Origin of the sequence: Acinetobacter sp. 809848 (assembly GCF_000581275.1) — a bacterium.
Classification (GTDB): Bacteria; Pseudomonadota; Gammaproteobacteria; order Pseudomonadales; family Moraxellaceae; genus Acinetobacter; species Acinetobacter pittii.
Genome location: NZ_JEXG01000017.1, coordinates 1 through 57671, shown reverse-complemented (window position 1 = coordinate 57671; position 57671 = coordinate 1). Strand labels below are relative to the sequence as shown.

48 protein-coding genes and 1 pseudogene (1 of these 49 running past the window's edge) are annotated in these 57671 nt (G+C 37.8%); 28 read left to right on the top strand and 21 right to left on the bottom strand.

What is annotated here, in order from left to right:
- Both J536_RS14980 and J536_RS14975 read left to right on the top strand, forming a co-directional pair.
- A protein-coding gene (locus tag J536_RS14980) for a sensor histidine kinase (RefSeq protein WP_032055679.1) crosses the window boundary here: on the top strand, nucleotides 1-1356 show its 3' portion. The gene continues 1299 nt to the left of window position 1, outside the view; only the last 1356 of its 2655 coding nucleotides appear in the window; the start codon falls outside the window, past its left edge; its stop codon occupies nucleotides 1354-1356.
- Between the two features lie 11 nt (nucleotides 1357-1367).
- On the top strand, nucleotides 1368-2084 hold the full coding sequence (locus tag J536_RS14975; protein ID WP_000625746.1) for a response regulator: 717 nt from the start codon (nucleotides 1368-1370) through the stop codon (nucleotides 2082-2084).
- A 76-nt stretch (nucleotides 2085-2160) separates the two neighbouring features.
- Here J536_RS14975 and J536_RS14970 read toward each other — a convergent pair whose 3' ends face one another.
- Nucleotides 2161-3585, bottom strand: coding sequence for a glutamine synthetase family protein (locus tag J536_RS14970; protein WP_032063246.1), 1425 nt, complete (start codon nucleotides 3583-3585; stop codon nucleotides 2161-2163).
- A 404-nt stretch (nucleotides 3586-3989) separates the two neighbouring features.
- Between J536_RS14970 and J536_RS14965 the strand changes: the two genes are divergently transcribed.
- The gene (locus J536_RS14965) at nucleotides 3990-4538 is read left to right on the top strand and encodes a DUF2799 domain-containing protein (RefSeq protein ID WP_032055682.1); all 549 of its coding nucleotides are present in this window, start codon (nucleotides 3990-3992) and stop codon (nucleotides 4536-4538) included.
- A 46-nt stretch (nucleotides 4539-4584) separates the two neighbouring features.
- Here J536_RS14965 and coq7 read toward each other — a convergent pair whose 3' ends face one another.
- Nucleotides 4585-5220: a 2-polyprenyl-3-methyl-6-methoxy-1,4-benzoquinone monooxygenase gene (gene coq7, locus J536_RS14960; RefSeq protein ID WP_002119684.1), complete on the bottom strand. Its 636-nt coding sequence runs from the start codon at nucleotides 5218-5220 to the stop codon at nucleotides 4585-4587.
- A 3-nt stretch (nucleotides 5221-5223) separates the two neighbouring features.
- On the bottom strand, nucleotides 5224-6546 hold the full coding sequence (locus J536_RS14955) for an MFS transporter (protein WP_014207111.1): 1323 nt from the start codon (nucleotides 6544-6546) through the stop codon (nucleotides 5224-5226).
- Nucleotides 6547-6712: 166 nt separating this feature from the next.
- On the opposite strand from J536_RS14955, the gene J536_RS14950 reads away from it, so the two are divergent.
- From J536_RS14950 to J536_RS14920, 7 genes are all read left to right on the top strand, one after another.
- The gene (locus J536_RS14950; protein ID WP_032063245.1) at nucleotides 6713-9448 is read left to right on the top strand and encodes an autotransporter assembly complex protein TamA; all 2736 of its coding nucleotides are present in this window, start codon (nucleotides 6713-6715) and stop codon (nucleotides 9446-9448) included.
- Nucleotides 9449-9474: 26 nt separating this feature from the next.
- Entirely contained in the window at nucleotides 9475-13983 is a 4509-nt protein-coding gene (locus J536_RS14945) for a translocation/assembly module TamB domain-containing protein (RefSeq protein WP_032055686.1), read from the top strand.
- Nucleotides 13984-14243: 260 nt separating this feature from the next.
- The gene (locus tag J536_RS14940; protein ID WP_032055688.1) at nucleotides 14244-15479 is read left to right on the top strand and encodes a lactonase family protein; all 1236 of its coding nucleotides are present in this window, start codon (nucleotides 14244-14246) and stop codon (nucleotides 15477-15479) included.
- A 134-nt stretch (nucleotides 15480-15613) separates the two neighbouring features.
- A complete protein-coding gene (locus J536_RS14935; RefSeq protein ID WP_080759586.1) occupies nucleotides 15614-15976 on the top strand; it encodes a hypothetical protein in 363 nt (120 codons plus the stop codon).
- Nucleotides 15977-16230: 254 nt separating this feature from the next.
- A complete protein-coding gene (locus J536_RS14930) occupies nucleotides 16231-18870 on the top strand; it encodes a bifunctional aconitate hydratase 2/2-methylisocitrate dehydratase (RefSeq protein ID WP_002119674.1) in 2640 nt (879 codons plus the stop codon).
- Nucleotides 18871-19099: 229 nt separating this feature from the next.
- Nucleotides 19100-19534 (top strand): hypothetical protein, encoded by a 435-nt coding sequence (locus tag J536_RS14925; protein WP_017385424.1) that lies wholly within the window; start codon nucleotides 19100-19102, stop codon nucleotides 19532-19534.
- Nucleotides 19535-19651: 117 nt separating this feature from the next.
- Complete coding sequence (locus J536_RS14920) at nucleotides 19652-20635, top strand: ion transporter (RefSeq protein WP_032055694.1); 984 nt, start codon at nucleotides 19652-19654, stop codon at nucleotides 20633-20635.
- A gap of 26 nt (nucleotides 20636-20661) precedes the next feature.
- Here J536_RS14920 and J536_RS14915 read toward each other — a convergent pair whose 3' ends face one another.
- Nucleotides 20662-21861 carry an MFS transporter gene (locus tag J536_RS14915; protein WP_032063243.1) on the bottom strand — a complete coding sequence of 400 codons (1200 nt, stop codon included), beginning with the start codon at nucleotides 21859-21861 and terminating at the stop codon, nucleotides 20662-20664.
- Between the two features lie 212 nt (nucleotides 21862-22073).
- Between J536_RS14915 and J536_RS14910 the strand changes: the two genes are divergently transcribed.
- Together J536_RS14910 and J536_RS14905 are read left to right on the top strand one after the other, a co-directional pair.
- Nucleotides 22074-22871, top strand: a complete 798-nt coding sequence (locus tag J536_RS14910; protein WP_032063242.1) for a DUF4198 domain-containing protein — start codon at nucleotides 22074-22076, stop codon at nucleotides 22869-22871.
- A gap of 289 nt (nucleotides 22872-23160) precedes the next feature.
- Nucleotides 23161-24081, top strand: coding sequence for a LysR family transcriptional regulator (locus J536_RS14905; RefSeq protein WP_002122195.1), 921 nt, complete (start codon nucleotides 23161-23163; stop codon nucleotides 24079-24081).
- A gap of 60 nt (nucleotides 24082-24141) precedes the next feature.
- Here J536_RS14905 and J536_RS14900 read toward each other — a convergent pair whose 3' ends face one another.
- The gene (locus tag J536_RS14900; protein WP_017480868.1) at nucleotides 24142-24594 is read right to left on the bottom strand and encodes a DUF441 domain-containing protein; all 453 of its coding nucleotides are present in this window, start codon (nucleotides 24592-24594) and stop codon (nucleotides 24142-24144) included.
- Nucleotides 24595-24844: 250 nt separating this feature from the next.
- On the opposite strand from J536_RS14900, the gene J536_RS14895 reads away from it, so the two are divergent.
- Both J536_RS14895 and J536_RS14890 read left to right on the top strand, forming a co-directional pair.
- A complete protein-coding gene (locus J536_RS14895; RefSeq protein ID WP_002122273.1) occupies nucleotides 24845-25063 on the top strand; it encodes a hypothetical protein in 219 nt (72 codons plus the stop codon).
- 102 nt (nucleotides 25064-25165) lie between these two features.
- Entirely contained in the window at nucleotides 25166-25870 is a 705-nt protein-coding gene (locus J536_RS14890) for a pseudouridine synthase (protein ID WP_032055701.1), read from the top strand.
- Here J536_RS14890 and J536_RS14885 read toward each other — a convergent pair.
- From J536_RS14885 to J536_RS14875, 3 genes are all read right to left on the bottom strand, one after another.
- The gene (locus J536_RS14885) at nucleotides 25863-26306 is read right to left on the bottom strand and encodes a GNAT family N-acetyltransferase (RefSeq protein WP_002122286.1); all 444 of its coding nucleotides are present in this window, start codon (nucleotides 26304-26306) and stop codon (nucleotides 25863-25865) included. The two genes, J536_RS14890 and J536_RS14885, sit on opposite strands and share 8 nt — an antisense overlap.
- Before the next feature lie 98 nt (nucleotides 26307-26404).
- Nucleotides 26405-26713 (bottom strand): type II toxin-antitoxin system RelB/DinJ family antitoxin, encoded by a 309-nt coding sequence (locus J536_RS14880; RefSeq protein WP_005068595.1) that lies wholly within the window; start codon nucleotides 26711-26713, stop codon nucleotides 26405-26407.
- A gap of 110 nt (nucleotides 26714-26823) precedes the next feature.
- Nucleotides 26824-27732, bottom strand: coding sequence for a pseudouridine synthase (locus tag J536_RS14875; RefSeq protein ID WP_032063241.1), 909 nt, complete (start codon nucleotides 27730-27732; stop codon nucleotides 26824-26826).
- A 120-nt stretch (nucleotides 27733-27852) separates the two neighbouring features.
- On the opposite strand from J536_RS14875, the gene tsaE reads away from it, so the two are divergent.
- The 5 genes from tsaE to J536_RS14850 all read left to right on the top strand — a co-directional run bounded on the left by tsaE (nucleotide 27853) and on the right by J536_RS14850 (nucleotide 32824).
- Nucleotides 27853-28326 (top strand): tRNA (adenosine(37)-N6)-threonylcarbamoyltransferase complex ATPase subunit type 1 TsaE, encoded by a 474-nt coding sequence (tsaE, locus tag J536_RS14870; RefSeq protein ID WP_032063240.1) that lies wholly within the window; start codon nucleotides 27853-27855, stop codon nucleotides 28324-28326.
- Nucleotides 28319-30268, top strand: coding sequence for a DNA mismatch repair endonuclease MutL (mutL, locus tag J536_RS14865; RefSeq protein ID WP_032063239.1), 1950 nt, complete (start codon nucleotides 28319-28321; stop codon nucleotides 30266-30268). The genes tsaE and mutL overlap by 8 nt, the downstream gene beginning before the upstream one ends.
- A 6-nt stretch (nucleotides 30269-30274) precedes the next feature.
- Nucleotides 30275-31219 carry a tRNA (adenosine(37)-N6)-dimethylallyltransferase MiaA gene (gene miaA, locus J536_RS14860; protein WP_032063238.1) on the top strand — a complete coding sequence of 315 codons (945 nt, stop codon included), beginning with the start codon at nucleotides 30275-30277 and terminating at the stop codon, nucleotides 31217-31219.
- Between the two features lie 93 nt (nucleotides 31220-31312).
- Nucleotides 31313-31825, top strand: a complete 513-nt coding sequence (hfq, locus tag J536_RS14855) for an RNA chaperone Hfq (protein WP_002122267.1) — start codon at nucleotides 31313-31315, stop codon at nucleotides 31823-31825.
- A gap of 141 nt (nucleotides 31826-31966) precedes the next feature.
- The gene (locus J536_RS14850; protein ID WP_032063236.1) at nucleotides 31967-32824 is read left to right on the top strand and encodes a DMT family transporter; all 858 of its coding nucleotides are present in this window, start codon (nucleotides 31967-31969) and stop codon (nucleotides 32822-32824) included.
- 39 nt (nucleotides 32825-32863) lie between these two features.
- Here the strand turns inward: J536_RS14850 and nfsB are convergent, their stop codons facing one another.
- Nucleotides 32864-33517, bottom strand: coding sequence for an oxygen-insensitive NAD(P)H nitroreductase (nfsB, locus tag J536_RS14845; protein WP_014207095.1), 654 nt, complete (start codon nucleotides 33515-33517; stop codon nucleotides 32864-32866).
- Between the two features lie 137 nt (nucleotides 33518-33654).
- Here nfsB and J536_RS0104535 point away from each other — a divergent pair, with 137 nt between their 5' ends.
- On the top strand, nucleotides 33655-33885 hold the full coding sequence (locus tag J536_RS0104535; RefSeq protein ID WP_032063234.1) for a hypothetical protein: 231 nt from the start codon (nucleotides 33655-33657) through the stop codon (nucleotides 33883-33885).
- Between the two features lie 7 nt (nucleotides 33886-33892).
- Here J536_RS0104535 and J536_RS14840 read toward each other — a convergent pair whose 3' ends face one another.
- Both J536_RS14840 and J536_RS14835 read right to left on the bottom strand, forming a co-directional pair.
- Nucleotides 33893-34612, bottom strand: a complete 720-nt coding sequence (locus tag J536_RS14840; protein WP_032063233.1) for a UDP-2,3-diacylglucosamine diphosphatase — start codon at nucleotides 34610-34612, stop codon at nucleotides 33893-33895.
- Between the two features lie 15 nt (nucleotides 34613-34627).
- The gene (locus J536_RS14835; protein WP_002122280.1) at nucleotides 34628-35137 is read right to left on the bottom strand and encodes a peptidylprolyl isomerase; all 510 of its coding nucleotides are present in this window, start codon (nucleotides 35135-35137) and stop codon (nucleotides 34628-34630) included.
- A 167-nt stretch (nucleotides 35138-35304) separates the two neighbouring features.
- Between J536_RS14835 and J536_RS14830 the strand changes: the two genes are divergently transcribed.
- Nucleotides 35305-37032 carry a glutamine--tRNA ligase/YqeY domain fusion protein gene (locus J536_RS14830; protein ID WP_032063232.1) on the top strand — a complete coding sequence of 576 codons (1728 nt, stop codon included), beginning with the start codon at nucleotides 35305-35307 and terminating at the stop codon, nucleotides 37030-37032.
- A gap of 484 nt (nucleotides 37033-37516) precedes the next feature.
- On the opposite strand, the gene J536_RS14825 is transcribed toward J536_RS14830, so the two are convergent.
- From J536_RS14825 to J536_RS14805, 5 genes are all read right to left on the bottom strand, one after another.
- Nucleotides 37517-38239, bottom strand: a complete 723-nt coding sequence (locus J536_RS14825) for a glutamine amidotransferase (RefSeq protein WP_032055716.1) — start codon at nucleotides 38237-38239, stop codon at nucleotides 37517-37519.
- Nucleotides 38240-38405: 166 nt separating this feature from the next.
- Nucleotides 38406-39221: an ethanolamine ammonia-lyase subunit EutC gene (eutC, locus tag J536_RS14820; protein ID WP_032063231.1), complete on the bottom strand. Its 816-nt coding sequence runs from the start codon at nucleotides 39219-39221 to the stop codon at nucleotides 38406-38408.
- Nucleotides 39222-39231: 10 nt separating this feature from the next.
- A complete protein-coding gene (locus J536_RS14815; RefSeq protein ID WP_005046422.1) occupies nucleotides 39232-40617 on the bottom strand; it encodes an ethanolamine ammonia-lyase subunit EutB in 1386 nt (461 codons plus the stop codon).
- A 14-nt stretch (nucleotides 40618-40631) separates the two neighbouring features.
- Nucleotides 40632-42068: an ethanolamine permease gene (gene eat / locus J536_RS14810; protein ID WP_032063230.1), complete on the bottom strand. Its 1437-nt coding sequence runs from the start codon at nucleotides 42066-42068 to the stop codon at nucleotides 40632-40634.
- 220 nt (nucleotides 42069-42288) lie between these two features.
- On the bottom strand, nucleotides 42289-43800 hold the full coding sequence (locus J536_RS14805; RefSeq protein ID WP_004791594.1) for an aldehyde dehydrogenase family protein: 1512 nt from the start codon (nucleotides 43798-43800) through the stop codon (nucleotides 42289-42291).
- A gap of 142 nt (nucleotides 43801-43942) precedes the next feature.
- On the opposite strand from J536_RS14805, the gene J536_RS14800 reads away from it, so the two are divergent.
- Entirely contained in the window at nucleotides 43943-45133 is a 1191-nt protein-coding gene (locus tag J536_RS14800) for a helix-turn-helix domain-containing protein (protein ID WP_005068630.1), read from the top strand.
- On the opposite strand, the gene J536_RS14795 is transcribed toward J536_RS14800, so the two are convergent.
- Nucleotides 45130-46098 (bottom strand): alpha/beta hydrolase, encoded by a 969-nt coding sequence (locus J536_RS14795; RefSeq protein WP_032063229.1) that lies wholly within the window; start codon nucleotides 46096-46098, stop codon nucleotides 45130-45132. The two genes, J536_RS14800 and J536_RS14795, sit on opposite strands and share 4 nt — an antisense overlap.
- Before the next feature lie 195 nt (nucleotides 46099-46293).
- On the bottom strand, nucleotides 46294-47466 hold the full coding sequence (mdh, locus tag J536_RS14790; protein WP_005068634.1) for an iron-dependent methanol dehydrogenase: 1173 nt from the start codon (nucleotides 47464-47466) through the stop codon (nucleotides 46294-46296).
- 230 nt (nucleotides 47467-47696) lie between these two features.
- Here mdh and J536_RS14785 point away from each other — a divergent pair, with 230 nt between their 5' ends.
- Together J536_RS14785 and J536_RS14780 are read left to right on the top strand one after the other, a co-directional pair.
- The gene (locus tag J536_RS14785; protein WP_002119362.1) at nucleotides 47697-49409 is read left to right on the top strand and encodes an AAA family ATPase; all 1713 of its coding nucleotides are present in this window, start codon (nucleotides 47697-47699) and stop codon (nucleotides 49407-49409) included.
- Between the two features lie 43 nt (nucleotides 49410-49452).
- Entirely contained in the window at nucleotides 49453-49812 is a 360-nt protein-coding gene (locus J536_RS14780; RefSeq protein ID WP_019767621.1) for a 5-carboxymethyl-2-hydroxymuconate Delta-isomerase, read from the top strand.
- A 121-nt stretch (nucleotides 49813-49933) separates the two neighbouring features.
- Here J536_RS14780 and thiM read toward each other — a convergent pair whose 3' ends face one another.
- The 3 genes from thiM to J536_RS14765 all read right to left on the bottom strand — a co-directional run bounded on the left by thiM (nucleotide 49934) and on the right by J536_RS14765 (nucleotide 52363).
- Nucleotides 49934-50761: a hydroxyethylthiazole kinase gene (gene thiM, locus J536_RS14775; RefSeq protein WP_019767622.1), complete on the bottom strand. Its 828-nt coding sequence runs from the start codon at nucleotides 50759-50761 to the stop codon at nucleotides 49934-49936.
- A gap of 35 nt (nucleotides 50762-50796) precedes the next feature.
- A complete protein-coding gene (locus tag J536_RS14770; RefSeq protein ID WP_032055730.1) occupies nucleotides 50797-51954 on the bottom strand; it encodes a hypothetical protein in 1158 nt (385 codons plus the stop codon).
- Nucleotides 51955-52105: 151 nt separating this feature from the next.
- Nucleotides 52106-52363 (bottom strand): hypothetical protein, encoded by a 258-nt coding sequence (locus tag J536_RS14765; RefSeq protein ID WP_002119338.1) that lies wholly within the window; start codon nucleotides 52361-52363, stop codon nucleotides 52106-52108.
- A 318-nt stretch (nucleotides 52364-52681) separates the two neighbouring features.
- On the opposite strand from J536_RS14765, the gene pepN reads away from it, so the two are divergent.
- The 4 genes and pseudogenes from pepN to J536_RS14745 form a co-directional block, all read left to right on the top strand.
- Complete coding sequence (gene pepN / locus J536_RS14760; protein WP_032063227.1) at nucleotides 52682-55288, top strand: aminopeptidase N; 2607 nt, start codon at nucleotides 52682-52684, stop codon at nucleotides 55286-55288.
- 578 nt (nucleotides 55289-55866) lie between these two features.
- Nucleotides 55867-56403 (top strand): spore coat U domain-containing protein, encoded by a 537-nt coding sequence (locus J536_RS14755; protein ID WP_080776738.1) that lies wholly within the window; start codon nucleotides 55867-55869, stop codon nucleotides 56401-56403.
- 72 nt (nucleotides 56404-56475) lie between these two features.
- Nucleotides 56476-57180 (top strand): molecular chaperone, encoded by a 705-nt coding sequence (locus tag J536_RS14750; RefSeq protein WP_032055736.1) that lies wholly within the window; start codon nucleotides 56476-56478, stop codon nucleotides 57178-57180.
- A gap of 9 nt (nucleotides 57181-57189) precedes the next feature.
- Nucleotides 57190-57671 (top strand): annotated as a pseudogene (locus J536_RS14745) (fimbrial biogenesis outer membrane usher protein); the annotation flags it as partial.

Below are 57671 nucleotides of genomic sequence, written 5' to 3'. Positions count from 1 at the left end.
GTTTTAATTGTTGCAACGAAAACCCGAATGTTAGCTGCAGTAGTGGCTGCTCTTATTTGTTTCTTAGCCTATAATTTTTTCTTTATTGCCCCGCGTTATACCTTTCAGATTTCAGCACACCAAGGGGTAGTCACCGTTGTTGCTTTTTTTGCAGCAGCTTTAATTGCTGGCCGTTTAGCTTCTCAGTTACGCCAGCAAGTTTTGTCTTTAAAAGCTGCGAATGCTTACACTACGGTAATGCAAGACTTGGCGCGTAAGCTTTCTAGTGCAGTAAACCTTGAAGAAGTCATGCAAACAGGACGTATGACTTTAGAAACACAACTTCAAACTAAAGTGTGGATTTCTATTCGAGATAAGGTAATTTCATCTGATATTGAGCTAAATGATAAAGAAAAAGTAGCCGCAGAATGGTGTTTGAAACACAAGCAGCCGTGTGGGCGTTTTACCGATACTCTGAGTCAGTCAAACTGGTGGTTTTTACCTCTTTTAGAACAAAAAAATAGCCTAGGTATTGTGGGAATTTACTTTAAGGATGAAGTGGTTTCCTTAAATTTTGAGCAAAAAAAATTGACTGAAAGTGTAATTGAGTACATTGCACAGGCAGTACTTCGAACCCAATTGGTCAATGAGCTTGAACAAGCAAAAGTCACCAGTGAAACAGAGCGCTTACGTTCTGCTTTATTATCTTCGGTATCGCATGATTTACGTTCGCCACTTGCTTCTATCATTGGCGCAGCAGACACGCTTGCTAATTTTAAAGCTGATATGTCAGAACAAGACCAACAAGATCTGCTTGAAACAATTCATTTAGAAGGTGAGCGTTTAGACCGTTACATTCAAAACTTACTTGATATGACACGCTTAGGTCACGAAGGTCTAACTTTAAAAAGAGACTGGATTGGGGTAGATGAATTAATTGGTTCGGCAACCCGCCGTTTAAAGCGTTATAAACCAGATACACAAGTGGTCGTTCAGTTATCTGAGCAACAAATTAGTTTATATGTTCACCCAGCACTGGTAGAACAAGCTATTTTTAATGTTTTAGAAAATGCCGCAAACTTTTCACCTCCAGATGAACCAGTCATGATTCGTGCTCATCTTGTGTCAGAAGATGAAGTAAAAATTGAAATTGAAGATAGAGGAACGGGAATTCCTGAAGACGAAAGACATCGTATTTTCGATATGTTTTACACGATGGAACGAGGAGACCGTGGAAAGTTTGGTACTGGTTTAGGGCTTACAATCGTAAAAGCGATTATTGGTGCTCATATGGGTACAATAGAAGCATTTTCAGGGCGCCAAAATAAAGGTACTTTAATTCAAATCAGATTACCCATTCACCCAGTAAAAGAATAAGTTGTAAATTCATGATAAGTTCCGAAACCTCACCTGTAGAAACACGTATTGTGATTATTGATGATGAGCCTCAAATCCGTAAATTTTTAGACATTGCTTTAAGAACTCAAAAATACAAAACCACGCTCTGTGAAACGGGTTACAAAGGCCTAGAGGCATTGGCAACCCAAGGGGCTGATTTGGTTATTTTAGACTTAGGCTTACCTGATTTAGATGGGAAAGAAGTCCTCCAAGAATTACGTAGCTGGTCGAATGTTCCCGTTATTGTGTTATCTGTACGCGCTGATGAATATGAAAAAGTTGCCTTGCTAGACGCAGGGGCAAATGACTACATGACCAAGCCTTTTAGTGTGCAAGAGCTTTTGGCACGCATACGTGTCATTTTAAGAAATCAACCGATTCAACAAGAAGCTCATGTGTATGACGATGGCTATCTCAAGGTTGATGTCATGCAACGTTTAGTTTGGATCGAGCAACAACCAATTACTTTAACTCGAAAAGAGTTTCAACTTTTGACACTATTAATGCGCTATCAAGGGCAGCTTTTAACACAGCCTCAGCTCTTAAAAGAGCTATGGGGACCCACCCATCAGGAAGATACGCACTATTTACGTATTTTAGTGGGCAAGTTACGCAGTAAACTGGGGGATAACGCGATTCAGCCACGTTATATTGCTACTGAACCAGGTGTTGGGTTACGTTTTTTAGCTAAACAGAAAAATCATTAATTAGATATAAAAAAACCTTAGGGTATTTCTCCCTAAGGGTTTGCAAAGTGGTTTATAGTTTTTTTGCTTTTTTTATTTATATATCCCAATGTTGTTCTGCTTCGGTCATTTGACTATAAATATTTTGATATTCAGCATGTTTAACTGTGAACCAATGCTCTACAAAGTCTGCTCCTAAATATCCTTTTAAAATAAGACTTCCTTTAAATATTTTTAAGGCTTCCGGTTGGTTATTTGCTAGTAAAATGTGTTCGTCTGGAAATTTTAAAAGATGTGCTGGTTTTGGGAGCGGCAATTTATGAGATAAGCCATAAGACACACCAGCTAAAATAGTCGCTGTAACAAGATAAGGGTTACAGTCAGCTCCAGCAACACGATATTCTAAGCGTTGATTTTGTAAATCTGAGCATGGAATTCGTATTGCGACATTTCGGTTATTGGTATCCCAATTGGCTTCTAATGGCACATGATGACCAATTTTAAAACGTCTATAAGAATTAATATTAGGCGCTAAAATCGCCATAGATGCAGGCATTAACTCAATTAGGCCACTAATCGCGCTCAATAATTTGGCTGAAAGCTCATTTTTTTCTACTTCTGAGCTAAATATATTTTCATGGTATTGATTAAGTATGCTCATATGAAAATGCATGCCACTACCAGCCTTTGCTAAGTTTGGTTTCGCCATGAAACAAGCAGTTAAGTCATGTTTTCTTGCGACTTGCTTTACAATTCTTTTTAAAGCATTAATTTGATCGCAGAGTTTTAAAATGTCATGGCTGTGTTGAAGATTTAATTCGTATTGTCCAGGGGATGATTCCGCAACAATTGCGGTAATTTCAATTGATTGTAGTAAGGCTGCTTTTTCAACTTCATCTAGGACTTGTTGATAGTTATTTGGCGCATCTATATCAAAACATTGGTTTTCTGAACATGTCTCGAATTGATGCTGAGGTGAGAAAAGGTAAAACTCTAGCTCGGCAGCCATGACAGGAAAATAATTATTAGCATGTAACTGATTTAATAATTTTTTTAATATATTACGTGGTTCATAGCGACAGTCTGAACCATCTTCTTCTTGCATTGATAGGTAAAGCTGAGCATTTAATTCTGGGGATAAGGCACTTGGTTGCAAGCTGCCTAAAATGGGTAGGCAAAGTCTATCTGGTTCACCAATATATTTTCCCAAGCCTGTTTCTTCAATCACTTTTCCATCAAGGCTCATGGCATAAACAGAAAGAGGAAAATAACAGCCATTAGATAGATTTTTCAGACTCTTAACTTCAATTCGTTTGCCACGAATATGCCCGTTTAAGTCATGCAGACAAATATCAATGTGCTGAGTGTGGGGATATAAACTTAAATATTCATCAACTTCTTTCAAAAAAAGCTCTGAGTTGAAAATGTCGGTTTGTGTTGGAGGAATAAAATCATCTGATATTTTAAATGCCTTAAAAAGAGGATTTTGTAAGTTTAAGTTTGGATAAATAAGCGTACTCATTATAAAAAACCTTGGTGGTTATTTAGCTAAAATCCTAACTTAGCCTTTGAAGTTAATCTCGTAAAAAAAGAGTAAAATAATGAAAGGTTTTTCTATGGGGTTTGTTGCTTTTATTTATTAATAATCAATGTTTTGAATCTAATTTTTGCAATCAATTTTTAAAGTAAAATTAGCGTATAAGATCAGTTGGCGTATTATAAAATTCTACGGATTTCTCTTTTTTAAGTTAAACAAAGCTAAAATTTAAGCTTCTCATTTGGTGAGATGGTCAAACTGCTTTAAACTTAAATGCTTATCCAGTTAAACATTTATTTATAAATCTTGAATTGAGCAAGGCTTATATAGCACATGTACTGGAATTTTATTTTTTGCGTTTTTTAATTTTATTTTTGAGTTTTCTTAATATGAAAAATATCGGGTTAGCCATTTTAGCAATCAGCCTTTCAGGTTGTGCTGCAATGAGCGTAGAAGAATGTAAGACTGCGAATTGGTCATTAGTGGGTGAGAAAGATGGTTCAAAGGGATCTTCGCCACGTTTAGATCAATATTATAAAGCGTGTGGAAAAGCCAATATTGTTCCAGATCAAAAGTCATATGAACGTGGATATAAAGAGGGCTTAGGGTATTATTGCCAGCCATCAAATATTTTTTATAACGCTTTAGAGGGTAACGGCAATATTAATGTATGCCCAATCGAGCAGCGTAATCGTTTAATACCTTATTATCGAGCAGCTTCCGATTACTACAACGCAAAAAATGAATATGAGCGTTATGACGAAAAGTTTAAGCAATATTCTGATAATGCTTACAACGAAAAATTAAAGCCAGAAGAGCGTGAACGTTATCGTAAGCTTTTAAGAGAATTACAAATTGATCGTGACCGTATTAACAGAAACTATTGGAACTCAATTCGAGATATCGAACGTTTCAAATATGATCACGGCTTAAAATAAATATTTTAAAAAAGGATTGATCTGAATGAGATCAATCCTTTGGTTTTTAAAGATAATAACTGGTTTTTGTCATTAACTTTGAAATAGCAGTCATTGTGATTTTTACTGCATATGGTAATTCAACACCGCCTGCTTCAAGTGCAGTATGACGGTGATGCAATTCATCTTCATTCATTTGCTCTAAAATTTTACGAGAGCGTTCATCTTGAGCAGGTAACTGGTTTAAGTGATCTTGTAAATGCAGACTAACCTGACGCTCAGTTTCAGCAACAAAACCTAAGCTATATTTGTCACCAGCAATACCGGCAAGGGCACCCATGCCATATGACAATCCGTACCAGATTGGATTTAACAAACTTGTATGACTGTTTAATTCTTTTAAACGATCTTCACACCAAGCTAAATGATCTTGTTCTTCAATCGCTGCTTGTTGCATTTCTTGGCGTACATTTGGCAATTTCGCCGTTAATGCTTGCCCATGGTAAAGTGCTTGAGCACATACTTCACCACTGTGGTTAACACGCATTAAACCTGCGACATGGCGAGCATCTTCTACACCAAGTTTTGTTTCTACTGTTTCAGCTGGATTTTGACGCTGTGCTGCTGTTGCACCCGGAACAAGACTACGCAATGCCTGATCAAATGAGTTAATAAGTTGATCAATTCCAGTATAGTGGCGCATAAATTAGTCCTCTAAAGAAAGGTGGGCTGTGGCAAGCATTGGTTTTAGTCTAGCAAGAAGCCAGATACTAAAGATTGCACTAAGTACAGCTGTAATAATAAATAGTATTTTAATATCAATTTTTAAAACACTTAAGATTAAGATTGAAAAAATTGCAGAAGAAACCATAAAAACGGCATTTAGGATGTTATTCGCTGCAACAACACGTGCACGATGTGAACGTGGTGAATAAGCCTGCATCATGGCATATAGGGGAACAATATAAAAACCGCCACTAATCCCCAATAAAGTCACAGCAATCATGACATGATAGTAAACCCAGCCTTGGGTAAAAACATCTTTTAAGGTAAGTAATGCCCCAGTTCTTTCTGGTACAAAAGCTAAACTGGCAGCAAGGTAGAGCGCAAAAACAGTAAGGCCAATTGCACCAATCGGCACCATTTTAATATTAATTTCTGAACCACCAATTTTACGACAAAGAAGAGAACCCACACCAATACCGACTGAAAAGAAAGTCAGTAACAGGCTAACGACATTTTCTGATGCATGAAGGTTTTGCTGGGTAAGCTGCGGAATTTGCGTTAAATAAGTCGCGCCATAAAACCAGTACCATGAGTTACCTAGCAAAATTGTGAATACTAACGGTAAGCTTTTAGCATATTTAATGGTTTGAAAGCTTGTACGGATAAAATTCCAGTCAATCTTTAAGTCAGGTGCAGCAACTTTTTGCGGCAAAATGAAGCGACTAAATAAATAGCCTATGCAAGCAATAGCCACTACGGTGATACTAATCCACAATAAATTACCATCTGATGAGGCAATTACGGCACCACCTAAGATCATACCGAATAAGATCGCCATAGATGTACCGGATTGAAATAGCGCATTACCCGACATTAATTCGTTCGGTTTTAAGATTTCAGGCAAAATTGCATATTTAATTGGGCCGAAGAACGTCGAATGCGTACCCATCAAAAATAAAGCAAAAAGAAGTAGCCATAAGTTTCCTAACAGGAACCCCGCAGTACCGATGAGCATAATGATGATTTCTAAAATTTTAATACCACGGACGAGTTGAGATCGTTCGTATTTGTCGGCGATTTGTCCAGCTGTGGCTGAAAAAAAGAAATATGGCAGAATAAACAAGAGGGCTGCCAAATTATTAAGAGTACTTACAGGAGCAGATTGTTGCTGAATCCATCCATAAGTAATCACCAATAATAAAGCTTGCTTAAAAACGTTATCATTTAATGCGCCAAAAAACTGGGTAAAAAACATCGGTACAAACCGACGTGAGGTCATCAGGTGCTCATCTTGTTTCATCATGTGCAAACTTCATTGTGTTTTATAAAAAAATGTGACCGAGTGTTAATTTGCATAGAAAACCATGTATGATATTTTTAACGCTTGATTAAATGAAAAATCAATGGTTTTGAGTGAGTTTTACACTCACATTGGTGCGTTTTATTAAAAAATAAGTCTAGAGTTTTCTATGCCTTCTAAAATTAAGTTTAAACAGTCAACTCTCTCACATTCTATGCATTTAATTTTAAAAATGCAGGGCATTCCTAAACTTATTTGTAGCAGCTTGTTGTTAAGCATTTGCGTAACGCCAAGTTTTGCTCAAACTTCTGTTGAGAATAGTTCATCAACAACTTTAAACCAGACAGTATCTGAGGAGTCAACTGAACAGTCAGCTCAGGTTAATGAGCAATATACTGCTCCAGTTACAGATATCGCTACACTTGTAACCCAAGCTCAGCAGCAACAAGATAGCTTGGCTATATTGCAACAACAAGAACAATTTCCAAATCAAATTGATGAATTTAAGCCAATTACTCTTGATAATCTTGAAGATTTACCCGATATGCCTGTTGATCAAAACATGGCAAATGAAATTTATAGGGTAGCGGAAGAAGCGAAGAATGAAGCACAGAACTTTCAAAATGGGACTCAGAAACTCCCTGAAGTTACTGTAAGCGATGCAACTCAATCTGAATTAAATCAAATTAATCAGGCACCTGTAAATATTGATCAGCTTATGCAAGAGATTAAGTCTGATAGTAAGATTGTAGTTGAAGCCAATGAGACTGGAAAAACACTGCCTGAATTGACACCAGAGGCCGAAGAACCGCCTGAGCAAGTTGGTTTCTTTAAGCGTATTTTAAATAAAGTACGTCCGCCACGTGCAATTCCGATGGAACAAGTACCGCGTATTAGCGCAGAGGTAGAAGGTGCTTCAGATGTGTTGGCTAAAAATATTAAAGGTAAGCTTTCAACATTTACCCAAGAGTCATTTGAAGACTTCAATGCTGCTTTACCTCAGCTTAGAACATTAAGTAATCAGGCTGCTCAAGCTGTTGGCTACTATAATGCTGAGTTCCGATTTGAAAAATTAAGTCCGAGTCGTGTTCGTGTCAGAGTGACACCAAATGAACCAGTACGAATTAATGAGCAAAATATTGAGTTTACCGGTCCAGGCGAAAAGCAGCCGCAATTTCAGGTTATTCGTTTAGTTCCCGATCAAGATGTGGGTGATATCTTTAACCACGGTTTATATGAAACCACTAAAAGCCGTATTGTTGATGCCGCATCTAATAATGGTTATTTTGATGCTTATTGGCGATTGCATGATGTAAAAGTAAGTCAGCCAGAAAATAAGGCCGATATCAATTTACGCTACGAGACTGGTGAGCGCTATAAATTAGACAAGGTCGAGTTTCGTATGAGTGATCCTTCGAAACCTTTGCCATTAAACCAAAATATCTTAGAAAGTATGGCGCCTTGGAAAGAGGGTGATGACTATGCCTTCTGGCGTGTAAATGTGCTCGCAAATAACCTAACCAACTCACGTTATTTCAATTACACCTTGGTTGATAGTATTAAACCAGACCCAATTGAAAAGCCACTTGAGCTACCACCAGATTTACAAGCTTTGGTGGATGAACAAAATATTGATGTTGATGAGTCTAATTTACTTTCACCAGAACAACGACAACTTGCGAAAGCACGTCAATTAGCGACATCCAATAAAGAAGTTACGCAGAACGTAGTCGATGAAAAACAGTTTGCCGGAACACAAAATGCGAAACAGGCAGAGCCTCAAACTGCAATGTTGCAAAGCGCCGCAGCTCAGCATGATGAACAGGAAACTGAACAGGATCGTTTACAAGCTCAAGCACGTGAAACAAAAAGAATTCCAGTTATTGTGACTTTAAATGCTGACAAGCTAAATAGTTTGGAAACTGGTATTGGTTATGGAACCGATACGGGGGCGCGTTTACGTAGTCAATATCGCCGTTCTATCGTAAATAAATATGGTCATTCTTTTGATGCCAACTTAGAAGTTTCTGAAATTCGTCAATCGATTGATGGTCGATATAGTATTCCCTATAAACATCCGTTAAATGACTATTTCAATATCGTTGGCGGTTATGAGCGTGAAACACGGGATGATATTGGTCCGGATGTAAGCCTGTTAACCGAATCTGCTGTTGTGGGCGGGGAGCGCGTAATCAAACGTCCATTAGGTAATTGGCAACACACTATTGGTGTTCGTTATCGTTTAGACCGTTTGACCCAAAAAGGTAATGTTGATATTTCTGAATTACCAGATGCTTTTAAAACAGCTGCATCTGAGCAAGAAGCATTATTGTTTAGTTATGAAACATCTAAAACCTCAAGTAATACACGTTTAAACCCAACAAAAGCTTTTAAACAAACTTATAAATTAGAATTAGGCAGCGAGAGTTTACTGTCAGATGCCAATATGGCAATTGCGAGTGCAGGCTGGAGATTTATTTATTCTCTAGGTAAAAATGATGATCACCAATTCGTCGGAAGATCTGACCTCAGCTATATCTTTACAGATGATTTTGACAAAGTTCCATACAATCTTAGATTCTTTACGGGTGGTGACCAAACGATTCGTGGATTTGACTATAAAAGTCTTTCTCCAGAAGTAGATGGATATAAAATTGGGGGCCAAGCTTTAGCTGTAGGTTCTTTAGAATATAACTATCAGTTCAAAGATGGATGGCGAGCAGCTGTTTTCTCTGACTTTGGTAATGCTTACGATAAAGATTTCAGTAATCCAGCAGCTTATAGTGTTGGGGTCGGAATTCGCTGGAAGTCTCCAATTGGGCCAATCCGTTTAGATGTCGCTTCGGGTATTTCAGATGAGAACCATCCGATTCGTTTACATTTCTTTATAGGCCCACAACTTTAAAAATAAAATTTTATTAGGTTTATTTTATGGCGGAAGTAGAACAGCAGCCCACTTCGGCACCAAGCTCTCCTAAGAAGAAGCGTCGCATTTTGCGTAGCTTCTTGCTGACGATATTGATCATATTGTTATTATTGGCTTCTTCGTTAGTCATCATGATGTCAACGGATCGCGGAAGCCGTTTTTTATTAGATCGGGTTTTAGAAGCTCAGAAAATAATTAAATATGAATACGAAGGCGGCAACTTATTGCGAGGCATTATTCTCAAAAATGTGTTGGTGCAATTAAAAGACGTTGATGTTTCATTAGATCGAGCTGATGTAGGCTTAGGATGGCGTTCTTTATTATTAGAAAAAGAAGTGCATTTAAGCCATGCAGATGTACGCAACTTACGTATTATTAATAAAACTCCGCCTTCTGGTAAACCGTTTGAATTTAAACCAATCAAGTTACCCTTTGTTTTACGCGTAGATGAAGGTGATGTTGATCATTTAGAAATTAAGTTGGCAACCTCAGATGTAAGTTTTCATGACGTTCATTTGCAGGATGCACTTTGGTCAGAGACCAAACTGGAATTTGAAAAATCTAGTATGGATATGGGCTATCTTTCAGTCCATAACGCAACAGGTAAAATGGATTTCAGTGGTAAATATCCATTAGATGCCACAGCAGATTTAAGAATCCCATCTTTAAAAAGTCTAAATATTCAAAATATTAAAGTGGCTGCTCGGGGAAGTTTAGATACTATAAAAGCTGGGGTTGCAACAACCACTCCCGATCTATTAACAGGTTGGGTAATATTGCATCCGGTTCGCGATGAAGTTCCAATGCAAGGTGAACTATTATTAAAAAACTATCATTTACCTTTGCTACAAGAACAAAAACTATTTGCAAAAAATGGTGTGATTAAGTTTCAAGGTGATATTAAACAGCTTAATTTGGCACTTGATACAGATTTAAAGGGTGAGAATTTACCTGAAGGTCAGTACAACGCTTTAATGAATACTGATTTAGTTCATCAGCTTAATATTACCGATTTTAATGGCCAAGTTATGAAAGGTGCCGTTAATCTGAAAGGTCTGGTGAATTGGAAAGATCATGTGACTTGGGACATCAAAGGTCGTTTAGATCGCATTAATCCTAAAGACAAAGCGATTCCTCAGGTGGTTCAAGACTTCTTACCGCCAAGTTTAGATGCTGCTATTGCTTCAACTGGTTCTTTGGAAAAAGGCACAGAAGTATTTGCTAACGTTGATTTTGACCGTTATGAGTCTTGGAAACTCAAGCTTAATCAGGCGCCTGAAAAAAATAATAAACCTCAACCAATGCTCATGAATGTGGCGTGGGCGAATATAGACCGTGCAATGCCTTATATTGGATGGTTAAGTAGTGATAATGGTCAAGTCGATTTAACATTACGTGACGGTCAACAAGATATTAAGGTTGCTACAAAAGTATATCAGCATGAAAAAACTTTATTGCCAGCAGGACAATATCTAGCCAACCTGAATGTTAAAGATAATATCTTAAATGTGCCTAATTTTAGTTTTGCTGCTGAAAAAGGTAGCTTAACAGGTCAGGCTAAAGTTTTATTACCTACTGAAAAACGTCAGCTGGCTTGGAATGCTTTATTAAATGCAAAAGATTTTAATCCGCAAAGTATTCATGCAGCAGCGCCGGTCAATTTATTAAACGGTTCGATTAAGGCAAATGGTTTCGCTAAACCAAACCAGCAAATTATTCAGTTTGAGAAAATTGATTTAACTGGTCGATTAGCTCAAGCAGGTCAAGAAACTGTAAGTTTAGGTGGAAAAAGTACAGCAGCATTATTATTTCATGATGTTAAAGCTGGTGGCGGCTTTAAAGGCTTTGCGGTTAATTATGACGGGTCTTTAAAAGCCTTAAAACAGGCAAATGGTTTGTTGAAGTTTTCTATAGCGGGCACGCCAGATTTTATTCGAATTAGCCAGTTACAACATGATGGGGTGGCTGGAAAAATCTATGCTACTGGTTCTGTCAATTTAAAAGACCGCATTGCATGGGATATTAATAGTTCATTAGTACGCTTTAAGCCTCAATATTTTGCCTCAACTGTTAAAGGTGAAATTTCAGGAAACCTGAAAACTCAAGGGGTTTGGTCTGATCACTTGAAGCGAATTAATATTCAGCAATTGAATCTTGCAGGCTTTTTAAATAATAAACCTGTTCGGGGTAAGGGTAATCTATCTCTATTGATGGATTCCAATCAAAATGGCTTTTTACCTCAGCAATTTGAAGCGAATAACTTATTTTTAGTGTATGGACAGAACCAGTTACAAGCTACTGGCAATGCACAAAATCTAAAAATTAAGCTGAATGCGCCAGCACTCTACGAGTTATATCCAGGACTGCGCGGACGAGCTTATGGTGATTTGAATGTTCAATCACAACCACGTTTAAAAGCAACAGCCAATATTGCCGTAGATAATTTTGCTTTTAATACACTTGTAAGTGTGAAGAGATTGAGTATTCAGGGTGAGCTTCCAACATCGGAAACAACACCGACTCAATTAACCGCAAAATTAAATAATCTGCGTAGCGGAAATAGAGAAATCCAGTCTGCTGAAGTGAATTTGACAGGAACAAGAAAAGCACATTTATTGAAAGTACTTGGCAATAATAGTGTTTCCAAGTTCTATGTTCAGTTGGCAGGTGGATTTAATCAAAAGAATGATTGGTTAGGTCAAATCCAAAAAGGAAGTTTTGATTCACGACGAATTCGTCTGGCACAAAATCAAAATGCTCCAGTAATTTTTTCTTCAGCGAAATCTGAGCTATATGTGGGTCAACATTGCTGGCAAAGTACCAATAGTCAACTATGTTTTGATCAGCCGGTACGAGTGAGTAAAGCACGAGGTAATGTTTCTTTTGTAACTCAGAACATGGATTTAAGTGACTTCGCAGCATTTATGCCAGAAGGCTTAGCGATGACCGGACAATTAAATGGTTACGCCAAGGCATCGTGGGTAAATGGTGGTAATCCAAAACTTGATGCACGTTTAATTACGCGTAAAGGTGAAATCGGTTTAGCTGCTGAAGATCCGCAAGACCCTGCGACTACTCTGGCTTATGATGAGTTAGGCGTGATTGCAAAAAGTGTATCAGAGGGACTGTTATTCCGAGTTGATGTGAAAACACCAGATATTGGTACGGGTTACGCGAACGTTATTATCAACCCATTCCAGTCTTCAATGCCAATGCATGGTGAAGTGGCCTTTAATGATGTTCAATTAAAAGTCTTGAAACCATTTATTCAAGATGTTCGCTCAATGAGTGGAACGTTAGCCTTGGCTGGTAAAGTCAACGGTACATTAACTCAACCTCAGTTTACTGGTGAAATGCGTCTGAAAAATGGTGCGATTAGCATGATTTCTTTGCCAGTAAATCTAACCAATGTGCAGGTATATTCATCAATTCGTCAGGATATGGCAACAATTGATGGAGCATTTAATAGTGGGCAAGGTGTAGGCTTGCTTAAAGGTAGTTTTGAGTGGAAAGATGCGCCACGTCTTCAATTAAATCTGAAAGGTGATAATTTACTGGTACGTCAAGCGCCATTAATTACCGCAATTGCCAACCCGAATCTGACACTTGATATGTATCCTTTTGATAAGCGGTTAAGTTTAAAAGGATCTGTAGATGTTCCTCGTGCACGTATTTCAATGCCAGAAACGACTGCTCCAATTATTAATACTTCATCAGATGTTCGCATCGTGCGCCAAGGTCAAGACCCACTTGCAATTTTACGGGCCGCTAAACCTTGGGATATTCGAGCTGATATTTCTGTTAATATTGGAAAACAAGTTATCTTCCAAGGCTTTAACAGTAATATTCCATTAGTTGGTCGTCTAAACTTAAGCCAACGTGGTTATGAAACTGCAATGAGAGCTAATGGGGCGATTGGTGTCAGCCAAAAAGTGAAAATTGAAGCTTATGGACAAAGTCTAGACTTGAACCGAGCAATTGCCCGTTTTAATGGACCATTGGCTAACCCGACTTTAGATATCGATGCGAACAAAAATGTTCAGGGAAGCATGGTTGGCGTACGTGTTACAGGTACTGCGACATCACCAAACATTCAGGTCTATAACGATGCAGGCTTATCTGAGCAAGAAGCATTGAATGCGCTTGTGACTGGTCGTATTAATGAAGGTTCGAGTGGCTTGAGTAATGCAGAAGGTTTTAAATCTGATGTAAACAACACCATTGCAGCTGCAGGTATTAGTATGGGCTTGGGTGGTACACGTGCTTTAACTAACCAGATTGGACGTACGTTTGGTTTGAGCGGCCTAGCTTTAGATGCACAAGGTACAGGTGATGATACGCAAGTGAGTTTAACGGGTTATATCACACCAGATCTGTTTATTCGCTATGGTGTTGGGGTGTTTACTCCTGTAAATAAACTTACTTTACGTTATCAAATGAATCGACGTTTATACTTAGAAGCAAGTCAGTCTTTAGAAAGAGCGATCGACTTATTCTACAATTGGCGCTTTTAGTTGATTGAAACCAATAATGAATGAATTAAAAGCTCACTATTGTGGGCTTTTAATTTAATAACATTTAAAAAAGTTTAGTATTTATGATTTAAAGTATCGCTTCTCTTAAGAGTAAAGAAGCCTTGGATAGGTATTGATTAAAGAAAATTCACTTGAAAATTGCTGTTTTATAAATTAGTTTTCAGAAACATTAAATGAAATTAGATTGATATACCTTGTTGATAAATGCAAATAAGGTGGGTTTTTTCAAGGATATAGTAGTGAATATAGATACTTATGTTGAAATTAAAAATGGCAAGGAAAACGATATCAACGTTAAATATCGTGGCCTAATTCAAAAATTAACAGCAACATTGTCATTGACGCTTTTGTCATTTGGATGGTGCTCCACCGTAAATGCTGCACAACAACAAATTGCTTTAGTAGGTACATGGACATCAATTCCTAATGCACCGCTTGCGCAAAAACCAAAACAAGCCAGTGAAGGCTTATACCAGCTTCACGTGAATAAGGATGGAACTTTAACTCCCGTTAAAGTGTTGAAAATGAAAAGTCCTTCTTGGATTGTGAAATCGAAAGATGGCCGTTTTGCATATACCACTAATGAAGAAAACGAAGGTGCGGTGACCGCATTATCTATTCAAAATGGAAAGGTGGAAGTGTTGAACACAGTGGATAGTCATGGTGGACATCCAACACATGCAACAATTAGTTTAGATGGTAAGTTCCTGTTTGTGTCGAACTATTCAGCGTTCGATAAAGGCCGTGGTGGTGTGGCTGTTTTGCCAATTTTACCAAATGGCCATTTGGGTGAAAAAGTACAAAATATTGTTTTTGAGGAAGGTTCTGGCCACGTCAAAGGCCGCCAAGAAAGTGGACATGCTCATTCCACAACTTTTAGTCCGGATGGTAAGTATTTATATGCTAGTGATCTTGGAAATGACAAAGTCTATGCATTTCGTTATAACCCGAACAAGGCTCAGCCACTTGAAGCGGATACCAACCGCGATGTAACTTTTACACATGGTTCTGGCCCGCGTCATATGGTCTTTTCACCCAATGGCAAACATGCATATGTTACCGCAGAAATGCGAAGTGAAATTGTGACATTTAACGTGCAAGATGGTCATTTGAAAAAAGTGGCCGAGCTAAAACTAATCCACGAGGACAAAACACCTGAATTTAAGAGTGCGAGTGGAATTATCCTTAGCCCAAATGGTAAATATGTGATTGCTGCCAATCGAGGTGCAGACAACAAACTTTTAGTATTTAAAATCCAACAGAATGGATTGCTAGCTAAGCCAGTTGTTTATAAAGCGAATGGTATTGAACCTCGTGCATTCTCATTTGATGCATCTGGTAAGTATCTATATGTAACCAATGTTTATAGTAACAATATTAGTTTATTCCGTTTTGATGCAAAAAATGGCACCTTAAAACCAGCTGGCGATGCAGCAAAAATATCAACACCTACGGATATTAAATTCTTTAATTAATCCAAAACATGAAACTGACCTTTCTAGTACTTAATACAAAAGACCGAGATTTTGTTATCTCGGTTTTTTATAGCAGTTTTGGCAAAAACGATGATTTTCCGTATGATATGGGCAGCAATAATTAGTGTAGTGAAATGATGAAAAAGATTTTATTGATTGCAATGAGTTTGCTCTTTGTTGGTTGTTCGGAAAAGAAACCATTAACACCAGAAGAGCAGTGGCATGGCTTTTGTACTAGCGTAGGAAATGCTGCAAGAAGTATTGTTTTTGATCGTCAGCAAGCAATTGAAAAAACTCAGGCAGTTGAGCATGCAAATAAGATTGAAGATGAGATAACTAAAAAATTCATTCTTAATGTTATTGAAAAAGTTTATGCAATTCCAAAAGAAGAACTGACAAAAGATCCTCAAGCAATCCAAGAAAAAGTTAGAAAGCAAATGATGGATGAATGTTTGGCAACACCTCATGACAAAATGCCAAAATATAAATCATTCTAATTGTGGATGAGGTTATTGAATTTTCATCCGGCTAAAGCTCTTTTTGCTTAAAAATAGCTCAAATCCGCCTAATATGCTCATTATTTAGACACAGGTATTTAGATACAAAATAATGGGCATCACGGAGAAACACCCCGCGCTCATTAACTTTTACCTTGAACTCTAGTAAACTTTTGTAGTCCATATTACTTGTGAAGCTTTTAAGAAAGCTGGAATTTGCAAGTAATTTTTCAAAAAAAAGAGGAATGAACACCGTGCTAGAAGCTTACCGCCAACACGTTGAAGAACGTGCCGCACTCGGAGTCCCACCGAAGCCACTTGATGACGCTCAAACAGCTCAGCTTGTTGAACTATTAAAAAATCCACCAGCAGGCGAAGAAGCGTTCTTGGTAGATTTGCTTGAAAACCGTGTTCCTGCAGGTGTTGACCAAGCAGCTTACGTAAAGGCAGCATTCTTGGCAGCGATTGCAAAAGGCGAAGCAACTTCACCACTCGTTTCTAAAGAACGTGCAGTTTACTTACTTGGCACTATGCTAGGTGGTTATAACGTAGCACCACTTGTTGAACTTCTTGACAATGCCGAACTTGCAGGCTTAGCTGCTGAAGCATTAAAGAAAACTCTTCTTGTATTTGATGCATTCCATGATGTAGCAGATAAAGCAAAAGCTGGTAATGCAGCTGCTAAAGCTGTTTTACAATCTTGGGCTGAAGCAGAATGGTTCACTAGCCGTCCTGACGTTCCAGAAGAAATCAAAATCACTGTGTTCAAAGTAACTGGTGAAACAAATACTGATGACTTGTCTCCAGCTCAAGATGCTTGGAGCCGTCCAGACATTCCATTACACGCAAATGCAATGTTGAAAAACGAGCGTGATGGTATCAACCCTGAAAAACCAGGTGAAGTTGGTCCATTAAGCCAAATTAAAGAACTTATCGCTAAAGGCAATCAAGTTGCTTACGTTGGTGACGTTGTTGGTACAGGTTCAAGCCGTAAGTCTGCAACTAACTCTGTTCTTTGGTTCTTTGGTGATGAACTTCCACACATTCCAAACAAAAAAGACGGTGGTGTGTGCTTAGGTTCTAAGATCGCTCCAATTTTCTTCAATACTATGGAAGATGCAGGTGCATTACCTGTAGAAATCGACGTTGCTAATATGAACATGGGCGACGAAGTAGTATTGAAAATTGACCATGCTGCTGCAAAAGTAACTGCTTTTAAAGATGGCGTGCAAATCTCTGAAGCAGATCTTAAAACTCCAGTACTTTTAGACGAAGTACGTGCTGGTGGTCGTATTAACTTGATCATTGGTCGTGGTTTAACTGCTAAAGCACGTGAAGAATTAGGTCTTGCACCTTCTACATTATTCCGTACTCCAGTACAACCTGCTGACACTGGCAAAGGCTTCACACAAGCTCAAAAAATGGTTGGCCGCGCATGTGGTTTACCAGAAGGTCAAGGTATCCGTCCAGGAACTTACTGTGAACCTAAAATGACTACAGTTGGTTCTCAAGATACAACAGGTCCAATGACTCGTGACGAGTTAAAAGACTTAGCATGCTTGGGCTTCTCATCTGACTTAGTGATGCAGTCTTTCTGTCACACTGCTGCGTATCCAAAACCAGTTGACGTAACAACTCACCATACATTACCTGACTTCATCATGAACCGTGGTGGTGTATCTTTACGTCCAGGTGACGGTATTATCCACTCTTGGTTAAACCGTATGTTACTTCCAGATACAGTAGGTACTGGTGGTGACTCACATACTCGTTTCCCAATCGGTATTTCATTCCCAGCGGGTTCTGGTCTTGTTGCGTTCGCAGCAGCAACTGGTGTTATGCCACTTGATATGCCTGAATCTGTACTTGTTAAGTTTAAAGGTAAAATGCAACCTGGTATCACTTTACGTGACCTTGTACATGCAATTCCTTACTACGCAATTCAAGCGGGTGATTTAACTGTAGAGAAGAAAGGTAAGAAAAATATCTTCTCTGGTCGTATCCTTGAGATCGATTTATCAGAAATGGAAAATGACTTGACTGTTGAGCAAGCATTCGAACTTTCTGATGCGTCAGCTGAACGTTCTGCTGCTGGCTGTTCAATCACACTTTCTGAAGAGAAAGTTGCTGAATACCTACGTTCTAACATCACGATGTTGAAGTGGATGATCGCAGAAGGTTATGGCGATGCACGTACACTTGCTCGTCGTGCTGAAAACATGCAGAAGTGGTTAGATAACCCAAGCTTGTTAAAAGCTGATGCTGATGCAGAATACCTAAAAGTTTACGAAATCGATCTTGCTGACATCAAAGAACCAATTCTTTGTTGCCCGAACGATCCAGATGACGCGAAACTTCTTTCTGACGTTCAAGGCGACAAGATTGATGAAGTATTCATCGGTTCTTGTATGACTAACATTGGTCACTTCCGTGCAGCTGGTCAGTTACTTGACAAAGTACCTGGTGGTTCATTGTCTACTCGTTTATGGTTGGCTCCTCCAACTCGTATGGACGAGCACCAATTAATGGAAGAAGGCTTGTATAACATTTATGGCCGTGCTGGTGCACGTACAGAGATGCCGGGCTGTTCATTATGTATGGGTAACCAAGCACGTGTAGCGCCGAACACAACTTGTGTATCGACTTCTACTCGTAACTTCCCGAACCGTTTAGGTCAAGGTGCAAACGTTTACTTAGCGTCTGCTGAGCTTGCATCAGTAGCTGCGGTTCTTGGTAAATTACCAAGCCCAGAAGAATATCAACAGTACGCTTCGCAAATCGACAGTGCTTCTGCTGACATCTACAAATACTTAAACTTCGACAAGATGAGCGAATATACTAAAGAAGCTGATCAAGTTGATACTAAGAAAATCCAAGCTGCTCAATTGACTTAATACGTCAATTTAGTAAAAAAAAGGAGCTGATTATTCAGCTCCTTTTTATTTTAAATGAGACTTTGTACATTATTAGACTTAGAAAATAATAAATAGATCAAATTTTATTTAATGAAAATGTAAAAATAAATATTACTCTAGATATTAAATTGATTTTTGTTTTAAAATATTTGAACGAACTTGAAAATAATTAAAAAAAATATGAGTATTTTATATAGGGAACTTAAGAATGCTAAAGACAATTGTTGAATTTAAATTTGATGATTATCAATTATATGACCAAAAAACTTATGCTGATGAAGGTAGTATTTTAGTTCAAAAAACTGAAGATATTGCACAATATATTTTTAGTATATTAAAGAATAGATATCATTTAAATGTAGAGTTATATAGTGAAAGCTGGGGGTGGGAAATTGAGATTCCCTTAGCTGAAATAACGATGTATCTCGGAATTAGTGTTTATGAAGAATATAGTAATGGATTCGCAATTTTTATTTCTCCAAATACTCCGATTTTAAGAAAATTTCTATTTAGAAAAATTGATATTACTCATCATATTATGGTGTTGCAAAATTATATAAATATTATCTTAAAATCGCATCCAGGCATCTATGATGTGATGTGGTGGGAAGAGAATGAATTTCGATGTGTAGCCACGAATTGATGAAAAAAAATTAAGGCTCAAATATTGGGGTAAGTAAAACAAAAATTGTTAAAGACTATATTGGTGAATAGAGGCGATGAGCTTACTATATCTACAATATTAAGTGGTCAGATCAATATGCATAATTCAGCTTGGAAGGGATTACGTAAGTTTTTTTATAATAATCTTCACAACCATGACTATGAAACGACGGTAAGTAAATGCATTAACTATTTTTTAGTTATTTTAATTATTGGTAACGTCGCTGCTGTTTTATTAGAAACAGTAAATGATTTGTACTCAAATTATCGTATTTGGTTTGACTACTTTGAGAATATTTCAATCGCAATTTTTAGTATTGAGTATTTATTAAGGTTGTGGAGTGTTGCAGATCGAGATACGACACAATCCGCATGGAAAACTCGCTTGAATTGGATGAAAAGTGGGGAAGCAATTATTGATTTGATGGCAATTTTGCCAGCTTACCTGAATTTCTTTGTACGAATCGATCTTCGTATGCTTCGGATTTTACGTCTACTTCGTTTATTAAAATTAACACGCTATTTCATCTCACTACAGATATTGTTATGTGTGATTAAACGCGAGAAGGGATCTTTTCAAGCAGTTATCTTTATTTTAATTATCATGATTATTATGACTGCTTCTGGAATTTATGTGGTTGAAAACAAAGCTCAGCCAGAAGCTTTTAGTTCAATACCTAAATCTATGTGGTGGGCAGTGGTTACCTTAACTACAGTGGGGTATGGCGATGTCACTCCTGTAACTAGCCTAGGAAAGTTATTAGGGGCGCTTATTACTATTTTAGGTGTGGGTATTGCAGCATTGCCTGCTGGTATTTTGGCGTCTGGACTTGCAAATGAGCTTAATCAACGGAATCAGAGACTAGAGCAAGAGTTTCGTGAGCTACTTCAAGCACGAGGTATTGATATTTTACATAATGAAATTGAAATAGAGCGGATCCGTCAAAAAGTAGGATTGCCAAAAGAGCAAGCGCATAACCTGATTATTCAAATTATGCGTGAAAAAGTATTAGAGGAAGAAGAGTCTGTTCGAGAGAAAAAATGTTATTGCCCGCACTGTGGTGGAAAGCTAACTGATTAGAAGTAATAAGTTAGCCTTTTCTTTAATTAAGCTTTTTTGTTAGCTTTTTCTACTGCAAATGCGATAAGTAAAATAATCAGACCGCCAAGGCTTAAAACAAAACCTACCCAGATTGGAGCGATCCAACCCATTTGGTGACTGAGTACCCAGCCCCCTAAAAATGCCCCTAATGCATTGGCCATATTAAATGCAGAGTGGTTGAGTGAGGCAGCTAAAGTTTGGGCATCACCTGCAACATCCATTAGACGAGTTTGTAATGCTCCGCCTAATCCCATTACCGTGAGACCAATTAAAAATAAAGATGCGATGGCAGTATAGATATTACTCATTAAAAAACTAGCGACAACAAAAGCGATAGCTGAGCTAATTAATACACCCACTATAGTTTTGTTGAGGTTCTTATCTGCAAGCCATCCTGCCGCTAAACCACCAATAACCATACCTATACCCCAGATAGCTAAAGCGATAGGAACGATTTGGATATTAACTTTTGTATATTCAGTCAAAATTGGTGAGACATAGCTATAAACTGAAAACATGCCTCCAAAACCGATTGCACCCACTGCTAGTGTTAACCACATGTTGATATTTTTAAGGCCAGCTAATTCAGTTTTTATACTGGCAGTAGCTTGAACTGGGATATTGGGTACAAAGAAACCTACAGCAATTAAAGTGACGAAAGCAATAGTTGCTGAAAACTCAAAACCAGCTCTCCAACCAAAGTTTTGGCCTAACCAAGTTGCTAAAGGAACTCCAATTACAGTTGCGACTGTAAGCCCCATCATCATTTGGGCAACCGCAGAAGCTCTTCTTGATGGACCCGCTAGTTCAGCTGCAACTAATGCACCGACTCCAAAATATGCTCCGTGTGGTAAACCTGCAATGAAACGTGAGATTAAAACAGTTTCAGGTGTATGAGCTAAAGCAGTAAAGGCATTCGCAACACCATAAAAAAGCATTAAGCCGAGCAATAAAGTTTTCCTAGGTACTTTAGCTCCAAGAATTGCGATGATAGGAGCACCAATAACTACACCCAATGCATAGGCACTAATAAAGTGACCAGCTTCAGGTACTGTAATATTTAAATTATTTGCAATTTCCTGAATCAGTCCCATTGCGACGAATTCAGTGGTTCCAATACAAAAACCACCTACAGCGAGTGAGAAAATTGCTAAAAAGAGAGAGTAATGTTGAGGTGTGGAAAGAGGAGATTGCGGGGACGCCATAATAAGTTGAAGCAAGACTCAAAAAGAGAAGTATAAGGGAAAAGAGAACAGAATAATAAAAAACTAAAATATTGAGGGGAAAGTTTGCGTATTTCTTTTTTAGTAAAATTAAATTTATTAATGATAATAAGAATTATTTTTATTTGTGTATACTGTATCCGCTTATATTTTGTCTGAAATTTTAACTTTGCGTATAACAGGATTTTGTAATAATGAATAGATTTCTAATGATGTCACTTGCATTGATATCTACAACAGGCTTTGCTCATGAACCTTATGTAGCTCCTGTAGCTTATAAAACTGAACAAACTCAAGTACCCGTAATTGCTGGTTATGCGGAAGAAGCATTAAATAGTGAATATGCTTTAAAGGATGCTAAGCTTACTGTAATTACACCTAAAAATGAGCTTAAAACCGTCAATTCAGAAGCCCTGAATAAGTCTGCTACTGTTTTTGATGTAGATCTACCTGAAGAAGGCACATACATTGTTCAAACTCAGGCAAATTATCCTTTGAAATATGTATACGACCAAAAAGCATGGCATTTATTTTTTGATATGCCAGCTGATAAAGCTCCACCGAAAGCAGAGCGTGAATATTTGATTCCGACTGACCTTAAAACAAAAACAATTAAAACAGAACAAGTAACACGTGAGTGGATATTGCAGAGTTATCTTTCTAAAGGAAAAGTTTCAGATATTCAACTTCCGAATACACCGATTAAAGTTAGTTTCTCTGTACATCCTAACCAGATTAAAGCTGTTCAACCTGTTAAATTAACCATAACTGAAAAAGGGCAACCTTTAGCTTATGCTGAAGTGAATTTAAGAGAAAAGGGTGCAACTGAGAAGCAAGCGCAGCAGTTTAAGGCAGGAAGCAACGGTCAAGTTGAGCTTACGTTTCCAAAAGCTGGAGAGTATTTAGTAGAAGTAACAGCTCCTCTAAATTTGAAATTAAAACCTAAAGATCAGAGCTATACGATTATTAGCTTAAATGTTTTAGCACAATAGTTTTTAGTGTTTTAAAAAAATAGGCCTTTATTAGGCCTATTTTTGTCTTATAGTTTTTAACTACTTTAAAAAATTTTTATAAAATCGTTTTAATTTTCCTTCATTTTTGAATGATACCTAAATTCATACCATGTAAAAATAGTGAAATAAAATTCATGTTGAGACAAACTAACTAATTTTATGTTAAAGTGAATAAAATTCATCAATAAAGATTTGTCGAAAGTTTTATGGAAAAGCAAAGATGAGCTTTATCCATTTATAGATAAATCTGTTTTTTAGGCTTGGGCCCATGTTAGAAATACGCCACCTTAAAACTTTAGTTGCTTTACGTGAGCATGGTTCATTAGTTTCGGCAGCAAATGACCTTTGTTTGACGCCATCTGCTATTTCCCATCAATTAAAAGAATTAGACCATTGGTATGGAGTAGAAGTAGTTAATCGTCGAAGTAGACCTGTTAGTTTTTCTAATGTTGGACAGCGCTTATTAAAGTTAGCAGATGATGTTTTACCACAAATCCAGATTACACATAGTGATATCACACGTATTGTGCATGGACAGACAGGTAGAATTATTTTTTCATCGGAATGCCATAGTTGTTTTGACTGGTTAATGCCTTTATTAAATCAGTATCGCCAGCAATATCCTGACGTCGATTTAGACTTTGCTTCGGGGTTTGAAGCTAATCCACATGAACTCTTACAAAATGCAGAATTTGATTTATTGATTACAGCTGACCCAATCGCGTTAAAAGGAATTGAGTATTTTCCGATTTTTGAATATGAGTCACGGTTAGTCTTATCAAATACTCACCCTTTGGTGCGGGCTGAAAATATTACAGTTCAAGAGTTGGCCGAAGAAGTTTTAATTACTTATCCAGTAGATAAGCACCGTTTAGATATTATGTCTAAACTTTTCATCCCCGCGAATATTCAGCCTAAACAAATACGGACAACAGATTTAACTCAAATGCTTATTCAACTTGTTGCAAGTGGACGAGGTATTGCTGCTTTACCTGATTGGGTGGTGAATGAGTATGAACAAAAGGGATGGGTTACTAGTCGTCGTTTAGATTGTGTTTCTCCTACAGGTTTAAGACGAACTTTATATGCGGGCTACCGAACTGAAGAAAAAGAGAAAAGTTATTTTGAAGGCTTTTTAAAGCAGTTAGAAAAGTTCTCTCTAAAGCGAAACGCTTATTATTCTGGCTAAAAAATAATTTAGCCTAAGTGTTAAAAAGGTGCTTTATTGCACCTTTTTTATGTCAATTTCTTATTTGCCAATGAATAAAGAGAGTAGGCCTGCCGCAATTAGAGGACCGACTGGTACACCACGGAGTAAAGCGACACCAGCAACTGTACCAATGAGTAAACCTGCAACTACGTCAGGTTGGCTCGACATTAGTTTTACTCCGCGACCACCTAGCCAGGCGACTAACAGGCCAATTGCGATAGCCATAATAGACTTAACACTAATAAAGGATTTTAAAATACTCTCTCCACTGAGTTTCCCACTGGCAATTGGAGTGAGTACGCCAATGGTTAAAATAAGAATTCCTAAATTAAGACCATGAGCTTGAATATAAGGGAAAAACTCATTTAATGGTGTGATTTTAACGACAATCAACACACCTGCTGCAATAGTTACAGCTGCATTTTGACTTAATAAGCCGCAGACAAGCAGAACGAGTAGAACAACTAAATTAACATCAAATTGGGCAAGCATGGCGAGCGGAGGGCATTATAAATAAATGGAATTGTATAATATTTAAGACTTGGAATGTGAAAGCTTTAAAAGATACAGCTGATTTCAGCTCTTCTTAATTAAAAATTGAGTGTATATCTCTCAATGATAAGGAGTTTTAATTTTTGGTTACGCTTGGAAACAATGTTATATAAATTAACAAGTTAAAAATTATAGCGTTTAAAAATTATGATATAAAAATAGTCATTACTCATGAGTACGGGATATTTTTATGGACATTATAGATATCAAGATCAAAGATCAGTTTGATAAGATTCATGATGCAAAAGCACAACTAAAGAAAAATTTAGTGGAACATGAAAATGAATCTTTAAAACTAAGCCAACGTATTGAGCATATTATTGTTGATAATGAAATTATTTTGCCTACTACAGAATTATTATTTGAAAGCGAACAGAATGAAAATATTTATCGAGTCGTTGAAGAGTAAGGGTGCGAACTAGTTTAAGTAGATGAAAACAGTAGCGAGTAGTATTTAGTAAAAAATGGAAACTACGTTAAAATAACAGCTTAGTTCTAATGAGAAAACTTCATGCTGCTGGAAAAAATTTTACAATCACAAGGGTTTGGTTCTCGTAAATATTGTCAGCAGTTAATAAAAAACGGATCTGTAAGTATTGATGGAGAGGTTGTAAGTGACCTTAAAAAGCAATTCTCTCCAGAAAATTTAGAATTTTCTCTTTTTGGGGAAACTTATCAATATCGAGAAAAAGTTTACCTTGCGTTAAAGAAACCGAAAGGTTTTGAATGTTCACACCAACCTCACCATCATCAAAGCGTATTTAGCCTTTTACCCGAAATTATGATTCAACGTGGTGTGCAAGCCATTGGCCGTCTAGATCAAGATACAACAGGCTTACTTTTACTTACTGATGACGGTAAATATCTTCAAGCTTTAACTCATCCCCGTAAGCATGTTCCAAAGGTTTATCATGTTACGACTATAGATCCGGTTACACCAGAGCAAATTGAAATGCTGAGCCAAGGTGTAAGCCTACATCAGGAAAAAGGTGTTTTCGCTGCAACGGATATAGCGATATTAGAAACGCATCAATTAACCATGACGATTCATCAAGGTGTTTATCATCAAGTAAAAAGAATGATTGCAGCTGTGGGAAATAAGGTAGAAGCATTACATCGCCATCAAGTCGGGCAATTGGTTTTACCTGAACTTGAAGATGGAGAATGGGTTTATTTATCTGAACAACAAAAACAGCTCGCTCAAAATATCATTTGAGAAAACAATGGAAGGTTTGGAACTCACTATCTCGAATAAATCCCATTTGTTCATATAAACGATGAGATTCATGATTGTTGCTTTGAGTTTCCAAACTAATCCGCAAAGCATTCTCTTGCTTTGCAAATAAGATTGCTGTATCGATTAGCTGTTTAGCAGAACCTTGACGTCGGAAAACAGGCGTAACATATACATCATCTAAAATATAGTAAGTTGAACAAGCAACTGAAGAAAAACCTAAATAGAGTAAAATAAAACCCGTAATTTTATCGTCTTTAATATGAATGAAGAACACACTTTCTCTATTCTCAAAACGTTGTTTTAGGAAGTGAAGTGATTCATTAAAATTAGAAGAGGCCCCATAAAATTGGCGATATTCATCAAATAAAACGGCGAGTTGCTCTAAATCTTCAAAAGTCGCTCGTCTAACGATCATTTGGCACTCCTTGTAACTTATCATTATGTTTTTACAAAGAGAGCATAACGAAAAAAAGAGCTTTTTGACGTTAAAACTTGTTTATAAATGCAACAGTGTTAAGTTTTGTCGCTTTCACCAAGAAGTGCATTCAACTCTTCAAATAAATCTTCATGGTCATCATCTTCAGCTATAGTTGATGAGTTTTGGTTTAATGAAGATGCTTTTGCTTTTCTCAGTTTTAATAATTGTTCCATATTAATATTCTGATTTTCGATTGCAAAAGGAATAGATTTAGTTAATACGACCTGTTTAAAAAAAAGTCGTACTGCTTGGGCAGGGGTAATTCCCAGTTGTTTAAAAACAGCAAAAGCCTGCTTTTTTTCTTGGGAGTCAAGTCGAACCTGATAAACTTCTGTTTTTCGCATGAATAACAAAACCAAATGATTTTAATTTTTAGGAATTTATTTTAAACCATCGCAATGTAATTTCAATGCTTTTTGGCATAAAAAATAATCTTTTTGTCATTACGGTTACATTACAATGTCAATTCAAACTCGGAATTAAAAGACATTCCCTCTTTTGTGAGGGGGTCTGTAAATGAAATATGCTTAGCCAGAAGCTGTAATGGTTCCGAGAAGTCATCCTCAGCTTTGTGCTGAACTACTGGATAAAATGGATCATTTTTAATCGGAATTTCTAAGTAATTAAGATGCACTCGAAGTTGGTGCTGTTTCCCCGTTGTAGGAGTTAAGCGATATTTTGCCCAAATCTGATTGTGCTCGATAAGCTCAATATCAGTCTGGGTATTGGCTTTCGCATTTTCTATAACCTGCATCGTATAAAAAGGATGGCCTTTATCTAAATGCAAATATAATGTTTGAGGAAAATTTAAATCTTTTCTATAAGCTGCAATAGCGTGATAAATTTTATTGACTTGGCGCTCTGCAAATAATTGTTGGTATATACCACGCGATTCAACACGTTTGCAAAATAGAACAACACCCGCGGTTTCGCGGTCTAAGCGATGAATAGGGGTTAAAAATTCATTTCCTGTTTGTTTTTTTAGCCGCACTAAAAGAGTTTCTTGAACATATTGTCCTGTCGGGCTAATTGTTAAAAAATGTGGTTTATCGACCACCAGTAAATCATCATTTTCAAATAAAATGTGATGCTCAAAAGGTACATGTGGTTCATATGCAAGAAAGCGATAATAAAAAATATGGGTGTTGCCGACATATGGACTGGTTACAGTTAATTTATCCCCATTTGCTGCATATATAAGATCGTCTTGAAATCTTTGTTCCCATTCTTCAGTTTTAATGTGTGGAAAGTGACCACAGAGATACTCATAAATAGTTTGAGCATCTGTTCGCATAGGAAGATAGACTTGACTCGCACTTACTCCATCAATCATGGGCGGCAGAAATTCGTTTGGACTAGACATAAGAAAGTGTGAACATTTAAGAAAATTGATATAAAAAAAGCCAACTTCTAGGGCTTAAGTAGGCTTTTAAGGCAGGGCAATGTTATCATATCGATTATTTTGAATCATGTTATGTGTGCTATGTCGTATTCATTGAAATTGGTCTTAAATCATGAAGAAGATACTGAGCGTCTAGCTCTAGCTTTGGCGCAGCATGTTCAGTCGGGTGTAATTTATTTAATTGGGGACCTAGGTGCGGGTAAAACCACACTTACGCGCTATTTCTTACAGGCTTTGGGCCATAAAGGTTCTGTTAAAAGCCCAACTTATACGCTTGTTGAGCCGTATAAAATTAATGATAAAGAAATTTTTCATTTTGACTTATATCGTTTGAATGACCCCTATGAACTTGAATTAATGGGAATTCGTGATTATTTAGATATCACAGATGCATTATTTTTATTTGAATGGCCCTCTAAAGGTGGTGATGAGATTCCACAAGCGGATATCATCATTGACATTCAAAAGTCAGATGATGAGTTGACTCGTTTAGTAACGTTAACTTTACCAACAGAAAATTTGTACCAGACTTTGCAGGAACAGCTTCATGACTGATGAAAAGCTAACACAACGTCGTATTCATACATTAGACGCAGCGTTAGCGAACCAGATTGCAGCAGGTGAGGTGATTGAGCGTCCTTCTTCTGTGGTCAAAGAATTATTAGAAAACTCAATTGATGCAGGTGCAACTGAGCTGATTGTACGGATTGCTCAAGGTGGTTCGACTTTAATCGAAATCATTGATAATGGGCATGGTATTCATCCGGATGATTTGGCACTTGCTGTCATGCGTCATGCCACAAGTAAGATTAAAACTGCTGAAGATTTACATGCGATTGTGAGTTTGGGGTTCCGTGGGGAAGCCTTAGCTTCGATTGCTGCGGTTTCAAGATTGACTTTGACCAGTAGCCAAGATGAAAGTGGTATTGGTCATCAAGTTGAAGTAAACGGTACAGCATTTGATCATCAAGAAGTACAAGCTGTTGCAGCGCAAAAGGGTACCCATATTCGAGTTCAAGACTTATTTTTTAATGTTCCTGCACGCCGTAAATTCTTAAAAAAACCAACCACTGAATTTGGGCATATCGAAGAGATTGTTCGCCGTCTGGCCCTAACACATTTCGATATACGTTTTGTGCTTGAGCATAATGATAATATAAGAATTAATTTACCTATAGCGGATAGCGGAGAGCTACGTTTTCAGCGAGTTCAGCAATTATTAGGCTCACAATTTGTTCAAAATGCATATTGGATCGATGCTGAAAGTATTAGTATGCGTTTATCAGGTTGGCTTGGTCATCCTTCAGATGCACGTGCACAGGCTGATATGCAATATGTCTATGTAAATGGTCGTATTGTCAAAGATAAAACGATTTCGCATGCGCTACGCATGGCCTATGACGGTATTTTACATGGTCATCAACATTCATCTTATTTACTTTTTTTAGAAGTTGACCCTGAAAATATTGATGTCAATGTCCATCCTACTAAACATGAGATTCGATTTTTAAATCAAAGAGAAGTGCATGAGTTTGTAAGACATTATGCAAAAGAAACTCTCGCACAATTTCAGACAGCGAGTGCTGATCTAGCTCAAGCGATGAAAGCGGATGAAAGCTCAGATTATTCAGTACAACCTCAGCCCAAATATCAAGAACAATTTTCATTGCACCGAGCAAATGAAACTTTAAATTCAGACAGTGAAGCACGAAGTCAGCATGCACCGACAGAATTATTAACCGATTTTAACGCTAGTCGTCCGCAAGCTGTTCACTATGCAGATCAAACACCAAAATATAGTGGTTCTGCTCAACTAAATAATGCTTTAAAAACTTATTTAGCCCCACTTCGCGACCAACCTACTAGTTTTTCGGTAAATGAGAATGTTGAGCCAGCTGCTAAAGTAGATGAATTTCCATTAGGTATCGCAATTGCTCAACTGCATGGAATTTATATTTTAGCGCAGAATACCGAAGGGCTTATTATTGTTGATATGCATGCGGCACATGAACGTATTTTATTACAGCAAATGAAAAATGCCTGGGATAAACCTGAATTTTGGACATCTCAGCAATTGCTTATACCTAAGGTGATTTCCATTAGCCGTATGCAAGCCGTTAGAGTTGAAGAGTTAAAACCTCAGCTTGAGCGCTTAGGTCTGGAAATTGATTTATATGGTGATGAGCAAGTTATTGTTCGCGGTGTGCCTGCCATATTACAAAAAGCTGATTTTGAAAATCTTATTCCAGAGCTTTTAAATGATTTAGATCCAAATGATGAAGCACAAGGATTACTTCAAAAAAGAGATGAGTTGTTAGCTGGAATGGCATGTCATGGAGCCGTACGTGCGCATCGACAACTCAGTCTTTCAGAAATGAATGCTTTACTTCGTCAAATGGAACAAACCGAATTTGCGAGCCAATGTAACCATGGGCGGCCAACTTGGCGTGCATTCCCATTATCTCAATTAGATAAATTATTTGCTCGAGGAGAGTAGTTTTACATGTCAAATCAATTGCCCGTCATCAATTTAATGGGACCAACTGCGAGCGGAAAAACCGCTTTGGCATGTGAATTATACGAGCGTGGAAATTTTGAGCTAATTTCTGTTGATTCCGCTCTTGTCTATAAAGATATGGATATTGGCACGGCTAAACCAACTCGTGAAGAGCAAGAACTCTACCCTCATCATCTTATTGATATTATTACTCCTCTGGAAGTCTATTCAGCTGCTCAGTTTGTTGAAGGTGCATGTAAATTGATTGATGAAATGCATTCACGTGGCAAAACTCCTATTTTAGTAGGAGGGACAATGTTATATTTCAAGGCATTGTTAGAAGGATTGTCTGGTAATCTACCAAGTGCTGATGCTCAAGTTCGGGCAGCCATTGAAGAAAAAGCTCTAAATGAAGGATGGCAAGCAGTTTATGATGAGTTGGTTTCTGTAGACCCTGCCGCCGCTATAAAGTTTAATGTAACTGATAAGCAAAGAATTATTAGGGCTCTTGAAGTTTATAAAATTACGGGTGAACCAATTACTAAATTGCAGGCAGAACAACCAAAAAACGTACCATATCGATACATATTTCATAACTACACTTTACTTCCAGATCGGGTAGAATTACATCAACGCATTGAGCAAAGATTAAGCAAAATGTGGGATATCGGTTTTTTGAGTGAAGTTGAAGCTCTAATTGAAAAATACGATTTAGATGAAAATTTACCCTCAATGCGTTCGGTGGGTTATCGACAAGCACTAGAATTTCTATTAAAAAGTGATCTAAGTCTCAAAAGTAAACGTGAAATGGAGGATAAAGCTTTATTTGCAACACGACAACTTGCCAAACGTCAATATACGTGGTTACGTTCTTTGCAAGAAATACACGATTTTAAAACTTACTTGACGATAAAGCAGGCGAAAGAAGACTTGCGAAACTCTTATGGATAAAGCAAAATTTGCACACTGTCTTTTTATAATTTTTAGTTGAAAAATAAAGATAGTTTTTTTGCGCTGATTTAAAAATTTTTTTTGGAGTTAAAAATGTCTAAAGGTCAAACTTTACAAGATCCGTTCTTAAATTCTCTCCGTAAAGAACGTATCCCTGTTTCTATTTTCCTTGTGAACGGTATTAAATTACAGGGTCATATTGAATCTTTTGACCAATATGTTGTTTTATTAAAAAATACTGTAAGTCAAATGGTTTACAAACACGCGATTTCAACTGTTGTTCCAGCACGTAACCCTCGTCCAGCAGGCGCTCAAGGTACAGGCTTCCCAGCACAAGGCGGCACTCAAGGCGGTTTTGGTGGTCAAGGTAGCGGCTTTGGCGGCGGTCAAGGCGGTGGCTTCGGTGGCGCTCAAGGTGGCTTCGGTGGCGCTCAAGGTGGCTTCGGTGGTCAAGGCGGCTTCGGTGGTCAAGGTGGCTTCGGTGGTCAAGGTGGCTTCGGTGGTCAAGGTGGCTTTGGTGGTCAAGGTGGTTTCGGTGGTCATCAAGGTGGTTTTGACAACGATTCTAAATTTGAAGATGGTCAAGACGACGAAAATAATCGTTAATTGAAATCTTAAAAAGAAACCAGTCAGACAATGACTGGTTTTTTTATGTGTATTTAAAAGTTGATTCAGAATATTTAACTGGTCATGGAGAATGATTTACCATGATGACTAATTTTATTTAAATAAATAGGGCTTTAATGAATGCTATTAATATTAGCTGCTGCTTTTAGCAGCGTCTTGGTATCTATCCTATTAAAAAATTTAAAGAGAAAAGGTTATCAACCACTACAAATGATTGCATGGAACTATGCAAGCGCAAGTCTTCTTTGTTTTTGGTGGTTTCAGCCTGATATTCAACATGTTTCAATACAACATACGCCTTGGTGGTTAATTGTTGCATTAGGAATAATTTTACCTAGTATTTTTTTATGTCTTGCTAAATCATTAGAGTATGCAGGAATTGTGAGAACCGAACTTGCACAGCGTCTTTCAGTTGTCCTTTCTTTACTTGCAGCATATTTCTTTTTTCATGAACAATTTAATACCTTAAAACTGTGGGGTGTAGGCCTAGGGATTTGTGCGGTCTTACTCGTATTATTTGGGCAAATAAGTTCTTCAGCAAATCACCAATCTCGAAAAGCGATCTTTGCTCTTTTAAGTGTATGGTGTGGTTATGCAGCAGTAGATATTCTCTTGAAATATACAAGTAGTTTAGGTCTGCAGTTTACACTTACTTTAAATCTTATTTTTATTACTGCTTTTATATTGTCGATTTCATATTTATTGCTACAGAAGACTCAAAAGTGGCAGTTTAAAAGTACGATAGCTGGGTTAATATTAGGAATACTCAATTTTTCAAATATTGCTTTATATGTAAAAGCTCATATTCTTTTAAAAGATTCTCCTGCAATTGTTTTTGCGAGCATGAATATTCTTGTTGTGTTATTGGGAATTTTAAGCGGAGTGATTTTATATAAAGAAAAATTAAAATGGCCTACCATTTTGGGGATTCTTTTAGGAATAAGTGGAGTAGTTTGTTTAGCTAGCGCAATGGTTTGATAGTTCAAGAGAATAGAATCTCTTGAACTATAGAGATTTTTATAAATATGTGAAAATCACTTCATCTGGCAGACGTGATTTAGGAAGCTTAGCATTAAAGTCATTTTCACTACGATAGCCTAGAGAAACAATCACAGAGCTTCGTAAGCCTTTTTCAGTTAACCCGAGCTCAGTATTTAGAACTTCTTCATCAAAGCCACCCATTGGAGTTGCATCGATGCCTTCTAAGCCAGCAGCAAAGAGTAGCTGTCCTAAAGCAATGAATGTTTGATTTTCCATCCACCCGAATAAATTTTTCTGTTCATTTCGGTAGAACTCGACGTAGCCATGGCGAGTATCTTTTTGACCTAATTTTGCTTTTTCATCTTTAAAACGGCCACTTAAATCATCTTGCTCAAGTAGTTGATTTAAGTACTCAGATGTAATATCCGTTTTTGTACAGAATACAAGTGTATGTGATGACTCAAGCACTTTAGGAGCATTGTAAGCATACTTTCCTGTTAATGCTTTTGCGATTCGTTCTTTAGCTGCAAGATTATCTGCAACTACAAAGTGCCAAGGCTGAATATTTACTGAAGATGGGGTAAAACGTAAAATTTCTAATAATTTCTTAATTTTTTCTTGAGGAATTTTCTTTTCAGAATCATACGCTTTTGTTGTATAGCGACTTTTAACCGTATTTAATAAATCCATACTTTACTCCATATCAGTTTTATAGCAATTGAGAGAATTTAATCTTTGCCATGATACGCTATTTTATTCAAAAACATTTCCTGTGTAGTTTGATAAAGAAATATAATTTCATATAAAGTTTTAGTAATCTATTGAAAATGATTGATTTAATGCCAACAGATGCAAAGAGTAAGCTGCGAGAATTTAGAATCGTTAAAGCCTTTATCATTTTTGCATTTATTTTGAGTCTTTTGATTTTATACATTGAGTATCACAAGTATGTACATATAAGCTGGAAATTTGTATTTATTGCCAGTATGTGTGCGATTTACAATTTTGATTTAAATAACAAAATTAAAGAATTGAAAGTGCAAATAAAAAGTGACTAATTTTTAGTTAATAATTCCAGATAACCAATTCAAGCTGTTGCGTATTTGAAGATGGATCAATTTCCAAAATATAAGCTTGATCTTCACGCCAATCGCCAAGAACAATTCGTTGTTTAGCTTCTACCTTATGAATTGAAGGGCGATGGGTATGCCCATGAATAAGTATATCTACATCTGTTAAAGCAGTAAGCACAGCTCGCTCATTTACATCCATAATTTCATAGCTTTTTTGCTGTTTATCTGCGGAGCTTCTTTTTCGAAAGCCATTAACCAGTTTAGTACGAAAACTCAGGGGTGTACGGCGTAAAAAAGCCACTAAAAGTGGATTTCGAATAATTTTTCTAAATCTTTGATAGGAAACGTCATCTGTACATAGTGCATCACCGTGTTCTAGGCGGTACTGATGTCCAGCAATATTAAGATAATAAATGTCAGGTAGTAATACACCGTTAAATTTATTGAGGAAAATCTGATTTAAAGCAAAATCACGGTTACCTACTTGGAAGTAAACCCGATTTCCTTTTTTGTTAAAGTCTTTTAATGCCTCAATAATTTCATCGAGCCATGGTGCCGAGTAATCATCGCCAATCCAAGCGTTAAACCAGTCACCTAAAATATAAAGCTGTGTTTGTTTATTTTGATAATGCACCAATAAATCTAAAAACCCTCGAACAAGTCGAGGGTGTTCAGGTGACAAGTGTAAATCAGAGATAAACAGATAAGTCACAGCTTATTCCTAAAATTATTCAGAAATAATTTTAGCAGATTCGATTACAACATTTTCTAATGGAACGTCAGCGTGGTAACCACGGTTGCCAGTGCGAACACCTTTGATCGCTTCAACAACATCCATACCTTCAACAACTTTACCAAATACAGCATAACCCCAGCCTTGAGCAGTTTTAGAGGTATGGTTTAAGAAAGAGTTGTTTTTTACATTAATAAAGAACTGTGCAGAAGCAGAGTGAGGTGCTTGAGTACGTGCCATAGCAATCGTACCAACATCATTGCTTAAACCGTTGTCAGCTTCGTTTTCGATAGAATCACGAGTTGCTTTTTCTTTGAAGTTTTCATCCATCCCGCCACCTTGGATCATGAAACCATCAATGACACGGTGGAAAATAACGCCGTCATAAAAACCGTCACGTACATATTCTAAAAAGTTTGCTACTGTTTTTGGTGCTTTTTCAGTATTTAGTTCAAGAACAATACGACCTTTATTGGTGTTTAATTCGACTTGAGGAAAACTCATTACATTAATCTCCTAAACATGGGCTTATGACCATGGGTTTTTGGTTGAGAGAAGCATAAGCAAACTGTAAACTACAAGGCAAGTAAAAAACGTTAAAATCTTTGTGAAAAATGAAGATAGCGTTTAAATTTTTCGAAATTTATCTACAAAGAAGTGATTGATACACTATGAAGCCTAATGATGTTGTCTCGAGCCTGCCTAATAACCCGACACCGAATACTCATGCCTCTGTCGATTCTGCGCAGCAAGAACAACAGGCTGGCTTAGATTTTGTTCGCCAAGTCATTACTGATGATTTGGCTACGGGACGTGCAAAGCAGATCGTAACGCGTTTTCCACCAGAACCAAATGGTTATTTACATATTGGCCATGTAAAAGCGATTTGCTTGAACTTTGGTGTGGCTGAAGAGTTTGATGGTTTGTGTAATTTGCGTTTTGACGATACAAACCCTGATGCTGAAGAACAAGAGTATGTTGACGGTATTGCGAATGATGTGAAATGGCTTGGTTTTAACTGGAATGGTGAACCACGCTATGCATCAGGTTATTTTGATCAATTATATGCATGGGCAGTTCAACTTATTGAACAAGGCGATGCATATGTAGATTTACAATCTCCAGAAGAAATTAAGTTAAACCGTGGTAGCTTTGTTGAGCCAGGTAAAAACTCTCCATACCGTGATGCTTCTAGTGAAGAGAATCTTGCTCGCTTTGAAAAAATGCGTAGCGGTGAGTTTAAAGAGGGTGAAGCGGTTTTACGTGCCAAGATTGATATGGCAAGTACAAATGTACATATGCGTGATCCGATTTTATATCGCGTATTACATTCAGAGCATCACCAAACTGGCGATAAATGGAAAATCTACCCAATGTATGACTATGCTCATCCATTGTCTGATGCCATTGAAGGAATTACCCATTCGCTTTGTACATTAGAATTCCAAGATCACCGTCCGTTTTATGACTGGATTGTTGAAAAAGTAAAATCTAAAGCTGTTCCGCATCAGTATGAATCTTCACGTTTAAACGTGGATTACACCATTACGTCAAAACGTAAATTACGTAAATTGGTGGAAGGTGCGTATGTAAATGGTTGGGATGATCCACGTATGCCAACCGTAGTCGGTATGCGCCGTCGTGGTTTTACTCCTGAAGGTTTACGTGATTTTTGTAAGCGTGTAGGCGTGTCAAAAACTGACGGTATTGTTGATGTTGCAATGCTTGAGTTCTGTATTCGTCAATCTTTAGAAAATACTGCTGCGCGTGGTATGGCTGTTTTAAGTCCACTTAAAGTGACTTTAACTAATTTACCTGAAGATATGGATCTTACGCATGCTCGCCATCCTAATGTTGATATGGGTGATCGTGTGATTCCTTTAACTAAGGAAATCTATATTGATCGTAAAGATTTTGAAGAAGTACCGCCAAAAGGCTTTAAACGTTTAATTCCTGACGGTGAAGTGCGTTTACGCCATGCTTACGTGATTAAATGTGATGAAGTCATTAAAGATGCAAATGGTGAAGTGATTGAACTGAAATGTTCAATTGACCCTGAAACTCTAGGAAAGAATCCGGAAGGCCGTAAAGTTAAAGGCGTGATTCACTGGGTATCTGCAACTAAAGGGATTCCTGCTGAAGTGCGTATTTACGATCGTTTGTTTACTGAAGCCGCACCTGATGCAGATGATGACTTCTTGGCAAATCTTAATCCTGAATCATTAAAAGTGGTACAAGCTGTCATTGAACCAGCTTTGGCACAAGCGAATCCTGAAGATCGTTTCCAATTTGAGCGTGAAGGCTATTTCGTTGCTGATCAATATGATCATTCACCAGAGAAACCGGTTTTCAACCGTATTCTTGATTTGAAAGATAGCTTCAAGCCTGAGAAAAAGTAAGAGATTGATTATCTCTTACTTTTTCGCAAGATGAACAATATGTTGTGAGTAGATAGTAGAGATCGATTATCTCTTACTTTTTCGCAAGACGAACAACATGTTGTGAGTAAACAACAAATATAAAAAAGCCCAACTCAGTTGGGCTTTTTATTTAGATGTCTTCTCATATTTTCTTTTTCTTTATGATTAATATCCTTGGCAAATTAGCTTAGGTTGGATTAATCACATAAAAATAAAGAACCAAGATTATAAGGAGAATACATGAAAGCAATAAATAAGTATTGACCGTATTAAAGCTTTTAAGAAATTTCCAGATATCCATAGTAAATCAACGTATATTTTGTGTTACAAATTAATAATACACTGAAAATTTTATTAAATGTTTGTTAAAGGCGAATATAGCACTCTCTTTGTTTGAAAAATAAGCAAACAATAATACCAAATGGTAAAATTTAATATTCGCGCACATTCGAGTCTTTATAGTTTATCCACTATAACCAATTCTTTTTAAGAATTTTTGAATAACCTCAAATGCAGCATGTTCAAGTGCTTGAGCATATTGTAAGTTTTCTTCGCGAAGTTTCTGAATCGAAATCTTGGCATTACGAAGTTCACATGTGTGGCCAATTAACCATTTCTCAAAATTTTCTTCTGTTGTTTCAATATGAAACTGCAACGCGAGAATATTATTTCCAATTTCAAATGCCTGATTGGTATAAATCTCTGAACTAGCTAATAACACCGCGTTTTCAGGGAGATCGAAAGTGTCACCATGCCAATGTAGAACATGGATATTATTAAGCAAAGCAGATAATACCTGATTAGGACGTAAACTTAAGCTCAGTGGACCCCAGCCAATTTCTTTTTGATGTCCTGCATATACTTTTGCACCAAGTGCATGAGCAATAAGCTGTGCCCCCAAACAAATACCTAGTGTAGGTTTATCTGCTGCTAAACGTTGTTTAAGTAAAGCGATTTCATCTTTTAAAAACGGATAATCTTCAGTTTCATAAACCCCGATTGGGCCACCTAAAATAATAGTTAATCCATCGTGTGCAAAAGCAGCAGTTAGATCATCTACACCTGCTTCAAAATAACGGACGCGAAATCCGAGTTGATAAAAGACATCTTCTAATGAACCTAAGTCTTCGAAAGCAAGATGCTGAATGGCATAAATAGTTTTAGGGAAGGCGTTTGTTGTGTTCATACAAATGATTCATAGAAGATCAATAGGTGGAGTATAGCGATAAATATAAAGAAGAAAATATCTGTATAAATCGTCAATACCTGAAAATTGATATTTTTCGTTAAGATAATATTGTTATGCAAAGGATTATCTATTTTCCAATAAATCTCTTTGCATATTCCATTGCTTAAAATAATAGCTTTTGAGTTTCTTCAAAATCTATATTTGAAAGTTGATGCTCATCTTTTAGATTAACTCCTGAGAAACCAAGTTGTTTGGATTTTTTTATTAAAGCGATTAAACGTTGTACTGCAACTGGAATACTTAAACCTGCTGAGCGAATATTAGAAACACAATTACGTTTGGCATCGAGGCAGCCTGAATATGCATTCCATGTATAGTAAATTCCCATACTATCAGGAGAGCTTAAACCAGGACGCTCACCGATCAGCATCACAAGCATCGGTGCCTTAAAGATTTCAGCAACCTCATCACCTAATGCAACCCGACTGCCTGTTGCCAGTGCAATGGGTGCAAGGCTCCAGTTTTCTTGCTGAATTTGTTCATTCAGCATTGTAATGAATGAGATAGCATTCGCTTCAATCGCTCTTGCGGAGAGACCATCACCGACCACAATACAAACATCGTATTGTTGCGTGTTTTCTGCATACTTCTTAATTAAGGCTTCTTTTGAGGGGTTTGAAAGCTGACGTCCTAAATCAGGACGTTTAAGATAAATTTCTTTATTAGGTGCATTACTTTGTACATGAAGACTTTGCAGCTGCCGTTGTGTTAATTGCTCCGTGAGGTAGGAAACATCCATCTCTTGATAAACCGCATCTTTTGCTTGCGCATGCGACAACTGGAACTCAAGTAAGGCACGTGTTGGAATGCTACAACCCGCACGGCCCAGAGCAATACGGGCATCAGTAAACTGTTTAAGTTTTTCCCACTGATCTTGATGGGTAGAAGATGGATATTGAATATCACGGTTCAGTTTCATGGGGTTCTCCCTAGTTCATGAGCAGACGAGAGAATTGGTCAGGCATGTGGTCTGCCCAACAGATTTGAGAGTTTTGTTGTTTAAAAATACCTTGCTGTTCAAGCCAAGCTGAAAACTCAGGAGCAGGTTTTAAACCTAGGAGTTGTCTTAAATAGAGAGCATCATGGAATGAGGTCGTTTGATAGTTGAGCATGACATCGTCTGAACCCGGAATTCCCATAATAAAGTTAATGCCCGCAGCACCAAACAGAGTAAGGAGAACATCCATATCATTTTGGTCGGCATCGGCATGGTTGGTATAACAAATGTCGCAGCCCATCGGTACTCCAAGTAACTTACCGCAGAAGTGATCTTCTAGTCCCGCACGTATAATTTGTTTACCGTTAAATAGGTACTCGGGGCCAATAAAGCCGACGACTGTATTTACTAAAAGCGGATTGTATTTACGGGCGACTGCATAAGCACGCGTTTCTAATGTTTGCTGATCAACGCCGTGATGTGCATTGCTGGATAACGCACTGCCTTGGCCCGTTTCAAAGTACATGACGTTTTGTCCAATCGTTCCGCGCTTGAGTGCAAGTGTGGCTTCATATCCTTCTTGTAGTAAATCGAGTGAAATTCCAAAACCTTCATTAGCTAGTTGGGTGCCGGCAATTGATTGGAACATTAAATCAATTGGCACATTTTTTTCAGCCAGTTGAATACCTGAGCTGATATGGGTAAGTACACAAGATTGCGTCGGAATTTGATATTCCTGAATGACATGATCAAGTAACTTCAGTAGCTCTGATAAATTATGTAAGTTATCTGTCGCTGGATTAATCCCAATTACGGCATCACCATTGCCATACATCAAACCATCTAAAATACTGGCAGAAATACCAAGCACATCATCGGTAGGGTGGTTCGGTTGTAAACGGGTAGAAAGATGACCTTTTAAACCGATTGTGTTGCGAAATTGGGTGACCACTTCGCATTTGCTGGCGACATAAATCAAATCTTGATTGCGCATAATTTTGCTGACTGCAGCCACCATTTCTGGAGTTAAACCTGATGCTAAAGCTTTTAAGCTTTGTGCAGTCGCTTCTTCACCAAGTAACCAATTTCGAAAATCGCCTACTGTAAAGTGTGAAATAGGGGCAAAGGCTGCTAGATCATGTTCATCAATAATTAGTCGTGTAATTTCATCAGTTTCGTAATCGACCACAACCTCATTCAAAAAAGTTTTAAGTGGTACATCGGCTAAAGTCATTTGTGCCGCAACATGTTCGGTTGCATCTCTGGCCGCTACACCTGCTAATTCATCACCTGAACGTAACGGCGTTGCTTTTGCCATCAAGGTCTTCAAGTCAGCAAAGTGATACTGTTGATTGGCGACAATATTGCGATAACTCATAGTTGAATCCTTTTTTATAGTTCTTGTTCTGCGGCTTTAATATTTGCAAACTCTTCTTCTGGTGTGCCTTTCACTAAATGATAACGGCTATAGAATAAAAAGTAAGCAATAAATACGACATAAATAGCGGCAGCAATAAACCAAACTTTTGGGTTAACAACAAAGCCCGCAACTACAGCAGCGACTGCTAGAACTAAGGCAATACTTGAAGTAACGATTCCTCCAGGAGTTTTATAAGGACGAGGCATGTCGGGTTTAGATAGGCGTAGTTTGATGTGGGATAAAAGAATCAACACATAAGAAATGGTGGCACCAAAAACAGCGATTAAAATGAGTGAATCACCTTCTTTGGTGAGTGAAAGCAAGAACCCAATAATGCCCGGAATAATAATTGCGAGATAAGGGGCTTTATTTTTATTGGTTAAAGAGAGTGAAGTAGGTAAGTAACCAGCACGAGAGAGTGCAAAAATTTGACGCGAATAGGCATAGATAATTGAAAAGAAACTCGCGATTAAACCTGCTAAACCAACAAAGTTAACAAAAGTCGCAAGCCAAGTATTGGTGCCATACACTTTAACCAGAGCATCGACGAGGGGAGCGCCAGAGTTTTGTAAAGTACTTGCACCCGCTGCACCTGCACCTAAGAATAAAATGAGTATGGCAAAGGCTGTTAAGATGAGCATTGCTCCGATTAAACCGCGTGGCAGAGATTTGGCTGGATCTTTCGCTTCTTCGGCTGCTAATGGTACACCTTCAACTGCAAGAAAAAACCAGATAGCAAAAGGAACTGCAGCCCAGATGCCCAAATAGCCATGAGGTAAAAAAAGACTTGCACCAACACCTGTACCAACTGGAATATCAAATAAATTTTGCGCTTTAAAGTGTGGAATCATTGCCCCAATAAACACGACAAGGGCAACAGCAGCGACAAGCGTAATTGCGAACATGATTTTTAAGGCTTCGCCAGCACCTTTGAGGTGTATACCCATAAAAATGGCGTAACAAGCGAGGTAAATCATCCAGCCATTAATACCAAATAGAGATTCGCAATAACCACCAATAAATACGGCAATAGCCGCAGGAGCAATTGCGTATTCAATTAAAATAGCTGTTCCTGTTAAATAGCCGCCAAAAGGACCAAAAGCAGCACGTGCAAAACTATAACCGCCACCTGCTGTCGGCATCATGGTGGACATTTCTGACATAGAAAGACACAGGCACAGATACATGATTGCAGCAAGGGCAGTGGCAATAAACATCCCGCCCCAGCCACCTTGGGCTATGCCGAAGTTCCAACCAGCAAAATCACCTGATATCACATACGCTACGCCTAAACCAATCAGGAGTAACCAACCAACGGTACCTTGTTTAAGTTGACGCTGAGCAAAATATTCTGCTGACGAGACTTCTGTCTTTGAGGAAATAACGGAAGCTGTTTCTGGTTGATTCATACAATACTCCTGCGAGTTAGTTTGTATGAATCAATGCAAAAGCAATGCCTAAATGAAGCACTTTAGAGAGTAGATGGAGCTTTTTTATTCTAAATGATAAAAATTCAATCTTAACAATCGGGAATAAAGAAGCCAGCAATCTAAATTACTGGCTTCTTATATAATTAGTCATCTTACTTCTTTCTAGTGTTGATAGTTTGGTATCAACTTGGTGCGAAACTTAGAAGAAGCCCATTGGTTTAGTTGAGTAACTTACCAACAAGTTTTTAGTTTGTTGATAGTGATCTAGCATCATCTTATGGTTTTCACGGCCAATACCAGACTTCTTGTAGCCACCAAATGCAGCATGTGCAGGGTAGATGTTATAGCAGTTTGTCCAGACACGGCCAGCTTCAATAGCACGACCCGCACGATAAGAAATGTGAGCTGAACGTGACCATACACCTGCACCTAAACCATACATGGTGTCATTGGCAATTTTAATTGCATCGTCAAAGTCTTTGAATGTTGTCACAGCAAGTACAGGTCCAAAAATTTCCTCTTGGAAAACTTGCATGCCATTGTGACCTTTAAAAATAGTCGGATCGACATAGTAACCATCGCCTACTTCTTTACGGCCGCTACCGCCAAGTAAGAGTTCTGCACCTTCTTCACGACCAGTGTTAATACAACGTAAGATTTTCTCTTGCTGTTGTAGAGATGCTTGAGCACCAATCATCGTTTCAGTATCAAGTGGATGACCAGTTTTAATACGTTTTACACGTTCGACAGCCATCTCTAAGAACTGATCAGCAATGCTTTCTTGTACTAAAGCACGAGAAGGGCAAGTACATACTTCACCTTGGTTTAAGGCAAACATAGCAAAACCTTCAAGCGTTTTTTCTAAGAAGTCATCTTCTTTATCCATGATATCTTCAAAGAAAAGGTTTGGTGACTTACCGCCAAGTTCTAATGTCACTGGAATAATATTTTCGGTCGCATATTGCATCACCATTTGTCCAGTTTGAGTTGAACCTGTGAATGCGATTTTTGCAATACGTGGGTTGGTAGCTAACGGGCGGCCGACTTCTGAACCGAAACCATTGACAATATTAAGTACGCCCGGTGGTAAAATGTCTTGAATGAGTTCAGCCACCAACAAAATACCCACTGGAGTTTGTTCAGCTGGTTTAATCACAACACAGTTACCAGCTGCTAAAGCAGGTGCAAGTTTCCATGCTGCCATCAAAATCGGGAAGTTCCATGGAATGATTTGACCAACTACGCCGAGTGGTTCGTGGAAATGATACGCAATGGTATCTTCATCAATTTCAGAGATTCCACCTTCTTGAGCACGAATACATCCAGCGAAATAACGGAAATGGTCAATCGCAAGTGGAAGGTCCGCTGCTAAAGTTTCACGGACTGCTTTACCGTTATCCCAAGTTTCTGCAACAGCAAGCATTTCAAGATTTGCTTCTAAACGATCAGCAATTTTTAAAAGGATATTCGAGCGTACTGTTGGTGATGCTTTATTCCATGTTGCTTTTGCTTTGTGCGCTGCATCTAGAGCGAGCTCAATATCTTCAGCACTAGAACGTGGAATACGTGTAAAAGCTTTTCCGTCAACAGGAGATACATTGTCAAAATACGCACCCTTTACAGGTGCAACCCATTCACCGCCAATAAAATTTTCATATTGTGATTTGAATTGAACTTTTGAGCCTGGTTGATTTGGATCGATATAGCGCATATAAATATTCCTTTGCTTTTTAGGACTAAAGACTAACAAGAACCCTGTCAGTAGGTACTTTCGTACTTTGTATAATTAGGATATAAAGAAGAAGGTTGGAGAAAGGTTGGAATAGAAATGTGGATATATAAGGAATTTACAAATGTTCACAAAAAAGGATTTATTGCAGCAACGGACGTTGATTGATCAACTGCGCACGCAAAATAGTCTCTCTCCTCAGAACGCTGCCAAACTCGGCCAAAGTATTGCAAGCTCGTGGGAACGATCGGCTTCTGCCGCGATTCCTAAAGAGCGTTTTGCGGCTCCATTAGTCGAGAAAAAAACTGCTTCACAAAATGCTTTAGATATGGCTTTAAGCCAATGTGCCGACGACTTACGTCATATTGCAGAGCAATCTTCAATGGTAATTGCTGTCGGTGATATCGGCAGTACGATTATCTGGACGGCACCAAGTGCACAAATGCAAAGTGCTGCTGAGCGTGTGCATTTTGTACAAGGTGGTCAATGGCGTGAAGAATTTGTTGGTACGAATGCCTTGGCTTTATCTTTAAAAACTCAACAATCAAGCTGTGTTTTTTCAAACGAACATTACATGGAGTCGATTCATGATTGGGTGTGTTATGCCGCACCGATTATCGATCCATACTCAAAACAAACGCTAGGTGTTGTTGATTTATCAACCACATGGAAGAACCATAATAGTTTAGGAATATTAGCCGCTGAACGTTGTGCATCCATTATTCAATCTGCTTTGCTAGAGCAGCAGCGTCAGCAATTACATATCCGTGCATTTTCGACGCCACAAGTTAAATTTAATGGCAAGAGTCTGTTATTAACGCCGCGTCAAATTGAAATTTTAACCATATTGGCTCTATGTCCGCATGGTTTAACTTTAGAGCATCTTTATCAGGCGCTCTATGGCGAACGTAAAGTGAGCATGGGCACACTTAAAGCTGAAATGTCTCAACTACGAGATATTTTGGGTGGTTTACTTGGTTCACGCCCATATCGTCTGCTTGTGCATGTTGAAGCCGATTTTTTACAAGCTGAACAAGCACTCGATGCGGGATATGCGGCCTCTGCTTTACAGCTTTACACAGGTGTATTTCTGGCAAAAACTGAAAGTCCGTTTTTGTGTGCATGGCGCGATTGCCTTGAGTCACGCTTGAGCGATGCAATTTTTAAAACCCAAGAAACAGATTTATTACTTAAGCATTTAGCTCATTTCCCTGAAGCAATTGATGCGGTAGAGCGCCTTATGGAGCTTTTACCAAGTGAACATCCTGCGCATCAACTGCTGGTGAAATACCTTGACTCACCTAAGCTTAGTTAAGTAATTTTTTGATCCAGCCACTGGAACAATTGTTGATAGACTTGTTCTCGTACTGGCTGGGCCGAAAGGACTAAGTCATGCAATCCATTGTGAATAGAGACAACCGAGACATCGCCTTTAATTTTTTTACCATGTTTCTCAATATCTTTAACATCTAAAATTACGTCACTTTGAGTCGCATCTATTCCCCATTTTTTTGGATTTTTAGTTTGGTGCGAATGCATAATCAGGGCGGGAACGTTCAGTTTAACCCCACGGTGAATCTCTTTTTGTGCTGTATGAATTGCATGTACAAAGCTGAGTTGAACTGTAGGGGCAGAGGTTGGTTTCCAGTCAAGATTGAACTCCCATTCACCTTTGAGCTGCTTATGAAGGCTAGTGGTGTACCATTTGTTTAATTGGCTTGGAAATTTAACTTTTGGTAGATATTTTCCTACTCGACTTAGCATTGGAATACCAAACTTCTTTTCGACTAGACTTAAATTAAAGTCGTAAAACGGACTATTTGCCCATAGCGCTTTAATAAGGGGATGATCTGGATGATGGGCAGCATAAAGTGTTGCTGTCAAACCACCAGTTGAATGACCTGCGAGTAAAACCTGAGTGTGTTGCTCTTCGCCAATAATCTCTAATGCTTGAGTAATTTCGGCGTCGTATTCATTTAAATCAAGCACATTATAGAAAATTTGATGAGGCAGCTTTGAGCGGCCATATTTTCTTAAATCAAGTGCATAGAAGTCATAACCATGAGCATTGAATTGCTCAGCCATTTCGGTTTGAAAGAAATAATCTAAAAAACCATGAATATACAGCACGGCTTTTTGAGTAGATTGAGCAGCTTTTTTACGCACTAAGGTGGCTACAACTTTCCCTTCATAATCATCAGGAAAACTAAGTGTGAGCTGTTCGTAGCCCGTGCCTAAAATATCTGGAACATAAGTTTGATTAGCTGAAGATGTATTCATTTTTATCGAGCTATTGTAATTAAGACATGCTGAGTATCCTTCAATGAAATGGGCGAATTGTCAATCAGGTTTAGAGAAGGTTGGAGTATAGGTTCTAAAAAAAGGGAATACCGCTGGAGCTAAGTATTCCCCAAAAAAGTAAGTCAACGGTCGGAGGGATTTGACTTACTAGAGGGATATGCCATTACATCAGTATTAAAGTGCTGCTTTGAAAATCTCCACAACTTGCGCATGATTTGCTTTACGAGGGTTGGTGAGCATACATGCATCTTTTTGAGCATTATCTGCCATCACTGCAAGGTCTTCAGTTTTTACACCAAGCTCGGTTAAACCAGATGGAATACCAATTGATGAAGACAGTTTACGAATGGCATCAATTGCAGCATAGGCAGCTTCTGTTACGGTGAGTCCGTGAGTTTTTACACCCATTAACTCTGCGATTTTTGCGTAGCGATCTGGGCAAGCAATTAAGTTAAATTCACAAACGTGTGGTAACAAGATTGCATTACATACGCCGTGAGGTAGGTTGTAAAAACCACCCAACTGGTGCGCCATTGCGTGAACATAACCTAAAGATGCGTTGTTAAATGCCATGCCCGCCAAGTACTGTGCATAGCTCATCGCATCACGCGCTTCGATATTTTCACCATTTGCGACAGCAGGTTGTAACCATTGACTAATCATCGTGATGGCTTTTTCTGCACACGCATCAGTAATCGGGTTCGCCGCCGTAGAAACATATGCTTCAACTGCATGAGTTAGCGCATCCATACCTGTTGCAGCGGTTAAACCAGCCGGTTTTGCAATCATAAGTTTCGGGTCATCAATGGCAATAAGTGGGGTACAACGCCAGTCAACAATCGCCATTTTTACGTGAGTATCGGTATTGGTAATAATACAGAAACGAGTCATTTCCGATGCAGTACCAGCCGTTGTATTCACTGCAATGAGTGGTGTCATTGGGACTTTACTTTTATCGATGCCTTCGTAGTCACGAATATGACCACCACCCGCAGTGACTAAACCAATCCCTTTTGCACAGTCATGAGATGAACCGCCACCTAGAGAGACAATAAAGTCACAGCCATTTTCGTTATAGGCATTTACGCCATTGTGAACATTAATATCGGTTGGGTTCGGTTCTGCACCCGGGAAAATATGGCTCGCAACACCTGCTTCAGTTAAATAGTTTGCGATAAGGTCTGCAACGCCAAATTTAAATAAGCCTTCATCGGTCACAATTAATGCTTTTTTTGCGCCGAGGTTTTGCGCCTTCGTACCAATTTCTTTGGCACATCCTGGTCCAAAGAGTGATACGCAAGGAATGTAAAAACCGTTTGTTTGATCTGCAATATTTTTAAAAGCCATGGAGTGATTCCTTCTTCCATAAATCCATTGTTTGTTATTACAGGTGAGCCTCACCATGGGCTTAGTATTGTGATCTGAAGATTATTTTCCTACCTACCAAAAACCTACCAAATATTACTTGGGATTTAATTATTGATTTTTAATGACTTTATATAAAATTTGGCACATTCATTTAATTTTTTCGGGAAAATCGTTAAGCTATGGGCTGTTGAAGATGTACATATGAGATTATGAAACAGGAAACTGCGCTTAAACTGCTCAAAGCAGGTGAAAATGTTTTTTTAACCGGTTCGGCTGGTGCAGGGAAAACCTATACACTCAATCAGTACATCCAATACCTAAAAGCACGTAAAGTGCCTGTAGCTATTACGGCGTCTACAGGTATTGCGGCAACGCATATGAACGGTATGACCATTCATACATGGGCTGGCATTGGCATTAAAGATCTGTTAACTGACGACGATCTAAAACGCATGAAAGAGCGTAAATATCTCAAGGAACACCTTGAAAATGCGCAAGTTCTTGTGATTGATGAAATCTCAATGCTACATGCGAAACAGCTTAATCTGGTCAATCAAGTTCTAAAATATTTTAAAGAAAGCGATGAAGCCTTCGGTGGTATTCAAGTCATTGTGGCTGGAGATTTCTTCCAGTTGCCGCCTGTAGGACGTAATGGTGAAGCCAATCGTGACAAGTTCTGCTTTATGTCAGATGCATGGGTCGAAGCCAAATTCCGCGTATGTTATTTAACAGAACAGCACCGTCAAGACGATGAAATTCTTAACCAGATTTTAAACGCTATTCGTGCGCAAAATATTCAACCCGATCATTTGCAAGCACTGCGTCAATCACGCTCGCATGATATTGGTGAGACCTTTACTCGTCTTTATACACACAATATGGATGTCGACAATATCAATTATCAGCACCTAAATGAAATTGATAATGAAGGGCATCAATTTAATGCTGTTTTAGATGGTAATGAAAAGTTATTAGAAACTTTAAAATCCTCAGTGCGTGCGCCAGAAGAACTCACACTTAAAAAGCATGCCAAAGTCATGTTTGTAAAAAATAACTTTGATATGGGCTATATCAACGGAAGTTTGGGTGAAGTCATCGGCTTTGAAGAAGATGATGAAAATGGCTTACTGCCGAAAGTAAAACTGACTGATGGCACGACTTTGCTGGTTGCTCCTGAAACTTGGTCCGTTGAAAATGAAGCAGGCAAAGTGATTGCAAGTTTTCAGCAAATTCCGCTTCGTTTAGCGTGGGCGATTACTATTCATAAAAGCCAAGGGATGACTTTAGAAGCCGCTGAAATTAACCTGATGAATACCTTTGAAAAAGGTCAGGGTTATGTTGCATTGTCACGCTTAAAATCTTTAACTGGTCTAAAATTATTAGGTATTAACGAGCAAGCTTTAGAGTTAGACAGTTTAGCTGTCAAAGCGGATCGTCGTTTCCAAGAACTTTCAAAAGAAGCTGAAGACAACTTTGCAGATGTAGATTTAACCGCTCAGCACAAAGCCTTTATTCGTCACTGTGGCGGCACCTTAAATGAAACCGAGATTTCTCGTAATGAGAAGAAACTCGCAAAAGGTGGAAAGCAAAATTACGCTACGGCAACGTTAGATGAGACACGTGTGCTGTTTGAAGAAGGCTATGAGATTGAAGACATCGCGCATGAACGTGGTTTAACCCCAGCGACAATTATTAATCACTTGGCTCGACTGCATAAAGAGCAAAAGTTAGATATTTCGGTTGCCCATCCGGGTGAAGAGGTGGTCGAAGAAATTCGTAAAATTTATAAGAAGCTGAAAAAGCGCCAAAATCCAGATCATTTTTCTGATGATGGTTCGATCAAACTAAGACCAATTGTTGAAGCAACCAGCCCTCGAATGGGATATGATCAGGTCAGATTAGCTTTATTATTTATTGAGTAAAGTTTAATTAGCTTAATGACTTATTATATAAATTGAGGTGGCTATGCCGCACGTTATAGTTGATTATTCAGAAAATTTAACTGGATTAAACGCAAAACAATTACTTGAAGAAATTAATACCACATTGATTGATACAGAGCTATTTAGTCCAGAAGACATTAAAAGCCGTGCGCGTAAAGATGATGTTTTCCTCATAGGTTTGGGAGCGGAACAGGCTTATATTCATGCAAAGGTCTATATTTTGTCGGGAAGAACGGCTGAACAAAAACAGCTTCTGGGTGAGCAGTTATTAGCGGCGCTTAGTAATAAAAAATATCTACAACCAGAGTTTCATAAAGAAATTCAATTGTGCGTTGAGCTTGTCGATATGCCAAGAGAAGATTATTTCAAGCAAGTTGTATAACACTAAAAAGCGTAATTTCGATCAAGAATAGCGATCAGCACTATGTAAAAGTAGTGCTTTCGAATGAACAGACATCTACTTACTTTAAAGTGAGTCTAGTATGATACAGGTATAACCTAGATTATGCCTGTATCTCTAAAAGCTTAATATCTGCATATTGCTCAATCAAGTTGTCATCTAGCATGTGGATGTAATCCATGAAGATGGTGCTAAAACTTCCCATAGTTTGCGCTTGATTTGCAGCAAGTTTACCCGCAATCGCAAAATGAACATGAGCTGAAAGAGCAGCAATTGTTGGCGTCGTCACAGCGCTATATGCTGCGATTAAGGCACCTAAAGCGCAGCCCGTTGCTGTAATTTTGGGCTGTAATGGACTTCCACCGTTTACTTGAATAACGATGTCTAATTCTTTAGATAAAATATAATCTGACTCACCTGAAATAGCGATACAGTCCGTATGTGCTAATAGTGCATAAGCCTGTTGATAGGCTTGATCACTGCTTAAAGTACTATCGACACCTTTAGATTGAACTTGGTTGCCAGCAAGCGTACTAATTTCTGAGGCATTACCACGAATAACGCTTGGCTTGAACTGTAAAAGCTCGTCTGTCATTTGACTACGCCAAGCTAAAATTGGTCCATAGCCGACTGGATCAAGCACCCATGGAATGCCATTGAGCTGTGCAGTCTTGGCAGAGATTTGCATAGCTTGCATTTGCTCTGAGGTTGGCGTACCCAGATTAATACTCAAAGCCGATGAAATTTTGGTAAAACTTTCCGCTTCATAAGGATTATCAATCATGGCAGGTGAAGCACCAGAAGCAAGTAAGACATTGGCTGTATAGTTGGCTGCAACGCTATTGGTAATGCATTGCACAAGAGGCGTCTTTGCCTGCATGTTTTGCCAAGCGTCAATTACCTGCTCAATCAAAGTCGATGCTGATGTCATGTTATTATCCTTATTAAGCCAAAGTGATTGTAGATTTAGTGAGTAAAATAATGATCTTGATGCTTACATCTTTGGCAAATTAAAGAAACATAATCTGCCGCATCATAATCAACACTTAAATCATTTGAACCACAATGCATACAGCGTTTAACTGAATAAAAGTTTAATCGAGGTTCAATTTTTCGCCATGCTTTCCAGACAGGTTGGACAAAGATTTGTTCGTCGTAGCCTAAGAAGCGGTTAAGTAAAATATAACTCATTTTACTGTAGGGAATATTGTGAGGGCGAGGCAACATTGAGGTTTCCCACTTTTCAGCTAAGGCTCTCTCGCGATATTGCTCTAAGGTTTTCTTTAACAAATTGGTATTAATAAATTTTTCATTACGCGGCTGTAGGGCTTTCTGTTTATAAAGATACTCAAGTGCGGTTTGAATTAAATAATAAATCTGACCAATTGCCAATGAATCCATTAAACGATAGCAAAAAGTTTGGAAATTTGAGCTTCCTGCAATTTGAATGCCCCAAGTTCGGCAATAGAACTGCATAAACTGAATAATCTCTTGATAGAGCACCTGAAAAAGTACGTCTTTTACTTCATCAGCACTACGAAACGGAATACCAAGACTTAAATTTTCATAAAACCAGTAGCGTAATTGCTGGGCTACACTAAATAAACTTGGGTCACTATAACCATCTAAGCGAATGTTTAAATAAAAGCACTGAGGTTCATCCGCTTGATCTTGGGCGTTTAAAATTCCATCTTTATGGAGTTGTTTAATCAGATAGTTTTGAAAAATCCAATTTGGTGTAATGGACTGATATTTAATTTTGTCCCAGTGAATATATTCGTCATGAGCAACATCGTCTCGTGCATAGTCGTCGAGCAGGCTAAGTAAAAAAAGTTTATGTAAAAAACTGAGCTGTTCCAGACTACGTTGAGGTTGCTCTTTTGACTTAAACTGGCGTTGTTCTTGTAGGCGTGTTTGCTGTAAAAGCTTTTTTCGTTGTTTTGTGCATGTTTCACAATGACAAGTCATTTTCGTATCTTTAAATACACGGTGCTGACAATGACTGCATTCATGAAACTGAATGTCTTGTTCAAATTGCTCGGCATCTACCCAGTACATTGAAGCTTGGCAGAGAGGACAATGGCTACTTTCATCTAGCTGTTTCTGTAGAATTTGTAAGACCATTTTGCTCCGAACGTTTAAAACTATCATGATTGACTTATTATACACAGCCGCATTGCCGATAGCTGAGATTGTCTTTTTGTTTGATGCAAAAATAGAAAACCTAAAATCTTTATTATGATTTTAGGTTTTCATAAGGGATTAAAATTTAAAATTAAACAGGGCACGGCAAGCTCTCATCATTCTGTCCAAGCTTTTTGGCATTAATAAGGGCCTGCACTTTTTTACTTGGTAATTTTACTTTACCTAAAGCGTCGTAAGTATTGACGATAGAAGTTACCTCCTGAGCAGTCATTGAAATACCTTCTGCAGATAAAAACACCGCAATCACATGGTGATCGAGACCTGCTGCGTTTAGATCATGAATCGCTTTAATATTTTCTAAACGATGAAAATGTGCTTTTAATTCCATACTGACACCTCTTGTTCTGATTGAAATAATTATATTGGTGTATTAGTGAAGGCAAGAACCATGCCCAAAATGTAAGCTGACTCTAAAAAATGTTAAAAGCTGAAGTTGTTTTATTTTTATTGTATAGATTGATTATATAAGCAACGATTATCGTAAATTTGGTCTAATCTGTGCTAATAAAAGACGATTCTAATTTGAAATGTATAAATGAAGTCCCATTAATTTTATAAAGGTAAACAAACACGGTATGTATGAATGTGTATGATCAAGTTCATAAAATTCGTACAACGGTTTCCGAAAAGTATATAAGGAATAAAGATGAATATTGCGGCGCAGCCTCCAGTTCAGGCAGATCAAACAGTTTATTTAAAAGATTATCAAAAACCTTCGTTCTTGGTTGAATCCATTAATCTTGATATTCAAGTATATGATGACAAAACAATTGTTGATTCAACATTAGTCATGAAGCGTCAAACTGCTGGAGATTTGGTGTTATTGGGCCGTGATCTTGAGTTGCAATCTATTCAGCTCAATGGTCAAGATCTTACTCCTGCACAATATTCACTCGATAGTGAACAACTGGTGATCACTGATGCACCAGATGAAGTCATTTTACAGACTCAAGTGATTATTCATCCTGAAACCAACACTCAGCTTGAAGGTTTATATAAAGCAGATGAGTTGTTTGTAACCCAGAATGAGCCTGAAGGCTTCCGTAAAATCACGTTCTATCCAGACCGTCCAGATGTACTTTCAGTCTTTACGACACGTGTAGAAGCAGACAAAAAATATCCAGTGTTACTTGCCAATGGTAATTTGCTTGAAACAGGTGAGGTAGGTGAAAACCGCCACTTTGCGATCTGGCAAGACCCGACTAAAAAACCAAGCTATTTGTTTGCTTGTGTCATTGGTGATTTAGCTGTTCTTAAAGATCACTATACGACTTCGGAAGGGCGTGATGTTGCTCTAGAAATCTATGCAATCGAGAAAGACATTCCAAAATGCCATATCGCGATGGAAGCCTTAAAGCATTCAATGCGTTGGGATGAAGAACACTACGGTCGTGCTTATGACCTCGACAACTATATGATTGTTGCGGTGAGTCAGTTCAACATGGGTGCAATGGAAAATAAAGGTTTAAACATCTTTAATACTTCATGCGTACTTGCCGATGAAGAATACACAACTGACGCAGCAATTATGCGTGTGCAGTCTGTGATTGCCCATGAATATTTCCATAACTGGACAGGGAACCGTATTACTTGCCGTGACTGGTTCCAGCTATGCTTAAAAGAAGGCTTAACGGTTTTCCGTGACCAATCTTTCTCTGAAGATTTACAATCTGCTGCGGTTCAACGTATTGACGATGTCGCAGTACTTAAATCGCATCAATTCCCTGAAGATGCTGGACCATTGTCGCATCCACCACGTCCAGATCACTTTGTAGAAATTAATAACTTCTATACAGCGACTGTTTATGAAAAAGGTGCGGAAATTAACCGCATGATGTCTACTTTGTTAGGCAAAGAAAAATACCGTAAGGGAACAGACGAATACTTCCGCCGTCATGATGGACAAGCCGTAACTGTAGAAGACTGGGTTGCTGCATTATCTGCAGGTTCAGGTGTCGATTTGTCTGCATTCTTAACTTGGTATAACCAACCAGGTACACCAAAGCTTGAAGCAAAAGGTGAATATGATGCAGCGGCACAAACATACCGTTTAAGTTTTAAACAAAGCCTAAAAGCACATCCTAAATATCCAAACTTAAAAGCTGTTCCAATTCCTGTGGCTTTAGCGCTATTTAATGCTAAAACAGGCGAGCAATATACATTACACAGTGACAGCTTATTCGTAAATGATGTTAAAGATGGTGTGTACTTGTTTGATCAAGACGAAGCAACAATTGAATTCACAGGTGTGACTGAGCAACCAGTTGTGTCATTGCTGCGTAATTTCTCAGCTCCGGTAAATCTGGTATTTGATTATAGTGATGAAGAATTAGCATTCTTAATTCAACATGAAACAAACGGCTTTAACCAATGGCAAGCAACGCAAACCTTGCTTGAGCGTATTTTGCTAGAAGACCATTCTGCAGATGCATACATTCAAGCTATTCAGAGCACTTTGCCGGAGTTGGTTGGTCGTGACCCGCTTTTAGCATCACGTTTGTTTGATGTACCAAGTGAAGGTTATTTGGGTAGTCGTATTGATCAGAACTATGCACCAGCCGATATTCATGTAAAGCGTGAAGCCTTGCTTAATCGTTTAGCACAAGAGTTGGGTTCATTCTGGAAAGATACTTATCTTACCCTTGACCCAGACTTGCAAAAAGAATTCTCGTTAGCCATGGGTGTTCGTGCATTAAAAAATATCATGTTGATGATGATGGCTCGTCAGGGCGACCAAACTGCATTTGAATTAGCACATGTTCAATACCAAAACACAGGCAATATGTCTGAACGTTTAGGTGCCTTACGTGTATTGGTTTGGCAAAATGCACCTCAAGCTCAAGAGGCACTTGCTGATTTCTATGATCGCTTTAAAGATGAAGCCTTGTCTTTAGATCAGTGGTTTATGATTCAAGCTGCAAACCCAAATGCGACAACAGAAACAATTGAGTACCTTACTCAACATCCAGACTATGATTTAACAACTCCAAACCGTATTCGTGCGGTAAGTGGTGGCTTGTCAAATAATCCAGAAAATACTTGGGGCTTTGGTGTCGCTCACTTTATTAACCTTGCAGAATATCTTGACGAGAAAAACCCGATTTTAGGTTCACGTCTGTTACAGGTGTTATCTCGTTGGTATACGCTTGCAGAGCCTCAGCGCTCTCAAGTACAACAAGCTTTACAAGCATTGCAGCCTAAAGTGAAATCGAAAAATGTTTCTGAAACTTTAAATAGCATGCTGAGCGTTTAATTATTTAAATTTACTAAATAAAGGTCTCTAAAGAGGCCTTTATTTTTTTATATCTCATAGCTCTTCAATATTTAAAATAAATAAAACTATCCTTGTTATAGTTCATCTGTAGATCATTTTTTATCATTTTATTTTTATATAAATTATAATCTTTAATAGTTTTCTGAAGGTGCACTTTTAAGAAATAATATAAAATGAAAATTAAAGAGATAAATAATATAAAAAATAAATTGGCTCGTAAAAATTATTTAATTTTTTAAAGTTAGCTAAATTTTGAAATATTTATTTAAATTTATCTTAATATTTTTTCTAGTGTTTTTATTAAAATTATTTAAATCAAATATTTATATTTTGTAAATATTGTTTTTTTGTATCCGTAAGATAGGTTTAGGTAAATTTGTTTTATTGATTAGAAATTAAAATAATAACGTGAACATGCATTTTATTTATTTTTATGTATTATGTTGGAAAGTAGGATAAAAAAATAAGCTTTAAAAGAGCAGTCAAATAAAAATGATTGTAAGAATAAGGGTTAAATTTTTTATATCTATTAATTCGACAATTTAGTTTAAAAGGTTTTGGCCATGAAAAAGACTTTTATTTATTTATCAGCAGTTGTTGCAGGAGTATTTTCTCTCAATGCGGCAAATGCAGCTACAGCAACAGGTACATTAACTGTTAGAGCAACAGTAACGAATAGTTGTGTATTGAATACCTCTGCAACTGGCACGACAACAAATGCCGTTTTAGACTTTGGTACTTTAAGTTCACTTGCTGGCAATGTTGATGCAGATACCACAACGACTGGTGGTACCTCAATTAAAGTCCTTTGTAATAATACTGTGCCATGGACTTTGTCATTTGATGGTGGTCAGAATGTTTTATCAACACAACGTCGCATGATCGGTGGGGCGACTAGCAATGAATATATTCCTTACAACCTTTTCTCTGACACAGGACGTGCCACAGCAATTGGTATTGCAACGACTGCCTACAGTGGAACCGGAACGGGTAATGTTCAAACTATAAATGTATATGGTCGTATTCCTGCAGGAACAACTTTACCAAGTGCAGGTAACTATGTTGACAGTGTGACTGTCACGGTAACTTATTAATTTGCATAAATTAGAATTACGTTAGCCCTTTTGAAAGGGCTAATACATTAAAAAGTTATATTTGAGCAAATCATGAAAAAAAATATTTTTATTATTATGGGATTATTCTTATCTTTATCTAGCTCTATTAACGCCGCAACAATCCGTCTTTCACCTGTAAATGTAGAAATATTAAGTAATCAAAATGCTGCTTCAATTAGTTTATATAACCAGTCAAATGAAAGTGCTGATTTGCAGGTGCGTGTATTTGAGTGGAGACAAAATGCTGGGCAAGATCAACTAATCCCTACGGATGATATTGTAGTTAGTCCACCATTTTTAAAACTACAACCTAGTGACTCTTATAACTTACGTGTAGTTAGAATTAACCCAGAACCTATTTCTGGTGAAAAAACCTATCGTATTATTATTGATGAGTTACCCAAACCAATTGATAGCCGTAAAGCAGCTCAGGGAGTAAATGTATTACTTCGCTCATCATTACCTGTATTTGTAGTAAATAAAGATGCGATTACCAAACTGAGTTGGAAAATTGATGTTAACCAGAACACACCTTCTTTAAATATTAGCAATATAGGTAACCGACATGCGCTGTTAAATAGTCTAATGCTTATTGATACAACAGCAAATAAAAGTTATCCCATTAAAGTAAATACTGTGAATGGTTATATTCTTGCGGAGAAGTCGAAAAGTTACTCGATTAGTAACTTTACCTACCAACCAAATCATAAATACAGCGTATCTCTAACAGTTAATGGTAAGAAAACCACACTTTAAGAGGCTTATATGAAATACATTATAGGTGTCTTATGTGTTGCGTATTTTCCTGCATATTCTTTTGCCGAACAGTTACTAGATCATACGAATACTGCAGTTCCCAGTGTTCCTAAATCTGTAGGTAGCAATGGTGAATATACACAAGTAGGAGCGAATGAGCAGGAGCAAGATCTTAATTTCATTCATCTATTTTTAAATGTTTCGATTAACTCAAATGCTAATGAAGATTTGGTTGCAGTAAAGCAATCTAAGGATGGAAAACTATATATTCGATCTAGCACTTTAAAAACTTTAAGACTAAAAATGGATGAACATATCCCAGATAATCAGTGGGTATGTATTAATGATCTAAACGGAATCCAGTTTAAATATCTAGAGAATGAGCAGTCTTTAAACTTAAAAGTTCCGTCGAACATGTTAACGGGTTATTCAGTTGACTTAAGTAGTCAGCAGGTCACTAGCCCGCATTTGCTAAAGATGAAGCCCTTAAA

Bases quoted from the DNA above. Each gene is read 5' to 3' on its own strand.
- J536_RS14965 (WP_032055682.1), top strand. From the start codon at position 3,990: ATGAAAAATATCGGGTTAGCCATTTTAGCAATCAGCCTTTCAGGTTGT.
- J536_RS14765 (WP_002119338.1), bottom strand. From the start codon at position 52,363: ATGGAATTAAAAGCACATTTTCATCGTTTAGAAAATATTAAAGCGATT.
- J536_RS14800 (WP_005068630.1), top strand. From the start codon at position 43,943: ATGTTCACAAAAAAGGATTTATTGCAGCAACGGACGTTGATTGATCAA.
- J536_RS14785 (WP_002119362.1), top strand. From the start codon at position 47,697: ATGAAACAGGAAACTGCGCTTAAACTGCTCAAAGCAGGTGAAAATGTT.
- J536_RS14815 (WP_005046422.1), bottom strand. From the start codon at position 40,617: ATGAGTTATCGCAATATTGTCGCCAATCAACAGTATCACTTTGCTGAC.
- hfq (WP_002122267.1), top strand. From the start codon at position 31,313: ATGTCTAAAGGTCAAACTTTACAAGATCCGTTCTTAAATTCTCTCCGT.
- coq7 (WP_002119684.1), bottom strand. From the start codon at position 5,220: ATGCGCCACTATACTGGAATTGATCAACTTATTAACTCATTTGATCAG.
- J536_RS14935 (WP_080759586.1), top strand. From the start codon at position 15,614: ATGATGAAAAAGATTTTATTGATTGCAATGAGTTTGCTCTTTGTTGGT.
- J536_RS14835 (WP_002122280.1), bottom strand. From the start codon at position 35,137: ATGAGTTTTCCTCAAGTCGAATTAAACACCAATAAAGGTCGTATTGTT.
- J536_RS14945 (WP_032055686.1), top strand. From the start codon at position 9,475: ATGGCGGAAGTAGAACAGCAGCCCACTTCGGCACCAAGCTCTCCTAAG.
- J536_RS14795 (WP_032063229.1), bottom strand. From the start codon at position 46,098: ATGAATACATCTTCAGCTAATCAAACTTATGTTCCAGATATTTTAGGC.
- J536_RS14950 (WP_032063245.1), top strand. From the start codon at position 6,713: ATGCCTTCTAAAATTAAGTTTAAACAGTCAACTCTCTCACATTCTATG.
- eutC (WP_032063231.1), bottom strand. From the start codon at position 39,221: ATGAAACTGAACCGTGATATTCAATATCCATCTTCTACCCATCAAGAT.
- J536_RS14830 (WP_032063232.1), top strand. From the start codon at position 35,305: ATGAAGCCTAATGATGTTGTCTCGAGCCTGCCTAATAACCCGACACCG.
- J536_RS14970 (WP_032063246.1), bottom strand. From the start codon at position 3,585: ATGAGTACGCTTATTTATCCAAACTTAAACTTACAAAATCCTCTTTTT.
- thiM (WP_019767622.1), bottom strand. From the start codon at position 50,761: ATGACATCAGCATCGACTTTGATTGAGCAGGTAATTGACGCTTGGCAA.
- J536_RS0104535 (WP_032063234.1), top strand. From the start codon at position 33,655: ATGATTGATTTAATGCCAACAGATGCAAAGAGTAAGCTGCGAGAATTT.
- J536_RS14900 (WP_017480868.1), bottom strand. From the start codon at position 24,594: ATGCTTGCCCAATTTGATGTTAATTTAGTTGTTCTACTCGTTCTGCTT.
- J536_RS14805 (WP_004791594.1), bottom strand. From the start codon at position 43,800: ATGCGCTATATCGATCCAAATCAACCAGGCTCAAAAGTTCAATTCAAA.
- J536_RS14910 (WP_032063242.1), top strand. From the start codon at position 22,074: ATGAATAGATTTCTAATGATGTCACTTGCATTGATATCTACAACAGGC.
- J536_RS14915 (WP_032063243.1), bottom strand. From the start codon at position 21,861: ATGGCGTCCCCGCAATCTCCTCTTTCCACACCTCAACATTACTCTCTC.
- J536_RS14920 (WP_032055694.1), top strand. From the start codon at position 19,652: ATGCATAATTCAGCTTGGAAGGGATTACGTAAGTTTTTTTATAATAAT.
- J536_RS14780 (WP_019767621.1), top strand. From the start codon at position 49,453: ATGCCGCACGTTATAGTTGATTATTCAGAAAATTTAACTGGATTAAAC.
- J536_RS14975 (WP_000625746.1), top strand. From the start codon at position 1,368: ATGATAAGTTCCGAAACCTCACCTGTAGAAACACGTATTGTGATTATT.
- J536_RS14850 (WP_032063236.1), top strand. From the start codon at position 31,967: ATGCTATTAATATTAGCTGCTGCTTTTAGCAGCGTCTTGGTATCTATC.
- pepN (WP_032063227.1), top strand. From the start codon at position 52,682: ATGAATATTGCGGCGCAGCCTCCAGTTCAGGCAGATCAAACAGTTTAT.
- J536_RS14750 (WP_032055736.1), top strand. From the start codon at position 56,476: ATGAAAAAAAATATTTTTATTATTATGGGATTATTCTTATCTTTATCT.
- mdh (WP_005068634.1), bottom strand. From the start codon at position 47,466: ATGGCTTTTAAAAATATTGCAGATCAAACAAACGGTTTTTACATTCCT.
- nfsB (WP_014207095.1), bottom strand. From the start codon at position 33,517: ATGGATTTATTAAATACGGTTAAAAGTCGCTATACAACAAAAGCGTAT.
- J536_RS14825 (WP_032055716.1), bottom strand. From the start codon at position 38,239: ATGAACACAACAAACGCCTTCCCTAAAACTATTTATGCCATTCAGCAT.
- J536_RS14905 (WP_002122195.1), top strand. From the start codon at position 23,161: ATGTTAGAAATACGCCACCTTAAAACTTTAGTTGCTTTACGTGAGCAT.
- J536_RS14895 (WP_002122273.1), top strand. From the start codon at position 24,845: ATGGACATTATAGATATCAAGATCAAAGATCAGTTTGATAAGATTCAT.
- tsaE (WP_032063240.1), top strand. From the start codon at position 27,853: ATGTCGTATTCATTGAAATTGGTCTTAAATCATGAAGAAGATACTGAG.
- J536_RS14925 (WP_017385424.1), top strand. From the start codon at position 19,100: ATGCTAAAGACAATTGTTGAATTTAAATTTGATGATTATCAATTATAT.
- miaA (WP_032063238.1), top strand. From the start codon at position 30,275: ATGTCAAATCAATTGCCCGTCATCAATTTAATGGGACCAACTGCGAGC.
- mutL (WP_032063239.1), top strand. From the start codon at position 28,319: ATGACTGATGAAAAGCTAACACAACGTCGTATTCATACATTAGACGCA.
- J536_RS14770 (WP_032055730.1), bottom strand. From the start codon at position 51,954: ATGGTCTTACAAATTCTACAGAAACAGCTAGATGAAAGTAGCCATTGT.
- J536_RS14875 (WP_032063241.1), bottom strand. From the start codon at position 27,732: ATGTCTAGTCCAAACGAATTTCTGCCGCCCATGATTGATGGAGTAAGT.
- eat (WP_032063230.1), bottom strand. From the start codon at position 42,068: ATGAATCAACCAGAAACAGCTTCCGTTATTTCCTCAAAGACAGAAGTC.
- J536_RS14955 (WP_014207111.1), bottom strand. From the start codon at position 6,546: ATGATGAAACAAGATGAGCACCTGATGACCTCACGTCGGTTTGTACCG.
- J536_RS14890 (WP_032055701.1), top strand. From the start codon at position 25,166: ATGCTGCTGGAAAAAATTTTACAATCACAAGGGTTTGGTTCTCGTAAA.
- J536_RS14885 (WP_002122286.1), bottom strand. From the start codon at position 26,306: ATGATCGTTAGACGAGCGACTTTTGAAGATTTAGAGCAACTCGCCGTT.
- J536_RS14880 (WP_005068595.1), bottom strand. From the start codon at position 26,713: ATGCGAAAAACAGAAGTTTATCAGGTTCGACTTGACTCCCAAGAAAAA.